The 57474-nt window shown below is 69.3% G+C and carries 48 protein-coding genes, 1 tRNA gene and 1 pseudogene (1 of these 50 only partly in view); 27 read left to right on the top strand and 23 right to left on the bottom strand.

Annotation, left to right across the window (positions count from 1 at the left end):
- The 6 genes in view from HLB44_RS34315 to HLB44_RS34290 are tightly spaced (at most 20 nt apart) and all read left to right on the top strand, a layout consistent with a single transcriptional unit that may run on beyond the window.
- A protein-coding gene (locus tag HLB44_RS34315; RefSeq protein ID WP_173134601.1) for a CaiB/BaiF CoA transferase family protein crosses the window boundary here: on the top strand, positions 1–256 show its end. Its footprint begins 923 nt before the window's first position; the window shows 256 of its 1179 coding nt (coding positions 924–1179); its start codon lies beyond the left edge, outside the window; the stop codon is at positions 254–256.
- Entirely contained in the window at positions 253–1032 is a 780-nt protein-coding gene (locus HLB44_RS34310; RefSeq protein ID WP_343051742.1) for a class II aldolase/adducin family protein, read from the top strand. Before HLB44_RS34315 ends, HLB44_RS34310 begins: the two co-directional genes overlap by 4 nt.
- 20 nt (positions 1033–1052) lie before the next feature.
- Complete coding sequence (locus HLB44_RS34305; protein ID WP_173134597.1) at positions 1053–1772, top strand: enoyl-CoA hydratase/isomerase family protein; 720 nt, start codon at positions 1053–1055, stop codon at positions 1770–1772.
- A gap of 9 nt (positions 1773–1781) precedes the next feature.
- Complete coding sequence (locus tag HLB44_RS34300) at positions 1782–2612, top strand: CoA transferase subunit A (RefSeq protein ID WP_173134594.1); 831 nt, start codon at positions 1782–1784, stop codon at positions 2610–2612.
- Entirely contained in the window at positions 2609–3343 is a 735-nt protein-coding gene (locus tag HLB44_RS34295) for a CoA-transferase subunit beta (RefSeq protein WP_173134591.1), read from the top strand. The genes HLB44_RS34300 and HLB44_RS34295 overlap by 4 nt, the downstream gene beginning before the upstream one ends.
- A complete protein-coding gene (locus HLB44_RS34290) occupies positions 3303–4826 on the top strand; it encodes a class I adenylate-forming enzyme family protein (RefSeq protein ID WP_246312632.1) in 1524 nt (507 codons plus the stop codon). The genes HLB44_RS34295 and HLB44_RS34290 overlap by 41 nt, the downstream gene beginning before the upstream one ends.
- An 84-nt stretch (positions 4827–4910) precedes the next feature.
- Here HLB44_RS34290 and HLB44_RS34285 read toward each other — a convergent pair whose 3' ends face one another.
- The gene (locus tag HLB44_RS34285) at positions 4911–5924 is read right to left on the bottom strand and encodes a TauD/TfdA family dioxygenase (RefSeq protein ID WP_173134588.1); all 1014 of its coding nucleotides are present in this window, start codon (positions 5922–5924) and stop codon (positions 4911–4913) included.
- Between the two features lie 147 nt (positions 5925–6071).
- Between HLB44_RS34285 and HLB44_RS34280 the strand changes: the two genes are divergently transcribed.
- Positions 6072–6956 (top strand): LysR family transcriptional regulator, encoded by an 885-nt coding sequence (locus HLB44_RS34280; RefSeq protein ID WP_173134585.1) that lies wholly within the window; start codon positions 6072–6074, stop codon positions 6954–6956.
- A 68-nt stretch (positions 6957–7024) separates the two neighbouring features.
- On the opposite strand, the gene HLB44_RS34275 is transcribed toward HLB44_RS34280, so the two are convergent.
- Positions 7025–7927, bottom strand: a complete 903-nt coding sequence (locus tag HLB44_RS34275) for a LysR family transcriptional regulator (protein WP_173134583.1) — start codon at positions 7925–7927, stop codon at positions 7025–7027.
- A gap of 81 nt (positions 7928–8008) precedes the next feature.
- Here HLB44_RS34275 and HLB44_RS34270 point away from each other — a divergent pair, with 81 nt between their 5' ends.
- Complete coding sequence (locus HLB44_RS34270) at positions 8009–9076, top strand: YeiH family protein (RefSeq protein WP_173134580.1); 1068 nt, start codon at positions 8009–8011, stop codon at positions 9074–9076.
- A gap of 104 nt (positions 9077–9180) precedes the next feature.
- Positions 9181–9930: an IclR family transcriptional regulator domain-containing protein gene (locus HLB44_RS34265; protein WP_173134660.1), complete on the top strand. Its 750-nt coding sequence runs from the start codon at positions 9181–9183 to the stop codon at positions 9928–9930.
- On the opposite strand, the gene HLB44_RS34260 is transcribed toward HLB44_RS34265, so the two are convergent.
- Positions 9918–10811: a LysR family transcriptional regulator gene (locus HLB44_RS34260; RefSeq protein ID WP_173134576.1), complete on the bottom strand. Its 894-nt coding sequence runs from the start codon at positions 10809–10811 to the stop codon at positions 9918–9920. The two genes, HLB44_RS34265 and HLB44_RS34260, sit on opposite strands and share 13 nt — an antisense overlap.
- Positions 10812–10936: 125 nt before the next feature.
- Here HLB44_RS34260 and HLB44_RS34255 point away from each other — a divergent pair, with 125 nt between their 5' ends.
- A complete protein-coding gene (locus tag HLB44_RS34255) occupies positions 10937–11674 on the top strand; it encodes an SDR family NAD(P)-dependent oxidoreductase (protein ID WP_173134573.1) in 738 nt (245 codons plus the stop codon).
- A 16-nt stretch (positions 11675–11690) separates the two neighbouring features.
- Here HLB44_RS34255 and HLB44_RS34250 read toward each other — a convergent pair whose 3' ends face one another.
- Positions 11691–12467 carry an SDR family NAD(P)-dependent oxidoreductase gene (locus HLB44_RS34250; RefSeq protein ID WP_173134570.1) on the bottom strand — a complete coding sequence of 259 codons (777 nt, stop codon included), beginning with the start codon at positions 12465–12467 and terminating at the stop codon, positions 11691–11693.
- Between the two features lie 292 nt (positions 12468–12759).
- Between HLB44_RS34250 and HLB44_RS34245 the strand changes: the two genes are divergently transcribed.
- The 9 genes and pseudogenes from HLB44_RS34245 to HLB44_RS34205 all read left to right on the top strand — a co-directional run bounded on the left by HLB44_RS34245 (position 12760) and on the right by HLB44_RS34205 (position 24507).
- Positions 12760–15312 (top strand): alpha/beta hydrolase fold domain-containing protein, encoded by a 2553-nt coding sequence (locus HLB44_RS34245; RefSeq protein ID WP_173134566.1) that lies wholly within the window; start codon positions 12760–12762, stop codon positions 15310–15312.
- Positions 15309–16988, top strand: coding sequence for a GMC family oxidoreductase (locus HLB44_RS34240; protein WP_173134563.1), 1680 nt, complete (start codon positions 15309–15311; stop codon positions 16986–16988). The genes HLB44_RS34245 and HLB44_RS34240 overlap by 4 nt, the downstream gene beginning before the upstream one ends.
- 185 nt (positions 16989–17173) lie before the next feature.
- Positions 17174–18775: an ABC transporter substrate-binding protein gene (locus HLB44_RS34235; RefSeq protein ID WP_173134560.1), complete on the top strand. Its 1602-nt coding sequence runs from the start codon at positions 17174–17176 to the stop codon at positions 18773–18775.
- Positions 18776–18785: 10 nt separating this feature from the next.
- Positions 18786–19727 (top strand): ABC transporter permease, encoded by a 942-nt coding sequence (locus HLB44_RS34230; protein ID WP_173134557.1) that lies wholly within the window; start codon positions 18786–18788, stop codon positions 19725–19727.
- 35 nt (positions 19728–19762) lie between these two features.
- A complete protein-coding gene (locus HLB44_RS34225; RefSeq protein WP_173134555.1) occupies positions 19763–20674 on the top strand; it encodes an ABC transporter permease in 912 nt (303 codons plus the stop codon).
- A 21-nt stretch (positions 20675–20695) separates the two neighbouring features.
- On the top strand, positions 20696–22399 hold the full coding sequence (locus tag HLB44_RS34220) for an ABC transporter ATP-binding protein (protein ID WP_173134552.1): 1704 nt from the start codon (positions 20696–20698) through the stop codon (positions 22397–22399).
- Positions 22339–23207 (top strand): annotated as a pseudogene (locus tag HLB44_RS38435) (NAD(P)-dependent oxidoreductase). Before HLB44_RS34220 ends, HLB44_RS38435 begins: the two are co-directional and overlap by 61 nt.
- A gap of 13 nt (positions 23208–23220) precedes the next feature.
- Entirely contained in the window at positions 23221–23970 is a 750-nt protein-coding gene (locus HLB44_RS34210; RefSeq protein ID WP_173134549.1) for an SDR family NAD(P)-dependent oxidoreductase, read from the top strand.
- Between the two features lie 204 nt (positions 23971–24174).
- A complete protein-coding gene (locus tag HLB44_RS34205; RefSeq protein ID WP_246312631.1) occupies positions 24175–24507 on the top strand; it encodes a response regulator in 333 nt (110 codons plus the stop codon).
- 163 nt (positions 24508–24670) lie between these two features.
- Here the strand turns inward: HLB44_RS34205 and HLB44_RS34200 are convergent, their stop codons facing one another.
- Both HLB44_RS34200 and HLB44_RS34195 read right to left on the bottom strand, forming a co-directional pair.
- Entirely contained in the window at positions 24671–26848 is a 2178-nt protein-coding gene (locus tag HLB44_RS34200; protein WP_173134546.1) for a putative bifunctional diguanylate cyclase/phosphodiesterase, read from the bottom strand.
- A 360-nt stretch (positions 26849–27208) separates the two neighbouring features.
- Positions 27209–27361, bottom strand: a complete 153-nt coding sequence (locus HLB44_RS34195; RefSeq protein WP_173134542.1) for a hypothetical protein — start codon at positions 27359–27361, stop codon at positions 27209–27211.
- A gap of 239 nt (positions 27362–27600) precedes the next feature.
- Here HLB44_RS34195 and HLB44_RS34190 point away from each other — a divergent pair, with 239 nt between their 5' ends.
- The 3 genes from HLB44_RS34190 to HLB44_RS34180 are packed head-to-tail and all read left to right on the top strand — an operon-like array spanning position 27601 to position 32790.
- Positions 27601–28851 carry a DUF1173 family protein gene (locus HLB44_RS34190; protein ID WP_173134539.1) on the top strand — a complete coding sequence of 417 codons (1251 nt, stop codon included), beginning with the start codon at positions 27601–27603 and terminating at the stop codon, positions 28849–28851.
- 30 nt (positions 28852–28881) lie between these two features.
- A complete protein-coding gene (dinG, locus tag HLB44_RS34185) occupies positions 28882–30990 on the top strand; it encodes an ATP-dependent DNA helicase DinG (protein ID WP_173134536.1) in 2109 nt (702 codons plus the stop codon).
- Between the two features lie 42 nt (positions 30991–31032).
- Positions 31033–32790 (top strand): tyrosine-type recombinase/integrase, encoded by a 1758-nt coding sequence (locus tag HLB44_RS34180; protein WP_173134533.1) that lies wholly within the window; start codon positions 31033–31035, stop codon positions 32788–32790.
- A gap of 42 nt (positions 32791–32832) precedes the next feature.
- On the opposite strand, the gene HLB44_RS34175 is transcribed toward HLB44_RS34180, so the two are convergent.
- From HLB44_RS34175 to HLB44_RS34150, 6 genes are all read right to left on the bottom strand, one after another.
- Positions 32833–32909: transfer RNA gene (locus HLB44_RS34175), tRNA-Arg, on the bottom strand.
- Positions 32910–32946: 37 nt separating this feature from the next.
- Positions 32947–35682 (bottom strand): zinc-dependent metalloprotease, encoded by a 2736-nt coding sequence (locus tag HLB44_RS34170; protein WP_246312629.1) that lies wholly within the window; start codon positions 35680–35682, stop codon positions 32947–32949.
- A 244-nt stretch (positions 35683–35926) separates the two neighbouring features.
- Positions 35927–36985: an NUDIX domain-containing protein gene (locus HLB44_RS34165; protein WP_173134527.1), complete on the bottom strand. Its 1059-nt coding sequence runs from the start codon at positions 36983–36985 to the stop codon at positions 35927–35929.
- Between the two features lie 35 nt (positions 36986–37020).
- Positions 37021–38718, bottom strand: coding sequence for an NAD+ synthase (locus HLB44_RS34160; protein WP_173134524.1), 1698 nt, complete (start codon positions 38716–38718; stop codon positions 37021–37023).
- Positions 38715–39917, bottom strand: a complete 1203-nt coding sequence (gene pncB / locus HLB44_RS34155) for a nicotinate phosphoribosyltransferase (protein ID WP_173134521.1) — start codon at positions 39915–39917, stop codon at positions 38715–38717. Before pncB ends, HLB44_RS34160 begins: the two co-directional genes overlap by 4 nt.
- A 16-nt stretch (positions 39918–39933) precedes the next feature.
- On the bottom strand, positions 39934–40770 hold the full coding sequence (locus HLB44_RS34150) for a cysteine hydrolase family protein (RefSeq protein WP_173134517.1): 837 nt from the start codon (positions 40768–40770) through the stop codon (positions 39934–39936).
- A 129-nt stretch (positions 40771–40899) separates the two neighbouring features.
- On the opposite strand from HLB44_RS34150, the gene HLB44_RS34145 reads away from it, so the two are divergent.
- A complete protein-coding gene (locus HLB44_RS34145; protein WP_173134514.1) occupies positions 40900–41592 on the top strand; it encodes an NrtR DNA-binding winged helix domain-containing protein in 693 nt (230 codons plus the stop codon).
- Positions 41593–41602: 10 nt separating this feature from the next.
- Here the strand turns inward: HLB44_RS34145 and HLB44_RS34140 are convergent, their stop codons facing one another.
- The 6 genes from HLB44_RS34140 to HLB44_RS34115 form a co-directional block, all read right to left on the bottom strand.
- Complete coding sequence (locus HLB44_RS34140; RefSeq protein WP_173134511.1) at positions 41603–41965, bottom strand: hypothetical protein; 363 nt, start codon at positions 41963–41965, stop codon at positions 41603–41605.
- A gap of 56 nt (positions 41966–42021) precedes the next feature.
- Positions 42022–43965: a patatin-like phospholipase family protein gene (locus tag HLB44_RS34135; protein WP_173134508.1), complete on the bottom strand. Its 1944-nt coding sequence runs from the start codon at positions 43963–43965 to the stop codon at positions 42022–42024.
- An 88-nt stretch (positions 43966–44053) separates the two neighbouring features.
- Entirely contained in the window at positions 44054–44899 is an 846-nt protein-coding gene (locus HLB44_RS34130) for a dienelactone hydrolase family protein (RefSeq protein ID WP_173134505.1), read from the bottom strand.
- Entirely contained in the window at positions 44899–45840 is a 942-nt protein-coding gene (locus HLB44_RS34125; RefSeq protein ID WP_343051736.1) for an AraC family transcriptional regulator, read from the bottom strand. The genes HLB44_RS34130 and HLB44_RS34125 overlap by 1 nt, the downstream gene beginning before the upstream one ends.
- Before the next feature lie 4 nt (positions 45841–45844).
- On the bottom strand, positions 45845–46381 hold the full coding sequence (locus HLB44_RS34120; protein WP_173134502.1) for a cysteine hydrolase family protein: 537 nt from the start codon (positions 46379–46381) through the stop codon (positions 45845–45847).
- 71 nt (positions 46382–46452) lie between these two features.
- Entirely contained in the window at positions 46453–47082 is a 630-nt protein-coding gene (locus HLB44_RS34115) for a PEP-CTERM sorting domain-containing protein (RefSeq protein ID WP_173134499.1), read from the bottom strand.
- A 186-nt stretch (positions 47083–47268) separates the two neighbouring features.
- Between HLB44_RS34115 and HLB44_RS34110 the strand changes: the two genes are divergently transcribed.
- From HLB44_RS34110 to map, 4 genes are read left to right on the top strand one after another with little or no spacing between them, the layout of a single operon-like run.
- Positions 47269–49758: a GcvT family protein gene (locus HLB44_RS34110; protein ID WP_173134496.1), complete on the top strand. Its 2490-nt coding sequence runs from the start codon at positions 47269–47271 to the stop codon at positions 49756–49758.
- Positions 49759–49788: 30 nt separating this feature from the next.
- Complete coding sequence (locus HLB44_RS34105) at positions 49789–50433, top strand: LysE family translocator (RefSeq protein WP_173134493.1); 645 nt, start codon at positions 49789–49791, stop codon at positions 50431–50433.
- 10 nt (positions 50434–50443) lie between these two features.
- Positions 50444–51142, top strand: coding sequence for an HAD family hydrolase (locus tag HLB44_RS34100; protein WP_217283924.1), 699 nt, complete (start codon positions 50444–50446; stop codon positions 51140–51142).
- The gene (map, locus tag HLB44_RS34095) at positions 51139–51897 is read left to right on the top strand and encodes a type I methionyl aminopeptidase (protein WP_173134487.1); all 759 of its coding nucleotides are present in this window, start codon (positions 51139–51141) and stop codon (positions 51895–51897) included. Before HLB44_RS34100 ends, map begins: the two co-directional genes overlap by 4 nt.
- Positions 51898–51904: 7 nt before the next feature.
- On the opposite strand, the gene HLB44_RS34090 is transcribed toward map, so the two are convergent.
- From HLB44_RS34090 to hutI, 5 genes are all read right to left on the bottom strand, one after another.
- Positions 51905–53311, bottom strand: a complete 1407-nt coding sequence (locus HLB44_RS34090; protein WP_173134484.1) for a hypothetical protein — start codon at positions 53309–53311, stop codon at positions 51905–51907.
- Between the two features lie 113 nt (positions 53312–53424).
- Complete coding sequence (locus tag HLB44_RS34085; RefSeq protein WP_173134481.1) at positions 53425–54813, bottom strand: formimidoylglutamate deiminase; 1389 nt, start codon at positions 54811–54813, stop codon at positions 53425–53427.
- Entirely contained in the window at positions 54810–55274 is a 465-nt protein-coding gene (locus tag HLB44_RS34080) for a GNAT family N-acetyltransferase (RefSeq protein ID WP_173134478.1), read from the bottom strand. Before HLB44_RS34080 ends, HLB44_RS34085 begins: the two co-directional genes overlap by 4 nt.
- Entirely contained in the window at positions 55271–56062 is a 792-nt protein-coding gene (gene hutG / locus HLB44_RS34075; protein ID WP_173134475.1) for an N-formylglutamate deformylase, read from the bottom strand. Before hutG ends, HLB44_RS34080 begins: the two co-directional genes overlap by 4 nt.
- Before the next feature lie 2 nt (positions 56063–56064).
- Positions 56065–57294, bottom strand: a complete 1230-nt coding sequence (gene hutI, locus HLB44_RS34070; RefSeq protein WP_173134472.1) for an imidazolonepropionase — start codon at positions 57292–57294, stop codon at positions 56065–56067.
- Positions 57295–57474 lie beyond the last annotated feature (180 nt).

The following is a 57474-nucleotide window of genomic DNA, read 5'->3' as shown; positions in this document are numbered from 1 at the left end:
CGCCGCCGGCGTGCCGTGTGCGCCGATCAACACCTATTCGCAGGTGCTCGAGGATCCGCAGGTCGCGCACATGGGCTGGATACAGCCGCTGACGCTGCCCAACGGCAAGTCGACGCGCACCTTCGGCTCGCCGGTGCGCTGGGGCGCCGACGGCGCCGCGGTGCGCATGCGCCCGCCGGCTTTGGGCGAGCACAACGACGAGATTCTCGGCCCGCTGCGCCCGGCCGAAGCCCGTGTCGAGGAGGTGGGACTGTGAGCGCCGCCGTCGACCTGCAACGCGTGGCCAGCATGGCCGCGATGGACCCGGCCGAGCGCGAGGCGCGCATCGACCTCGCTGCGGCGTATCGGCTGGCCGCTCACTTCAAGTGGACCGACCTGATCTACACCCACTTTTCCGCCAAGATCCCCGGCACCGAGCACATCCTCATCAATCCGTTCGGACTGATGTTCGACGAGATCACCGCGTCGTCGCTGGTCAAGCTCACGCTCGACGGCGAGATCCTGTCGGACAGCACCGGCCTGGGCATCAACCGCGCCGGCTACGTCATCCACAGCTGCATCCACCGTGCGCGGCCGGACGCGCACGCCATCATGCACACGCACTCGCGCGCCGGCGTCGCCGTCTCGGCGATGAAGTGCGGCCTGCTGCCGCTGAGCCAGCATGCCATGCGCGTGCAGCAGCGCGTGACCTACCACGGCTACGAAGGCATCGCGCTGGAGTTGGACGAGCAGGAGCGGCTGGTGCGCGACCTGGGGCCCCACGCGCCGGCGATGATCCTGCGCAACCACGGGCTGCTCGCCGTGGGCGCCAGCACGCACGAGGCCTTCGAGGTCATGTACTACCTCGAGTGCGCCTGCCAGATCCAGGTGGACGCGATGGCCGGCGGCATCGACAACGTCGTCGCCATGCCGGCCGCCGCCGCCGACACGGCCGACGCCCAGTTCCACGATGCCACGCGCACCAAGGGCGCGCGCGCCTGGACCTCGCTGCTGCGCATGCTGGACCGGCTCGGCAGCGACTTCCGCGACTGAAATTGTGGAGACCCCACCCGATGAGCAATGAACTCGACGTCCGCTCGGCCGGCCGCCGCTGGACCTTCACGCTGAACCGGCCCGAGAAGCTCAATGCGCTGAACGGCACGCTGGTCGACGAGCTGCTGCAGGCGGTCGAGCAGGCGCATGCACAGGGGGCCCGACTGCTGGTCTTCCGCGGCGCCGGCAAGAGCTTCAGCGCCGGCTTCGACCTGTCGGACCTGGAGGCGCAGAGCGAAGGCGACCTGGTGCTGCGCTTCGTGCGCATCGAGATGCTGCTGCAGGCGGTGGCGCAATCGCCGGCGCAGACGCTGGGCCTGGCGCACGGCAAGGTGTTCGGCGCCGGCGTCGACCTGTTCGCGGTGTGCCGCCAGCGTGTCGCCGCGCCGGATGCGGTGTTCCGCATGCCGGGCCTGAAATTCGGCCTCGTGCTCGGCACGCGCCGCTTCGGCCGCATCGTCGGCAATGCGGTGGCGCGCAGCGTGCTCGAGGAGGTCGGCAGCTTCGACGCGCAGCGCGCGAGCGACATGGGCTTCGTCAACCGCATCGCCGCCCCCGAGCAGTGGGACGGCCTCGTCGCCGAGGCCGAGGCCAAAGCCGACGTGCTGGACGACGCCACCCGCGGCGCGCTGTACCGCGTGCTGGGCGAGGACGAGCCCGATGCCGACCTGGCCAGCCTGGTGCGCTCGGCCGCACGTTTCGGCCTGAAGGACCGGTTGCGCCGGTACCTGGGCAAGTAAGGAGAAGACATGCCTTCTGGTTTCGCAGGCAAGGACAAGCGCAGGTCGCTGTCCGCGCTGGTGCAGTTGGTGCCCGACGGCGCGTCCCTCGCGCTGGGCGGCAGCTTCCTGCACCGCGGGCCGTTCTCGTTCGTGCGCGAGCTGATCCGCCAGGGCCGCAAGGACCTGGAGATCATCAAGCAATCGCCCGGCTACGACATCGACCTGCTGTGCCGCGCCGGCGCCGTGCGCAAGGTGCGCGCCGGCATCGTCGCGATGGAAGGCAACTTCGGCCTGGCGCCTTCCTACCGCAAGGCGATCGAGCGGCGCGAGGTGGTACTGGAAGAGCACGCCTGCGCCAGCCTCACCGCGGGCCTGCGCGCGGCCGCGTTCGGCGTGCCGTTCCAGCCCTGCGGCGGCCTGCACGGCAGCGACATCCCGCAGCTCAACGGCTGGCATCGGCTGCCCGACCCCTACGGCGCCGGCGAGCCGGTGTGGGTGATCCCGGCGATCCAGCCCGACTTCGCGGTACTGCATGCGAGCGAGGTCGACGAATGGGGCAACGTGCGCGTTGCCGGCACCTCCCACTGGGACCGCATCATGAGCCGCGCCGCGAAGAGCGTGCTGGTGGTGGCCGAGAAGCTGGTCGACAGCAGCGTCTTCACCGCACAGCCGGAATCGACCGTGGTGCCGTACTTCATGGTCGAGGCCTTCGCCGTGATGCCGCAGGGCGCGTGGCCGGGCTCCTGCTGGCCGCACTACGAGATCGACTACCCGGCGGTGGAAGCCTACCTGCGCCCCGGCGACGAGGCCTTGCAGGCCCACCTCGCCCAGGGGCCCGAGACGAAGGTGAGCGCATGAACAACCCCTGGTCCGGCTTCTCCTACATCGCCACCAACCTCGCGCGCTTCATCCGCCCCGACGAGATCACCTTCAGCGGCGTCAACTCCACGCTGCCGATGCTGGCCTGCCTGCTCGCCAAGCAGGCCTACGACTGGGACTTCGTCTACATCAACGTCGCCGGCGGCGTGGACCCGCGCCCCTCGCACGTGCCGCTGTCCAGCTCCGACCCGGTGCTGGCCGAGCACTCGGCGTCGATCTTCGCGAACGAGGACTTCTACGACCTCTGCACGCGCGGCCGCATGGACCTCACCTTTCTCGGCGCGGCGCAGATCGACGGCGAGGGCTGCGCCAACAACTCGGTGATCGGCAACTGGCACGAGCCCAAGGTGCGCCTGCCGGGCGGCGGCGGCGGCGCGGTGATGCTGCCCACCGCCCGGCGCGCCTGCACCTGGCGCACCGAGCACTCGCGCCGCACGCTGGTGCCCAAGCTGGACTTCCGCACCTCCTGGGGCGGCTTCCATGGCGTCGTGACGCCGATCGCGGTGTTCGTCAAGCGCGACGGCCGGCTGGCACTGCAATCCTGGCATCCCGAAGCGTCGCTCGAGGAGGTGCAGCAGCGCACTGGCTTCGAGTTCGACGCCCATGGCGCGCACCCCACCGCGCCACCCACCGAACGCGAGCGCCGCGCGCTGGCGGAGCTCGACCCCGATGGACAGTTCGAACGTGATGCCGCCATCCGACTGCGTTAGCCTGGTTCCGGCCTTCGCCGAGGCCTGGCAGCGCGCGCCGCGCGCCGGCCTGCCCGCGCTGGTCGGCTCCGATCGCATGCTCAGCTACGGCGAATTGGCGGCCGAGGTCGGCAGCCTGTCGGGCCGCCTGCATGCGCACGGCATCGGTCGCGGCGACCGCGTCGCGATTGCCATGCAGCGCTCGCTGCCCGCCGCGGTGGCGCTGCTGGCGGTGCTGGCCTGCGGCGCATGCCCGTGCGTGCTGGAGCCGCGGCTGGGGCGAGACGAGACGCTGCGGCGCTTTGCCATCACGCGCCTGAACCGGCTCCTGCTGGACGAGGCGCATGCCGCCGACGACAAGCTCGCGGACCTGCCCGGCGTCGACCGCCTGCACATCGACGCGCTGCCGCCGGCGCAGCCGTTCTGGGCCGCCGACATCGCGGGCGGCGACGAGGGCTTCCTGCTCTTCACCTCCGGCAGCAGCGGCAAGCCCAAGGGCGTGCTGCAGAGCCACCGCGGCCTGCTCGCCAACGCGGCCGGCGTGATGCGCCATACGCAGCTCGGACCGCAGGACCGGCTGCTGCACGTGATGCCGCTGTACCACACCAACGGCGTGAACAACCAGCTCTTCGCGCCTTTGCTGGCCGGTGCGTCGGTGGTCATTGCCGAGCGCTTCAAGGCCGACGAGATGTCGGCCTTGATGGCGCGCCACCGGCCGACCATCATCACCGGCGTGCCGACGATGTACTCGCGCATGCTGGCCTGCGACTTCGCGCCCGAGGCGCTGGCGTCGCTGCGCATGGCGCGCTGCGGCTCGGCCCCCATCACCGAGGAGTTGCACCGGCGGGTCGAGCGCCAGCTCGGCGTCGAGCTGCTGGTGTCGTACGGGCTGTCGGAAGCCACCTGCACCTCGACCATGAATCCGCCGGGGCAGCGCCGCATCGGCACCGTGGGCACGGTGCTCGCGGGCCAGCAGGTGGTGCTGGCCGATGGCGCCGGCCGGCCGATCGAGGGCCCGGGGCGCGACGGCGAGATCTGCGTCGACGGGCCCGGCCTCATGCTGGGTTACCTGGACGAGCAGTCGGGGGGCCGGCCGCGCCCGATCGAGGGCCGGCTGCACACCGGCGACCTCGGCCGCTTCGACGCCGAGGGCTACCTGCAGATCACCGGCCGCATCAAGGAAGTCATCATCCGCGGCGGCGAGAACCTGTCACCGAACCTGATCGAGGAGGTGCTGTGCCGCGTGCCGGGCGTGCAGGCCTGCTGCGTGGTGGGCCGGCCCGATGCCGACCTGGGCGAAGTGCCGTGGGCCTTCGTCGTGCGCAGCCGCGATGAAGAGGGCCTGCGGCTGGACGACGAGTGCATGGGCCGGGCGGTGACCGCCGAGCTGTCGCGCATCCACAAACCGGCGGGTTATGCCTACGTGGAGGCGCTGCCGGAGAACTCGGTGGGCAAGGTGGATCGCAAGCTGCTGGCGGCGCGCGTCAGGCAGCCGTCCGCCTGACCGGCGGTGGGGCGCCGTGAGGGCGCCGCGAGGGGCGCCGCGAGGGGCGCCGCGAGGGGCGCCGCGCCGCCGTGGCCGCTGCCTTCAGCCGTTATAGAAGCGCCGGCCGGCCTGGCGCAGCCACAGGCGCACCAGGTGCCGCTTGCGATCCTCCTGCGTGAAATCGACGTAGCCGGTGCGCCGGTGCCCCAGGCGCCGGTTGTCGACGATCTGGATCTGTCCCGGCTCGAAGAAGAACTCACGGGCGAAGCGCGCTTCGCGCATCGTCTGCTCCAGCGTCTCGAGCGCATCCTCGCCCAGCCGGTCGAGCTCGATGCCCGCCATCCGGTAGCCGTTGATCACGTGGCGATGCGACAGCCGGCAGCTCAGGCGCCCGTCCACCACCTGCATCAGGGGATGGCTGATCACCGGCGGCGCGTCGGGCGCGTGCTCTCGGTTGCGGTCGAACAGATAGGGCGCGAAGAGCCGGTCGATGAGCTGCGGATGCTTGCGCAGCATCTCGTTGTAGACCGAGTGGAAGCTCACGATGCTGCTGATGCCGCCTTCCTTGGCCGGCCGCAGGCACAGCAGCGCCACGTAGTCGGGCGCGCACAGGTTGTAGCTGTTGTCGGTGTGGAAGTTCTGCTCGGCGTTCGTCACGTCGGGCCGCACGCCGTTGCCCGGCGGCTTGCCGAGGTCGCGCACGTCGTAGACGAGCTTGCCGTCCCAGCTCTGCGCCACCGGCCGCGACACCAGCTGCGACAGCAGCCAGTACGCCGCCTTGGCGTCCTCCTTCGAGTACACGTCCATCGGCAGCCTGTCGATGATGACGAAGCCGACGCCGTCGCGCAGCGTCTCGCGCACCGTGGCCATCAGGCGCCGGCAGGCGTCGAGCCGGAACGCGTCGGGCTCGAGCATCTCGAGGGCCAGCGGGTTGTCGCGCAGCACGGCGACCACCGCGTCGATCTCGCGGCGCGCGGCGTCGGGCAGCGTGATGATGCCGTCGTCCGGCTTCAAGCTCGCACTCTCCCACGCTACGCGGCCGGCCAGCGGCGCGCGCGGGATGTCCGAGGCGCTGCGGTGCGCCGTCTCGTTCAAAATGCCTTGGCTGCTGCCCATGTCTGCTCCCGGTGGATGCCGGATGTCTGCCGATGCGGTCCAGTGTAGGAAGCGCTCGCCGCGGCGTCGGCGAGATCGGGCGATCGGTTTCCATCGCGCATGGCGATGAAGACGCCCGCGCCTAAGCCGGCACAGAGGCATTGCGCCATGAACCTCAAGCACCTCGAGACCTTCCTGCAGATCGTGGACAAGGGCAGCTTCGCCGCTGCCGCCGAGGCGCTGCACACCACCCAGTCGACGGTGTCGACGCGGATGAAGGACCTGGAGCACTACTTCGGTGTCGGGCTGTTCGATCGCAGTGCGCACCGCGCCCGGCTGACACCGAAGGGATGGCAGCTCTACGACATGTCACAGCAGATCGTCACCTTGCTGGACCAGCTGCGCGACCGGCTCGGCGACCGCGGCTCGCTCACCGGCACGCTGCGGCTCGGCGCGGTCGGCTTGGTCGCCGGCACGTGGCTCAGCGCGCTGATCGCCGAGCTGCGCGCGCGCCATCCGGCGCTGGAACTGGCGGTGGAGGTGGCGCTGACCAAGGTGCTGGCCCAGCGCCTGAAGGCCGGGCACCTGGACGTGGCGATCGTCGCCGGACGCATCGCCGACGAGGCCCTGCACAGCGACGTGGTCGGCGAGGACCGCTTCGTCTGGATGGCCAGCCCGGCGCTTGAGGTGCCGCGCCGGCCGCTCGGGCCGCAGGAACTCGCCGAATGGCCGATCGTGGCCTTTCCACCGCAGTCGTACCACCACCCGGTGCTCACCGCGTGGTTCAAGGCCGCCGGCCTGCGTTTCCGGCCGGCGCTCACCTGCAACAGCATGGACCTCATCGCCCGGCTGGTGATGCAGCGGCTGGGCGTGGGGTTGCTGCCCGCCGATCACTTCGGGCCGGAGATCTCGCTCGGTCGGCTCGAGGTGCTGCAGACCCTGCCGGAGATTCCCGGCGTCGAGCTCACGCTGGTATCGGCGCTGGAGCGCCGCACCGGCTTCGCTGCCGTGGTGCGCGAGGCGGTGCAGGCGGTGCGGCGCGGCAGGGGCTGACCAGAGGCTGATCCTGCGCCGCCAGGCCGGCGCATCACGGCCTGCACAAGGGGCAGGTCAGGCCAGGGTCAGCCCGTGCTGGCCAGGCAGTGCTGCAGGAAGCCTTGGGCCACCGAACCGAGGCGCCTGGACCGATGCACCACCACCGCGAGCATGCGGCGCATCGGCGGGAAAGGCGTCTTGAGCTCCACGAGCCAACCCTGCTGCACCGCGTCCGTCACCGCATGGCGCGACAGGAAGCCAATGCCGAGCCCGGCGGCGACGGCGCGCTTGACGGCTTCGTTGCTGCCCAGCTCGAGACCCACCGGCGCCCGCCCGAGGTGCGTGGTCAACCAGCGGTCCGACACCTCCCGCGTGCCCGAGCCACGCTCGCGCAGGATCCACGTCGCCTGCGCCAGCTGCTTCGCGCTGGCGCCGCGGCGGCCGAATGTGTGCCCGGCGGCGGCGACGGCGACCAGCTCGTCGGGCCGCCAGCGCCGTACGAGCAGGTCGGGATGCGACCCGGTGCCTTCGATGAAGCCGAGGTCGACATCGAAGGTCGCCACCGCCTCCAGCACCTCACGCGTATTGGCGATGTCCAGGCGGACCTGAGCCTGCGGCCGCTGCAGCTTCCATTGCGCGATCAGCCCGGGCAGCAGGTACTCGCCGATCGTGAAGCTGGATGCCATGCGCAGCGGCGCCTGGTGCTCGGCATTGAGCAGCGCCTCCACTTCGACCGCCTGCTCGAGCAGCGAGATCGTGTGCGGCAGCAAGGCCTGGCCGTTCTCGTTGAGCACGAGGCGGCGCCCGATGCGGTCGAACAGCGTGTGACCGAGCGTCGCCTCGAGTTCCGCCAGCGCGTTGCTGGCCGCGGATTGCGATCGGGCGACCCTGCCGGCGGCGGCTCGTGTGGAGCCGGCGCGGACCGTGGCGGCGAAGACTTCCAGCTGGCGCAGCGTGATGCGAAGTCGCTGATCGGTTTTGATGTTCATGACTATGCGAATTATGCGATTTTCAGTTCACTCTGGCGCGTTGATGATGTGGGCGACCCTACCCGTCCCGGCCCTTGCATCATGTACATCCCGACCGCTGCCGAATCCCGAGCACAAGCCAGGCGAGCGCACTCGCGCCTGCTCGACCTCGTCCGGTGCATCCCCGGCACGGGGTTGTCCGGCCTGATCGCCCTGGCCGCCACCTTCGTGGCCACGCTGCACGGTGGACCGCAGTTCCTGTACGCGCTGTTCTTCGGCGTTGCCTTCAACTACCTCAGCCACGAGCCGAGGACGAAGCCGGGAATCGAGTTCTGCTCGCGCGGGCTGCTGCGCCTCGGAGTGGGCCTGCTGGGGGCCCGCATCACGCTCGACCAGATCGGGGACCTGGGATGGAGCACAGCGCTGATCGTCGTCGTGGGGGTCGTCACGACGATGGCCGTCGGCACGCTGCTGGGCCGGCGGCTGGGACTGACCCGCGCGCAGAGCGTGCTGTCCGGCGGCTCGGTGGCCATCTGCGGCGCATCGGCTGCGTTGGCGATCTCGGCGGTGCTGCCGCGCGAGAAGGAAGGGGACCGCTTCACGCTGATGGTCGTCGTCACGGTCACGGTGTTGTCGACCGTGGCCATGGTGCTGTACCCGATGGTGGCGAAGGCGCTGCACCTGTCGCCGCAACTGGCCGGCCTGTTCCTGGGGGGGACGATCCACGACGTCGCGCAGGTGGTCGGCGCAGGCTACATCCTCGGCCCCGAAACGGCCGACATCGCCACCGTCGTCAAGCTCTTCCGGGTCGCGATGCTGACCGTCGTCGTGGTGGTGGTCGCGGCGGCCTTCAAGCAGGCGCGGCTTCATGCCGAACGAGAGCACGCGCAAGGCAGGCGGTCCGCACGACAGCCGCTCGTGCCGTGGTTCCTGTGGCTGTTCGTCGCGATGGTGGCGCTGAACTCGGCGGGGGCGTTGCCGGCCGTCGTGCAGCACGGCTTGAACGACGTCTCGCGTGCGAGCCTCGTCGTGGCCATCGCGGCGCTGGGCATGAAGACCTCGTTCCAGCAACTCGCACGCGCCGGCTGGCGACCGATGGTCTTGATCCTCGTCGAGACCCTGTGGCTGGCGCTGCTGGTGCTGGGGTTCGCGCTGACTCGCAATGGGTGATGCATGGGGCCCTCGCGCATCGATTGATTCGGACCATTTCTTTGTCGCAACGTCTTATCATGTGATACGGGCACATGGACGCCTGATCAACACAGGAGGACATCATCGACAAGACGCTGCTCAAGGGTTTGGCCGTGCTCGAGGCCATCGTCGAGCAAGAGGGGCGCGCCCGAACCATCGAAGAGTTGTCCCATGATCTGAAGCTCACCAAGAGCAACGTTCACCGCACGCTGCAGACGCTGGCGCATGCGCACTACCTCGCGAAGAACGAGGCCAACGGCAGCTACTATCCGACGATGAAGCTGTTCGAAATGGGCACCAAGCAGTTGTCGCGTTTCGATGTGCGGACCTTCGCGCCGCCGTTCATGCGGACGCTGGCCGACGAGACCGGCGAGACGGTGCACCTGTCGGTCCTCGAAGGCTTTTCGGTCGTCTACATCGACAAGATCGACAGCCCGCAACCCGTGCGGTCGTACACCGCCATCGGCGGGCGCGCGCCGGCGTACGCGGTGGCCACCGGCAAGGCCATGCTGGCCTACCAGCCCGACGGCTACCTCGAGCGCTACGCCAGCGAAATGCAGCGCCACACGCCCGCCACGATCACGTCCTTGCCGGTGTTGAAGGAAGAACTGGCCCGGATCGTGCGCGTCGGCTATGCGATCAACCGGGGCGAGTGGCGCGAATCGGTCGGCGGGCTCGCCGTGACCGTCTTCAACGGCTTGAACCAGGTGGTCGCGGCACTCGGCATCTCCGGGCCGCTGGAACGGCTGGGCATCGGAAAGCTCAACGAACTCGCGCCGGCGGTCAAGAAGCAGGCCGCGCAGATTTCGCATGCCATGGGCTACAGGGGCTGAGCGCTGGCCGCCTGCGCCATCGCGGTGATCGCCTCGGCCAGCGGCGGGACGCGCTCCTTGCGGTAGACGATCGAGAACTGCACCTGCGGCAGCGCGGGTGTGGTGGCCAGCTCGAGCAGCCGGCCCGCAGCGAGGGCCTCGCGGTAGCCCAGGCGCGGCAGCAGGCTGACGCCCAGGCCTTTCATCGTGAGCGCCGCCAGCGCGCTGATGTTGTTGCACGACACCGAGGGGTTCAGGCTGACCCCGCCTTCGCGGAACCAGTTCTTCACGATCGGGTGGTGGTGCGAGTCTTCGCTCAACGCCAGCACCGGATGGCGCGACAGCTCGAGCGGCGTCATCGGTGCGCCGCCTGCGGGGGCCTGCGGGCCGTTGCGTCCGGTCATCCAGACGAAGCGCTCGACACCCAGCACGACGCCCTGGAGTTCGGAGTCGGTGACGCTGCCGGCGACGATCGCCAGGTCGAGCTTGCCGTCCGAGACGCGTTCCGTCAGAAGCCGCGTCAGGTTGGCGTCGAGGCGCAGGGTGACGCCGGGATAGGCCTCGCGCAGCGAGCGCACCAACTGCGGCAGCCAGGTGTCGGTGACCACCCCGACGACGCCCAGCCGAACCAGCCCGGTCACCGCCTGCGGGGCGCGCATCTGTTGCGACAGGGACGTGGTGAAGTCCACGAGCTGCCTCGCATGGGCATAGAACTCATGCCCCTTGGCGGTGAGCTGGGCGCGGTGGAAGCTGCGGTCGAACAGCTCGGTGCCGATGAAGCGCTCGAGTTCCTTCACCCGCACCGAGACGGTCGATGGCGATGCGTAGAGCGCGCCGGCCGCCGCCTGGAAGCTGCCCACCTCGACGATGCGTACGAAGGTCTCGATCTGCTTGATGTTCATGGCCGGCCCTGAGATCGAACAGCAAATGCGAAGGGAGTCGTTCGATATTTCTCGTTGGCACTCGCCAGCGCCGGCCGGCACACTGTGACCAATACGGATGGACCGCATCCGTTGTTGGAGCTGCCATGATCTCGTTCGCCGACAAGACCGTTGTCATCACTGGTGCCGCCGGAGGCATCGCCCGCGAGACGGCGCGCCTGATGTACGGGGCCGGGGCCAGCCTGGTGCTGGCCGACCTGTCCGAAGCGGCGCTGATGGCCACGGCCAACGACATCGGCGCCGCGCCTGCGCGCACGCTGTGCGTGCCGGTCAACGTGGCCGAGCCGGCCGATTGCGAGCGCCTGTTCGAACAGGCATCTCGACGTTTCGGCGGGGTCGACCACGTGGTGCATGCCGCCGGCGTCTTCCCCAAGGTGCTGGTGCAGGACATGAGCCTGGCCCAATGGCAGGACGTGATGCGCATCAATGCCGACGGCACCTTCCTGGTGTGCAAGGCGAGCATCCCGCACCTGCGTGAGAACAGCTCCATCGTCAACATCGCGTCGATCTCGGGGCACCGCGGCAGCCATTCGCACGCGCATTACTCGGCCTCCAAAGGCGCGGTGATCAGCTTCACGCGCAGCCTGTCGATGGAGCTCGCGCCGAAGACGCGTGTCAACTGCGTGTCGCCCGGCATCATCGACACCGGCATGGCGGTGGAGTTGATCGAGGTGCGGGGCCCCGTGTACATGGCGCAGACGCCGATGGGCCGTCACGGGCAACCGGCCGAGGTGGCCGGTGCGATCGCCTTCCTGTGTTCGTCGCTCGCGAGTTTCATCACCGGCGAGACCTTGCAGGTCAACGGGGGCCTCAACCGCAGCTGAGGCGCCCCGGCCTGGCTCAGTGGTCGCCCCAATAGAAGTCATTGCGTCCACCATCCAGCGGTACCAGCGCGCCATTGATGAACGACGCCTGCACTGAGCACAGGTAGGCGACCAGCGCGCCGATCTCCTCGACACGGCAGTAGCGGCCGATCGGGTTCTGGCCGGTGATGATCGAGCGGCGCTCGTCGGAGAAGCGCTCGGTCAGCGCCGTTTCCACATAACCCGGTGCGATCGCGTTGGCCGTGATGCCGTGGCGGCCGACTTCCTTGGCCATCGTGCGGGTCAGCCCGACGACGCCGGCCTTGGCCGCCGAATAGTTGACAACGCCGCTGCGGCCGCCGCCGGTGTAGTTGATCGACGAGGTGTTGACGATGCGGCCGAAGCCGCGCCGGCGCATGTGCGGGATCGCGTACTTGCTGCACAGGAAGCTGCTGCGCAGGTGGGTGTCGACGATCTTGTCCCAGTCGTCGACCGACATCTCCTCGGTGACCTTGCCCATGTAGCGCCAGCCGGCGCCCGCGTTGTTGACCAGGATGTCCAGCCGCCCCAGCTGCTCGGCGGCCTGTTCGACCACCGCGGCCGCCTGCGCGGCATCGGACACATCGCCGATGCAGGCGCAGGCCTTGACGCCCATGCCGCGCAGCGACTCGACAGCCGCCTGCGCAGCCTCCGGGTCGATGTCGTTGATCGCGATGGCGACGCCCTCGGCAGCCAGCGCGTCCGCCTCTGCCTTGCCGATGCCGCGGCCAGCGCCCGTGATGAGCGCCGTGCGCCCCGAAAGCCCCAGGTCCATGCGTGTTTCCTTTGAGTGCGCTCTTCTTTCGCGCACAGCTTGACGATCGGAATGTTGCTCCTATAATCCGCAACATTGATCCCATAAAATGGGATATGAAGATAATAACATGGGACACATGACTGCCACAACGGTTCTTGCGAAAGCGGTGAAAAACGCGCTTCTCCTCGCAGAATCAACCAATGGAGATAGGGTCTTGATGCTGCATCCGGTGTTGGTCGATCTGTGTGAGGCCTATCGCCTATCATGTCGTCCCAATATGTCATCAGGCTCGCCGAATGATGCGCGGTCGTTGATCGCCAGCGGCCGACCGCTGCTCGGCGCAGGCCCCGCCAGCGTCGCCGCACGGGAGCTGTCGATCCCCACGCGCGGCGGCAGCGTGCCGGCCAGGTTGTTGTTGCCCTCGGCCGTGCCCGAGGGCGTGGTGGTGTACTTGCACGGCGGTGGTTGGGTCATCGGTGCGCTCGACGACTTCGACGCGCTGGCGCGCCACCTGGCCGACCGCAGCCGCTGCGCCGTTCTGCTGCTCGACTACCGCCTGGCGCCCGAGCACCCTTTCCCCGCGGGCCTGCACGACGTGGAGGACGCGCTGCGCTTTGTCGCCGGCGGGGGCCTGGACCGCATCGCCGGGCTGGGCGCCTCGTTGCCCCTCGTGGTGGCGGGCGACAGCGCGGGCGGCAACCTGGCCACCGTCGCCGCGGCTGCCTTGCGCCACGACGTCGACATAACGCTGCAACTGCTCGTCTACCCGGCCACCGACAGCGCGATGGCCTGGCCCAGCTACACCCGGTTCGGCGATTACCCGTTTCTCACCAGCGCCGACATGCGCTGGTTCTATCGCCACTACGCGCCCGAGTCGGCGTGGGCCGATCCGCGCATCTCGCCGATCAATGCCACCGATCTGGCCGGTGTCGCGCCGGCATGGGTTGCGGTGGCCGAACACGACGTGCTGCACGACGAGGGCGTCGCATATGCGCGCCGCCTCCAGTCCGCGGGCGTTCCGGTGGAACTGCATCGCTACGAGGGCGTGACGCACGGCTGCGTGCGAATGATGAACATCCTCGACACCGCCGACCGCATGCTGGACGAAGCATCGGCCGCCATTCGCGCCGTCTGCCGACGGGCCCCATCCCTTGCCACTTCAGGAGTACCCATGAACAAGCTCAACACCCAGCGCGCCGATGCGCCGGCCCCTCGGCACCGACGCGTCGACGCGGTGGTCGTCGGCGCCGGTTTCGGCGGGCTGTATGCGCTGCACAAGCTGCGCAGCCTCGGCCTGGAGGTGCAGGGCTTCGAAGCCGGAAGCGGCGTCGGCGGCACGTGGTTCTGGAACCGCTATCCCGGTGCGCGTTGCGACTTCGAGAGCGTCGAGTACTCGTACTCCTTCTCCGAGGAACTGCAGCAGGAATGGTCGTGGAGCGAGCGCTACGCCGCCCAGCCCGAAATCCTGCGTTACATCAACCACGTGGCCGACCGGTTCGACCTGCGCCCGCTGATCCGCCTGAACACCCGCGTCGTGTCGGCCGTGTTCGACCGCGCCAGCGCCCTGTGGCGTGTCACCACCGACGCCGGCGACACCGTCGAGGCCCGCTATTGCGTGATGGCCTCGGGCAATTTGTCGACCACCAAGTTCCCGGACATCGCCGGGCGTGAGTCCTTCGCCGGCGACTGCTACCACACCGGCCAGTGGCCGGCCGAAGGCGTCGACTTCACCGGGCTGCGCGTCGGCGTGATCGGCACCGGCTCGTCGGCGATCCAGGTGATCCCGCTGGTCGCGCAGCAGGCCGAGCACTTGGTCGTCTTCCAGCGCACGCCGCCGTACACGCTGCCGGCACGCAACCGGCCGGTCGCGCCGCAGGAGGAGCAGGCCTGGAAGCGCCGCTACAACGAGATCCGCGAGGCCGCCAAGCGCACGATCTCGGGCATCGCCGCCTTCTGCAAGCCGACCCAGTCGGCGCTGGAGGTCTCCGAGGAAGAGCGGCGCACCGCCTACGAGAGGCACTGGGGTGATGGCCGCACCAGCATCACGCGTGTTTACAACGACCTGCTGGTCAACGAGGCCGCGAACGCGACCGTGTCGAAGTTCGTGCAGGACAAGGTGCGCGAGATCGTCAAGGACCCGGTGGTGGCCGAAGCGCTGGTGCCGCGCCACTTCCTCGGCACGCGCCGTGTCTGCCTCGACACCGACTACTACGAGACCTACAACCGCGCCAACGTGACGCTGGTGGACATCCAGCGCGCGCCGATCGAGGTCATCACGCCGGACGCGGTGCGCACTGCGGAGAAGGAATATCCGCTCGACGCGCTGATCTTCGCGACCGGCTTCGACGCGATGACCGGCACCCTGCTGGCGATCGATATCCGCACCAGCGACGGCGTGACGCTGCGCGACCAGTGGTCCGCGGGCCCGCGCACCTACCTCGGCCTGATGACGCACGGCCTGCCCAACATCTTCTTCGTCACCGGTCCGGGCAGCCCGAGCGTGTTGACCAACATGATCCTGTCGATCGAACAGCACGTGGACTGGATCGCCCAGTGCCTGGCGGACATGGAGCGCAACGGACAGGCACTGATCGAGCCCGAACTCGCCGCCCAGGACGACTGGGTCGACCACGTCAACGGACTGGCGGCCAAGACCCTGTACCCGCGCGCGAACTCCTGGTACCTGGGCACCAACGTGCCGGGCAAGCCGCGCGTGTTCATGCCGTATGTCGGCGGCGCCGAGGCCTATCGAAAGGTCTGCGACGAGGTCGTCGCCGACGGCTACCGCGGCTTCGCCTTCGGCACGGCGCCGGCGACGCCGCCGGTGCGGATGCCGGAAGCCATTGGTGCAGGCGCGAAATGAAGCGCTACGACTACATCGTCGTCGGGGCCGGCTCCGCCGGCTGCGTGATGGCTAACCGGCTGAGCGAGTCGGGCCGCTACTCGGTGCTGCTGCTCGAGGCCGGCCCCAAGGACCGCTCGTTCTGGATCCACACGCCGCTGGGCTACGGCAAGACCTCGGTGGAGACCCGCTTTGCCCGCCACTTCCACACCGAGCCCGACCCGCTGATGGCCGGCCGCTCGCTGAAGTGGCCACGCGGCGTCGTGCTCGGCGGTTCCAGCTCGATTAATGGCCTGATCTTCATCCGCGGGCAGCGGCAGGACTACGACGCCTGGGCCGCCGCCGGTTGCGACGGCTGGTCGTGGCGCGACGTGCTGCCGTACTTCATCAAGTCCGAACACAACAGCCGCGGTCCGAGCCCGCTGCACGGCGGCGACGGGCCGCTGTGGTCCTCCGACGTGCAGGGGCGTCACGAGCTGATGGAGGCCTTCATCGCGGCGGGCCAGGAGCTGGGCATTCCGCGCAACGACGACTTCAACGGCGACGAGCAGGAAGGTGTCGGCTACTACCAGATGTTCACCCGCCACGGCAAGCGCTGCAGCACCGCGGTGGCCTACCTGCGCCCGGCCCTGGGACGCCCGAACCTGCAGGTCGAGAGCGGCGCCCACGTGAGCCGGCTGCTGTTCGAAGGCCGCCGCGCCACGGGCGTGCGGTTCGAGCAGGACGGGCAGACGGTGGAGGTCGGTGCGAACCGCGAGGTCGTGTTGTCGGCCGGCGCGCTGCAGAGCCCGCAGGTGCTGCAGTTGTCGGGCGTCGGGCCCGCGAAGTTGCTGGCCGGCCTGGGCATCCCGCTGGTCAGCGACTTGCCCGGCGTGGGCCAGAACCTCCAGGATCACCTGCAGGTGCGCCATGTCTATCGGGTGAGCAAGCCCATCACACTGAACGACCGCATGCGCACGCTCACCGGCCGCGCCGGCCTGGGCCTGTCCTACCTGCTGTTCAAGCGCGGCTGGCTGGCGCACACGGCCACGCCGGGCGGCATGTTCGCGAAGGTGCTGCCGGAGTCCGAGACGCCGGACGTGCAGTTCCACTTCGGGGCACTGTCGGCCGATTACGTGCGAACCGATCCGCACAAATGGTCGGGTTGCACCTTGTCGGTCTGCCAGTTGCGACCGGCATCGCGCGGCAGCCTGTCCATCTGCAGCACCGATTCGCGGGCGGACCCGGTCATCCAGGCGAACTACCTGTCGGCGGAAGTCGACCAGCGCTGCGTCGTCGAGGGCCTGAAGCTGACGCAGTGCATCGCGGACACGCAGGCCATGCGGCCCTACATCGAGGGCCGCTTCCTGCCCGAGCCGGGGGCGCTGAGCGACGACGAGCTGCTGGCTTTCGCGAGGCAGCACGGCACGACCATCTTCCACCCGTCGGGCACCTGCAAGATGGGCCGGGACCCGATGGCCGTGGTCGACCCGCAGCTGCGCGTGCGGGGGGTCGACGGGCTGCGCGTGGTGGACTGCTCGGTGATGCCGCTGCTGGTGTCCGGCAACACCAATTCGCCGACGGTGATGATCGCCGAGAAGGCCAGCGAAATGATCCTGGCCGCTGCCCGCGCGGAGCTGTCGGCGCCTGCAGGCGCGAGAGCCGCCGCGCGCGCGAAGGCCGGGACCGCAGACGCGGCCATCCCGGCCGACGGCTAGGTGTCTTCCCTATTTTGTCCTGTATATTGGGATATCAATCCCAAATTTGTTTACAGCGACGACATCGACGTTCATACTAAAGCACATCGAGTCATCACGTTTGTTGGAACTGAATCTCATAAATCAGGATTCAATGACCGCGAAGCGGGTGATGTCGACGCTTCACTCTTGGCAAAGGAAATCAGATGTCCGTTCATCCACTCGTTCGCGGCTCGTTGAAGTCAGCGGTTCTCGCCGCCGTCCTGTCGGCCTCGTGCCTGGTGCCGGCCGTTGCCGCCACCACCGTCAAGGCGGTGCTCTATTCACCGCTGCGCCTGCTGGACCCGGTCGCCAACGGCGGCTACGTCACGCAGAACCACGCGTACATGATCTACGACACCTTGTTCGCGCTCGACGCGAACCAGAAGGTGCAGCCGCAGATGGTCGACAAGTACGAAATCTCGGCCGACAAGAAGACCTACAAGTTCACGCTGCGCCCGGGCCTGAAGTGGCACGACGGAACGCCGGTCAAGGCCGAGGACTGCGTGGCCTCGATCAAGCGCTGGGCCGAGCAGGACAAGATGGGCCAGGTGATGGTGTCCTTCATGCGCGAGATGAAGGCGCTGAACGACAACAGCTTCGAGATGGTGTTCAACACCCCCAACGGCCTGGTGCTGGCGGCACTGTCCAAGCCGCGCGGCGCGGCCTACATGATGCAAAAGCGCATCGCGGAGTCCACACCGGCCAGCCAGCCGATCAAGGAGCACATCGGCTCGGGCCCGTTCAAGTTCGTCACGGCGGAATTCAAGCCGGGCCTGCAGGCCGTCTACGAAAAGAACGCCGACTACGCGCCGCGCAAGGAGCCGGCGAGCTGGTTGGCGGGCAGCAAGGCGGTCAACGTCGACCGCGTGGTGTGGGTGACCATGCCTGACCACGTGACCACGGTCAACGCGCTGCTCAACGGCGAGATCGACTACATGGAGCTGGTGCCTTACGACCTGCTGCCGATGCTCGAGGGCAAGCCCAATATCAAGGTCGACGTCGTCGACAACACCGGCCAGCTCACCTTCTACCGCTTCAACTTCGCGCAGCCGCCTTTCAACAACCGCAAGATGCGCCAGGCGGCGATCGCTTCGATCGACCGGGCGGCCATCATGCAGGCGCTGGTCGGCAACCCGAAGTACGCGCGGGCCTGTGCATCGATCTACGGTTGCAGCGGCTCGCCGTTCTCCACCACGGTCGGCACCGAGTCGCTGGTCAAGCCCGACCCGGCGCTCGTGCAGAGCCTGAGCAAGGAGGCGAAGTTCGACGGCGCGCCGATCATCGTGCTGCAGCCGACCGACGTGGCGGTGCTGGCGCCGCAGCCCATGGTCATCGCTCAATCGCTGCGCAAGAGCGGACTGAAGGTCGACCTGCAGTCGATGGACTTCCAGACCTTCATGACGCGGCGCGTCAATTCCGGCCCGGTCGACAAGGGTGGCTGGAACATGTTCCACACGAACCTGGGCACGCTGGACCTGTCGGATCCGATCCGCGCGTTGCCGGTGGCCACCAACGGCGCAAAGGCCTGGAACGGCTGGCCCGACATCGCCGACATCGAGGAGCTGCGCCAGAAGTTTGCGCAGGCCAGTGACCTCGAAGAGCAAAAGCGCATCGCCGCGCAGATCCAGAAGCGCGTGATCGAGGAGGGCGTGATGGTGCCGGCAGGGCAGTTCTTCCTGCCGACCGCCTTCCGCACCGCCCTGAGCAACGTCGTCTATGCGCCCATCCCCGTGTTCTGGGGCATGAGCAAGCCGGCGCAGAACTGACCGTCCTGCCATGCTTGCCTACATCCTGCGGCGGGTCGTCGCCACGGCCCCCGTCGTCGTCATGGTCGCGGTCATCGTGTTCGCGATGCTGCGACTCTCGCCGGGCGACCCGGCGGCCATCATCGCGGGCGACAGCGCCAGCCCCGAACAAGTGGAGGACCTGCGGCGCCACATGGGGCTGGACAAGCCGCTGCACACGCAATTCTTCGTGTGGTCGGGCCAGCTGCTGCAAGGCAACCTGGGCAACTCGCTGATCTCGAATCAGCCGGTGGCCGAGATGATTGCCGGCCGCATATTCCCGACCATCGCGCTGGCTTGCACCACGCTCTTGTTGACGCTGCTGATCGCCTTGCCGCTGGGCATCGTCGCGGCGGCGCAGCAGGGCAAGCTGGTCGACAGGGCAGTGATGTCAGTGTCGGTGCTGGGCTTCTCGGTGCCGGTTTTCGTCACGGGCTACGTGCTGATCCTGCTGTTCTCGATCAAGCTCGGCTGGTTTCCGGTGCAGGGGTACTCGCCGCTGGACCAGGGCTTCTGGCCCTTCCTGCAGCGGCTGCTGCTGCCGTCGATCGCGCTGAGCACGGTGTACGTCGCGCTCATTGCGCGCATCACGCGATCGAGCATCGTCGAGATCATGGGCGAGGACTTCATCCGCACCGCCCGGTCCAAGGGGCTGACCGAGCGGGCCGTGCTGCTGCGCCACGCGCTGGGCAACGCGGCGGTACCGATCATCACCATCATCGGCGTCGGAATCGGGCTGCTGTTGAGCGGCGTGGTGGTCACCGAGTCGGTGTTCAACCTGCCCGGTCTCGGCCGGCTGGTGGTGGAGGCGGTGCTGGCACGGGACTACCCGCTGATCCAGGGACTGATCCTGCTGTTCTCGTTCCTCTACATCCTGATCAACCTGATCGTCGACGTGCTCTACACGGTCTTCGATCCGCGTATCCGCTACTAGGGAACTCCATGTCGGCGCTCTTGCAGGAATCCACGATGAACCAGTCCTTCGCGACGGCACCCCCCGAAGCGACAGCATCCGCCGCGGTGCCCCCGCCCGCATCCGCGCCGTCGGTGTTCTCGGAGCTGCGGCGCGCGCTCAAGACCGCTCCGGTCTTCGCCGCGGTGCTGATCCTGGCATCGGTCGTGCTGATCGCCCTATTCGCGTCCCAGATCAGCGCGATCGACCCCACCGAAATGAACCCGGTGAGCCGCCTCGCCATGCCGTCGGCAGACCACTGGCTCGGCACCGACGCCTTCGGCCGGGATGTTGCCGCGCGCGTGATGCACGGCGCGCGGGTGTCGCTGGTGGTGGGGATGGGCACCGCCATCGTGACGGTGGCGCTCGGCCTGCTCATCGGCGTGATCGCCGGCTACTTCGACTTGGCAGGCGGCATCATCATGCGCGTGATGGACGGCGTCATGGCCATCCCGGCCATCCTGCTCGCGATCGCACTCGTGTCAGTGTCGGGCGCCGGCATCGTGACGGTGATGGTCGCCATCGCCATCCCCGAGATACCGCGGGTCGTCCGCATGGTGCGAGCGGTGATCCTGAGCGCGAAGGGCGAGTCCTATGTCGAAGCGGCGATCTCGCTGGGCACGCCGCTGCCGACACTGCTGCTGCGGCACCTGGTCCCCAACACCATCGCGCCGCTGATCGTGCAGGGCACCTACATCTTCGCGTCGGCGATCCTGATGGAGGCCATCCTCAGCTTCCTCGGCGCCGGCGTGCCGCCCGAGCGACCGTCGTGGGGCAATGTGATGGCCGATGGCCGCATGTACTTCCAGATGATCTCGGGCCTGATCCTTTATCCCGGCATCGTGCTGTCGCTGACCGTGCTCAGCGTGAACATCCTCGGCGACGCGATGCGTGACGCCCTCGACCCGCGCATGGTGCGCAAGCTCTGATCCGAACCGACCCAAGCTCCCATGGCCATCATCCACACTTCCTGCGTTCGCCCATCCACGTCCCCGTCGCCGGTGCTGCGCATCGAGGACCTGTCGGTTCGCGCCGCGCATGGCCACGGCCACGGCACCGGGCCTGTGACAGTGCTCGATGGCATCGGCTTCGACGTTCATGCCGGCGAGACTGTGTGCATCGTCGGCGAGTCGGGCTCCGGCAAGTCGGTGACTTCGCTGAGCGTCATGGGCCTGTTGCCCAAGGGTGCGCTCGCAGCGACCGCCGGGCGCATCCTCGTGGAAGGCGAGGACGTCCTGCAGGCCCGGCCGCGCCGCCTTCGCGAGCTGCGCGCCACGCGCATGTCGATGGTGTTCCAGGAGCCGATGACCGCGTTGAACCCGGTGCAGACGGTCGGCGAACAGATCGACGAAGTGGTGCGCCTGCACAGCGGTCTGGGCCGGGCTGCGCGCCGCGAGAAGGTACTCGCCATGCTGGACTCGGTACACCTGCCCGACGTACGCCGCATCTTCGACTCGTATCCGCACCAGCTGTCCGGCGGCCAGCGCCAGCGCATCGTCATTGCGATGGCGCTGATCCTCCAGCCGCGCCTGCTCATCGCCGATGAGCCGACCACCGCGCTCGACGTCACCACTCAGCGGCAGATCCTGTTGCTCATGCGCGAGCTGCAGCACAAGCACGGCACCGCGATCCTGTTCATCACACATGACTTCGGAGTCGTCTCCGAGATCGCCGACCGCATCGTCGTGATGAACCGGGGCAACGTGGTCGAGGTCGGCTCGCGCGACGACATCCTGGCGCGGCCGCAGGCGGCGTACACGCGCATGCTCATCTCGTCGGTGCCGAGTCTGGTGCCGCGCGCGGCCCGCCAGCGCGGAGTCGACGTGGTGCTCGAAGTCGCCGGCCTCGACAAGCGGTACACCGAGCACCGTCTGTTCGGTCCGGACCGCGTCGTTGCCGCCGCGAGCGACGTGAACTTGAGCCTTGCCAAAGGCGAAATCCTGGGCGTGGTGGGCGAATCGGGTTCGGGCAAGTCCACCGTCGCGCGTTGCGTGGTGCGGCTGATCGAACCGACCGCCGGCGAGATTCGCCTCAAGGGGCGCGACATCGCTCGCGTCCGGCGCGGTGCGCTGCGCCCGGTGCGCAAGCACATCCAGATCGTGTTCCAGGATCCCTATCGGTCCCTCAACCCGCGGCGCCGTGTCGGCGAGTCGATCATCGAGGGCCTGCTCAACAACGGCATGGCGCGGGAGACCGCTCTGGCCAGGGCGCGCGAACTGCTGGTGCTGGTGGGCCTGCCGCCCGATGCCATGAACCGCTATCCGCACCAGTTCTCCGGCGGCCAGCGGCAGCGCATCTGCATCGCGCGTGCGCTGGCGCTGGAGCCCGACATCCTGGTCGCCGACGAAGCCGTTTCGGCGCTCGATGTGTCGGTACAGGCGCAGGTGCTGACGCTGCTCGAGGAGATCCGCGAACGCACCGGTGTCGCGGTGCTGTTCATCACCCACGACCTGCGGGTCGCGGCACAGATCTGCGACACCATCGTCGTGATGAAGAAGGGCCGGATCGTCGAGTCCGGGCCGGCGGCCACGGTGCTGACGAATCCGCGCGAGGCCTACACCCGCGAGCTGATCGAAGCGGCGCCGGGACGCGACTGGGACTTCCAGAACTTCTGCACGCTGGTGCGCTCGGCGCCCGCGTTGGCCGTGGCCTGAAGCATCGGCGCCCGTATCCGTCAGCTGACCATGCGCATTGTCTGAAGCAATGCCGTTGCGTCGGCCGTCTCGGCGTCGGGCTGGACAACATCGATGTCGAGGCGTGCCGCGCGCGCGGTATCGCCATCTTGCCGGCTACCGGTGCCAACGCGCAATCGGTGGCCGAGTACGTGATCACCACCGCCTTGCTGCTGAGGCGTCCCGGCAGCTACACCGTGTCGGACGACGTTGCCCAGGGGCACTGGCCGAGGCCGCACGCAAGCCAATGCCACGAGATCGCCGGCGCCACGCTCGGCGTGGTGGGTTTCGGCGGCATCGGGCAACTGACGGCCCGGCTCGCGCAAGGCATGGGAATGCGCGTCATCGCCGCTTCACGCAACGCGACGGCCACGCCCGCCACACAGCTGGAAAGCGTGGCGATGATGTCGCTGGAGGAGGTCTTGGCGCAAGCGACGTCCTGACACTGCACGTGCCGCTGACGCCGCAGACGCGGGGCCTGATCGGTGCTGCGCAACTCGCGTTGATGAAGCCCGACGCCATTCTGATCAACACCGCCCGCGGGCCGATCGTCGACGCCAGGGCTTTGCTTGACGCGCTGAGAAGGGGCCACCTCCGCGGCGCAGCGCTCGATGTCTTCGACGACGAGCCCTTGCCGGCCGGTTCTGCGTTCGCCGATCGCCCCGCGAACCTGCTGCTCTCGCCGCATGTGGGCAGCACGACCGTCGAATCAGACTTCCGCGTCTGCGACATGGTGGCGACCAAGGTGCTGGATGCGCTGTCGCAGCACGCCAGCGCTGCGAGCGTCTGAACGGAGCCACCTCATGAAACCCCTGGCCGATTTCGAAAGCAAGCTCATCGTGGTCACCGGTGCGGCCGGCGGCATCGGGCGCGAATGCGTGGACCTGCTGCTGGCCACGGTGCTCGCATCGTCGCCATCGATCGCGACGCTTCCGCGTTGTCGGCCCTGTCGGCCTCGAGCGAGCGCCATGCCGGCAGGGCAAGGGTGGCGACAGTGGTGTCCGGGGCTCGAATCTCCGGCGGCCTGCGCGGCGGCGATCGGCAAGGTGGACGCGCCCATCTTCGCGCTGCTGCACCTGGCCGGCATCTTCGAAGCGGATGAGATCGATGCCCAGTCGCGCCCTGTGTGGGATCGCGCCATTGCCGTCAATCTGACATCGGCCTTCGACATCACCGGGGCTTGCCTTCCGCATTTGGTGACCGACGAAGCCGCGCGCCTGGTCTTCATGGCCTCGGTCGCGTATCGGCGCGGATCGTTCGACCACATCGGCTACTCCGCGGCAAAGGGTGGCATCGCAGCCATGGTCCGCGCCATGTCGCGCCGCCTCGGCCCGCGCGCCATGGTCAACGCCGTCGCGCCGGGCATCATCCGCACTGCAATGGCGCAGGACATCATCGACTCACGCGCCGACGCACTCCTCAACACCATTCCTGTGGCGCGCTTCGGTCACCCGCGCGAAGTTGCCGGCGTCGTCAAGTTCCTGTGCAGCGCAGACGCGAGCTACATCACCGGCCAGGTCATCAACTGCGACGGCGGGATTGCCAACGGATGAGCGCGCACTACCCCTCGACGCGATGGAGGCGTCGACGCGCGAAGCGTTCACGCTGACGCGCGGCACGCTCGGCCCGCATCATTCGAAACGCTGCGAGCCTCGCTGTTGCTGGCCGAGTCGACTCGTGACGGCCCTGGTGCTAGATCACAAAGTGGGCGTGTGCGAGGCGCGCCTCGGATATCGCTCGCGGACTCACGCGAGTCTTTGTCGACGCTGCTAACGCTCAACGAGCACGAAGTGTTCGAAGCGGCGGATGGCGAGGCCGGCCTCGAACTGGCCTTTCGACTGCGCGCCGACGCAGCCCTGGTCGACATTGGTTTGCCCCGAATGGACGGCTACGAATTCGCACGGCGTGTCAGGGCACAAGGGGCCTCGCTGTGGCTGGTGGCGCTGACGGGATACGGACATCCTGAAGACCGGCAGCACGCGCTGGAAGCCGGTTTCGAAGAACACCTTGTGAAGCCGATAAGCGTCGATGAATTGGAGCGTATCGTGAAAGAGGGCATTCTCGCGCGGAAGCGGCCGGCCACTTCCTGATGTTTGGGGAACAGCGCGAGTCGGCCGATCAACATGGATTCATCAATGCATATCGACACGCTGCCCTGCGGTCGCATGGTGGGAGCCACGAAGTCGGCGACCAGAGAATTGGTCCGCTGTCACTGCGCGTGACGGTCGTGCGCGGGGCCGGAGCCACGCCGCCTCACATGCCGCGATCGGAGTCGAGCTGCGCCACCACCGATGGCGCGAAGTCGGCCATGCTCTCAGCCCGGCGCCCCAGGGCCCAGTCCAGCAGTTCGGCGGCAGGCATCGGCCGCGCGAACAGGAAGCCTTGCATCTCGTCGCAGCCCATGCGCACCAGCGCATCGCGTTGCCCTGCGGTCTCCACGCCCTCGGCGACGACGCGCAGGCCCAGGGCATGGGCGAGCCGTACGACCGCATCGACCACGGCTCGCGCATCGCTACTCGACTGCAGGTCCTGCACGAAGCTGCGATCGATCTTCAGCTGCCGCGCGGGCAATTGGCGCAGATAGCTCAGGCTCGAGTAGCCGGTTCCGAAATCGTCGATCGACAGAAAGACGCCGATGCGCGCGAGCCCTTCGAAGGCGGTCTGCGTGGCCTGGATGTCCTCCATCGCGACGGACTCGGTGATCTCGCACAGCAGACAGGACGGCTCGACACGCTCGCGCTGCAGCGCCCGCTCGATGCGCTCGACCAGGTCCGGCTCGCGCAGCTGGTAGGCCGACAGGTTGATCGCCACGCGCATGCGCACGCCGACCTCGGCCCAGTCGCGCATCTGGCGGCAGGCCTCTTCGATGACCCAGTTGCCAATGGCGCCGATGAGGCCGAAACGTTCCGCCAGCGGGATGAACACGCCCGGGCTCAGCAGGCCGCGCTGCGGGTGGTTCCAGCGCACCAGGGCCTCCACGCCATGGATCCGGCCCTCGTGGCCGTCGATCTTGGGTTGGTAGTACAGCTGCAGTTCGCCGCGTTCGACGGCGTGGCGCAGGTCGCTCTGCAGGCTCAGCGTGTAGAGCGCATCGCTGTCCATGTGCGCTTCGAACACCGACATCGAGTTGCCGCCCGCGCGCTTGGCCGCGTACATCGCGCTGTCCGCATGGGCGACCAGCTTCTCGCCGCGACCGTGGTCCGGGAAGATCGCGATCCCGACCGAAGCCGAGATCTCGACCCGGCGCTTGCCGATCTCGAGCGGACGCGCGATGTCGCCGACGATGCGTTGCGCGAGCGATGCGCAGTCCGCGATGGTGGCGACATCCTCCATCAGGACCAGGAACTCGTCGCCACCCACGCGCGCGACGGTGTCGCTGTCGCGCGCCGCGTGGGCAAGGCGGCGGGCCACTTCCTTCAGCAGAAGGTCGCCGGTCCCGTGTCCGAAGGAGTCGTTCACCGGCTTGAAGCCGTCGAGGTCGACGAAGAGCACAGCCAGCTTGGTCCGATGGCGCTCGGCAACGCCGTCTGACGAGCGCTCGCAGCGGGCGATGGCGTGCTTGAGGCGGTCTTCGAACAGCTCCCGGTTGGCCAGCGCCGTCAGCGGATCCTGCAGCGTACGCAGCCGAAGCTCGTCGTTGGCACTGCGCAGCTGAGTGTTGGCGACCTGCAATGCACTGGCCAGCCGGGCCGCCCTGTCCTGCATCCGTGCATCGAGGATCGAGGTCAGCCAGGTCATCCCGAGCATCAGCACCGAGGCCAGGATCACCAGCGCGCCGATGCGCTCGCCGACGATGGCGCCGGCGCTGAGGCAAACCGATCCGGTCGGAAAGGCCGCTGCGGCCATGCCGGTGTAGTGCATGCCGCAGATGGCGAACCCCATCACCACGGCGGCGCCGGCCTGGTAGGGCATGCCGCGCCGCACGTTGAAGCGCCGCAGCCAGAAGAAGATCGACAGCGCCGCGCCGGAAGCCACCACCGCGATCGCCGCCGACGCGGCCACGAGCCAGGCGTCCCAGACGATGCCCGGGGCCATGTCCAGGGCGGCCATTCCGAGGTAGTGCATTGCACAGATGCCGGCTCCCATCGCGACGGCACCCAGCGTCAGGCGGGCCAGCGTGAGCTGGCCGTAGCCGGCGACGGCAAGCGCGACTCCGGAGACCGCCACGCCCGCTGCCCACGACGCGATCGTCAGCCAGGTCGTGTAGCCCAGCTGCACCGGAAGGCTGAAGGCCAGCATGCCCACGAAGTGCATCGACCAGATGCCCGAACCCATCGCCACCGAGCCCCCGGCCCACCATCCGACGGCGAGCGCGCGGTCAGGCGTGCGGACCCGTTTCGCCAGGTCGAGGGCGACATACGAGGCGATGCTGGCGATGACGATGGACAGCGCGACCAGCCAAGGGTCGTACTTCGACAGGAGAAACGTCATTTCGGGGGGGCCATCGAGACCTTCATCGTCGGGCCGGCCGGGCGGCGATCAAGGAGTGCGGTACGGCGCGATGTTCGGTTTTAGCAGTTTAGCGATGGGCGGCGCGGAGCCTGCCGACAAACAGGCCGTTGAACATGCGGCTTTTCCGGGCCCCGAGGGCCGGTCAGGCTGATTGCCTGGGTCGACCAGGCCAAATCAACCCGACCGTATCGCCCAGCCACAATGGACGTAGTCGTCGCCGAACGCCTCGCCTGCTGTTTGGTGGCCTGCAGCTCGTGCCCACGCCGAAGCAGGAAACCAAGTGCATCGCCCACACCTCGCGCGACGACCGACATCTGCAGCGTATCGCATCGGGCCGCTTCACTGGCGAGCCGGCGTTTGCAGTCCTAGTCGGCGAACCTGGGCCAGCCGGTAGCGCTGCGCGACAAGAAGCCTGGCACCAAACATCTGAGGCAGTTCACTGACGTCGAACTGTGCTCGGCGTTCGGTCTTGAGCCAGTCGGCCTCGCGCATCGCCTACAGCAGTGCGGTGGGCGACAAGGTAAATTCTGTCGAACTCACGTCCGAGACCTGCGCTGCTCGGCGTCGTCGTTATGCATGTGGCCGACCTCTGTCGTCCCTTGACAGAAGCGGCTTCGATTTGACTGCAGTTCCGGCTTGCGCCCGACGCACGCTTGCCGCCAACTCGATCCGTTGTGGCGTTGGCGCTGATCTGGCCGATCCGTGCCACCTCAGCCCGAACGGAGCGACACGTGGACGACTCTCCATCAGCGCTGTATCGGATCGGAGACGCAGCGCTGCGTGCCGGCCACGATCGGTGGCAGCAGGTGCTCGAGGATGCATACGCGCGCGGCCTGCAGCCACTGTGCCTGTGCCGACCGGCCGGCGTGCCCATGTACCTCGCGCGCTACGACGCGGCGGTCATCAAACGCATGCCCGACACCGGCCACCTGCATCACCCGGCGTGCCCTTCCTTCGACCCGCCGCCCGCCTTGTCCGGCCTCGGCGAGGTGCTCGGCGAGGCCGTGGTCGAGCGTGCCCCTGATCGCGTCGACGTCCTGCTCGACTTTCCGCTCACCAGGCGACCCGGCTGTGCGGCGCCTGCGGGAGGCGGCGGGGCTGAAGCGACCGAAGCCGTCGCCCAGCGTCGGCGGCTGGGGCTACGAGGGCTCGTCCATCTACTGCTGCAGCGAGCCGGCTTCAACCGCTGGGTGCCGCGAATGCAGGGCAAGCGCACGTGGTTCGTCGTGCGCAAGCATCTAATCGAGGCGGCGGCCGAGATTCACGCGAAGGGCATGCGCCTCGCCGACTGCCTCTTCATCCCCGAGCCGTACTCGATCGACAAGGGTCCCGAGCTGGCGCGCCGGCGCACGCAAGTGCTGGCCAGGCTGCAGTGCCCGGACCAGGACGCGCAGTTCCGGCTCATGCTCGTGATGAGCGAGCTGAAGGAGTTCACCGCGACCGAAGTCGACTACCGCATCGTCCTGCGCCACATGCCGGACTGCCCGCTGTACATGCAGCGCAAGGCCGGCGACCGCTTCAAGGCGATCTTCGAGCGCGAGTACGAAGCCTGGGCGCATCAACGCTGCGCCGAGCAGGCCGGCCAGGTCGACCCGTGGCGCTCGCGCTTCCTGTTCTGCGGACTCATCTATGCCCGGCGCGAGGATCTGTATGCCGTCGATATGGCGACACTGGTCATGGCCAGCTCGAACTGGCTGCCTCTGGACCACCCTTACGAGCGGCTGCTGATCGACGAACTCGTCCGCCACGAGCGCCGCTTCCTGAAGCCGCTGCGATTCGAAGCGAAGCGCGGTGCCTCCTTCCCGAACGCCGTGCTTCTCGACACGGGGAACAGCGAGACCCCGTTGGACGTCGTCACGCCGTTCATGCCGGAACGGGAGCGGCAGGCGAAGCTGGCCGCCATCGCCAAGCGATTGCCGAAGGCCTGGGTGTGGGACATGCAGGCGGACCCGTCGCCGCCGCCACTTCCGGCCAAGGCTTGATTTCACGGTGGCTCCCCGTAGGGTCGCCGCATGCTGACCCGCCAGGAGTCCTCCGACCTCGCACGGTTCACCGATGCCGTGCGACGAGCGCTGCCGAACTTCCGGGAATCCGACTCGCAGCACCACATGATGTCCGCGATCGCCGAGACCTTCGATCGTTGCCTGCATGGCCGCGAGGTTGCCGAGACGGACGGCGCGAACATCCTCGTCTGCGAATCCGGTACCGGCACCGGTAAGACCTTCGCCTATGCAATGCCCGGACTGGTGCTCGCGCGCTCGGTCGGCAAGAAGCTCGTCATCTCGACGTCCACCGTTGCGCTGCAGGAGCAGCTGTGCGCGAAGGACCTGCCGTTCCTGCAGTCGTGCGCACCCTGGCCCTTCAGTTTCGCGATCGCCAAGGGTCGGGTCCGGTACGCATGCCGCACGCGTCTGGAGGCGGCAGCGCTCGAGGCGCGCCAGATCAGGCTCGACGAGGTCGACCCGCACGACGATCCAAAGCACGCGGCGGCGCTCCGCGGCCTGGTCGAGATGCTGGACGCAGGCCGCTGGACGGGTGACCGTGACCAGATCGAGCAGGCGATGCCCGATGCGCTGTGGGCGCGCCTGACGACGGATCGCAGCGGCTGCACCGGCAGCATCTGCCCGCACTTCGGTGACTGTCCCTTCCAACGGGCCCGGCAACGGGCGAGGGAGGCCGACGTGATCGTCGCGAACCATGACCTCGTGCTGTCCGCGCTCGACCTGAACCCAGGCAGCGTGCTGCCCGATCCGGCGGACTGCTTCTTCGTCTTCGATGAAGGGCACACCCTGCCGGCGAAGACCGTACTGCACCACGCCGAGCGGCATCCGGTCCGGGCCGCGTACGGCTGGATCGGCGAGGTTCCGAGACTGGTGACGACCATCGTGCACGCCTTGCACATCGATGCGTCGTTGCATTGCCGCATGCAAGGCGCCTGTGCCGACGTGACCCAGGCGCTGGGCGTGCTGTGGCGCTGGATCGAGCAAGCGGAGGGCTGGAACGGCGATGTGCTTCGTTTCCGGCACGGCGTCGTGCCAGGCGACCTCGCGCGAGCCGGCGAGTCGCTGCTCGGCGCGATGCGCGTCGTGCTGGATCTCGTCAGTGACCTGCGCGTCGATGCGCTCAAGAGCGCGGCCTTGAAGCCAGAACTCGTGCAGCACCTGCTGGGCGAGCTGGGCGCGCATGAGGCGCAGGCCGAGCGCGTTGTTGACGTCTGGACCCTGATGCTGCGCAATGACCGTCCGGGTGCCGCGCCGACTGCACGCTGGATCGAGCGGTCGGCCGACGATGCGATCGTCGCCGCAACGCCGATCGATGCCGGCGATCGGGTCCAGCGCGCGGTGTGGCGGCGGGTCAGCGCGGCGATCGTGACGTCGGCCACGCTGACCGCCGGCGGCGAATTCGGCCACTTCCTGCGCCGGACAGGGCTCGACCGGCTGCCCGACGTCCGGATGTTGCGCTTGGGTTCTCCGTTCGACTACCGCCGGCAGGCGCGGATCGTGGTGCCGCACATGCGCACGACCCCAGCCGACGCCGCGGCGCACACCGACGAACTGGCCGCGCTGCTGCCCGGACTGGTGGCCGGCGGGGCATCGCTCGTGCTGTTCGCTTCCGCGCAGCAGATGCACGACGTCGTCGCTCGCCTGAGCGCGGCCGAAAGGCCGCAAGTGCTCATGCAGGGCGAGCTGTCCAAGGCCGCTCTCATTCAGCGCCATCGGCAGCGCGTCGACGAGGGCAGGGCGTCCACGATCTTCGGCCTCGCGGCCTTCCATGAGGGCGTCGACCTGCCGGGCCGCTATTGCACGCAGGTCGTCATCGTTCGACTGCCCTTTGCCGTACCGACGCATCCCTGGGAGCAGGCGCGCGCCGAATGGGTTCGGCGCTGCGGTCGCAGTCCGTTCCGTGAACTCGTCGTGCCCGAAGCCGCGATGCGGCTCGCGCAAGCCGTGGGCCGGTTGATCCGGACCTCCACGGATCGGGGAACGGTGACGATCCTCGACCGGCGCCTCGTGACGCGACGGTATGGACGAGAACTGCTGCGCTCGCTGCCGCCGATGCTGCTTCAGGTCGATGGCGACGCAGACCCACGGTCCGCGTTGGCGGTCGACGAGGCGGCTTGATTCCACGAGCGCGAGGCCTACCGTGAGACCTCATCCCGCTGCATGCGTGTTCCGCGGCGGGCCAGCGATTCGTCGAGGAGTCTGCCCATGAATCAACTCGCAGCCACGTCGCAGGCGTCGATCACGCCGGCCTCCCTCCTGGGCCGCCGACCGGCGCCGCAGGTCCCCATCGGCGGGGTCATCCGGCCCGGCATCAAGGAGCTGACCCATGCCGCGCAGCAGAACGATGCCGCCCGCGCGATCTACGAGCGCGGCTGCACTGAAGGCAAGGGCTTCGACGCGATCGAGGACGAGATCCACCGCGCCGCGCCGAACCTGAAGAACCCGCTCAAGCCTGCCAACGTGCCGTACTTCAGCGCACGGCGCGGCGACTTCCCGATGCCCGAGCGGCGCCTCTACCGCTTCCCGGTGATCTTCGCGGCCGACTCGTGGGAGGTGCTGATGCCGCACACCTTGCAGGTTTGGGCTGCGGGCAAGCGCAAATACTGGGCCCACTTCGTCCGCTACTACGCCTACACCGCCCACAACTTGCACTTCATGGAAGTGCATGCCCGGGCGCACGAGAAGGTGCGCAGCCAGCCCGAGCTGATCGCGCAAGCAGAAGAGATGGTCGAGGAGTCGATACGCACGGCCACCGCCGAAGTCGATGGTCTCCTTGCGAAGGCACAGAAGGTCATGGCCGACAACGGCGTTTGCCAGTCGGTCCGGTACGGCGTCGGTCCCTTGCTGGTGCCTGCCGAGGTGGTGTCGCCGCACTGCGGCTCGTATCTCGCGCTGATGATGAAGGCGGATCTCCTGTTCGGCATGGTCGAGTACCAGCGCCTGCGCCGCTGTCTGCCTGGCAAGGTGTGCGATGAGCAGTTCGCGCGGGTGGACAGGCTGCTGAAGTCGTTGACGACCATCGGCGACCTGCCGATCAACCAGGTGCATGACGGCACGCTGGCGCCACACATCAAGAGGCGTCTCGCGGCCGGCCGTTCGCACAAGACCGTCAACCTCGAGCTGGCCATCGTGCGTCGGGTGCTCAACCTGTGTGCGACGAGCTGGCGCGACGACAACGGCATCACCTGGCTCGAGCACGCTCCGCGCATCACGCTCCTGCCACTGATCGGCCACCAGCGCGAGCCTCGGCCGATCAGCTGGCAGGAGCAGCGCCAGCTGCTGCTGCCGAAGCTGCCGCCGCACCTGGCGCGCATGTCGCTGTTCATGCTGAACACCGGCGCGCGCGACGATGTGGTCTGCAGCCTGCGCTGGGACTGGGAGATCAAGGTCCGCGAACTCGGGGTCAGCGTGTTCGAGGTGCCCGCTACCCACGTCAAGGGGCGCAGGCGTGCGCGGGTGCTGGTCTGCAACAGCGTCGCGCAGTCCGTCATCGAGGCGGTGCGGGGGCAGCACGCCGAGTTCGTGTTCGTCTACCAGCGCCTCAGGAAGGATGGAACGGCCGGCCGCGAGGAGCCGCATGCCATCGAAACGATGAACAACACGGCCTGGCAGCGCGCACGACGGGAGGCCGGCTTGGGTGACCTCCACGTGCACGACCTGCGGCATACGACCGGCATGCGCCTGCGGGAGGCGGGCGTTCCGGAGTCGACGCGGGCCGACATCCTCTGGCACACCAGCCCGTCCATGACGCACCACTACAGCATGGCGCAGATCGTCGAGCTGCACGGGGCGCTGGAAAAGATCAGGGACGATGGCGGGTGCTGGAACAAGAGCCTGGCGACGCTCAGGCTCGAGCAAGAGGGGGCGAGGCGGGATGCGAGTCCCCCAAAAGTCCCCCAGCAAAGAAAAACGGGTTAGGCGCGATGAGCACCTAACCCGTTGATCCGTTTCTTGTTTTTCTGGCGCGGCTGGCAGGATTCGAACCCACGACCCCTTGGTTCGTAGCCAAGTACTCTATCCAACTGAGCTACAGCCGCGAAGCCTCGCAGTATAGCAGCACTTTTGAGCGTGGCATCAGCTGCGTTGCATCGTCGCGCGCAAGGCCTCGGTCAGCACGCCCAGGCTGTCGGCCAGGTGGGCTTGCGTTTCGATCGACAGGCCCGGCTTCGCTGCCGCCTTGCGCAGGTCGGCTTGCAGCTGCGTGGCGTGCAGGCGCGCCAGGCTCAACGCGTCGGGCGGCAGGCTCGATGTCGAACGCAGCAGCAGCGCCTGCACGCGCTTCAGGTGCTCGCGCTGCAGGTTGCGGCGCAGGCGGTCGATCTCGCTGCCGCTCTTGAGCTCGCTCCAGATCGACGACTGCAGCGTGCCATAGACCTCGGCCAGCGAGATCAGGCCCTTGCGCTGGCTCTCGGGCACGTAACCCGGCAGGTCGAGCAGGCGCTGCGCGGTGGGTGCGCCGAGCAGCCGGTCGAGCGCGACGATCTGCACGCGCGCCACCGCCGCCGGCAGGTTCACGGAGGGCCGATCCCACTCGTTGTAGTCGACGGTCAGCGAGCTCAGGAACTCCGGCTTGAAGCGGAAGCTGTCGATGCTGAAGAGGCCGGTGGCGAGGAACTGCAGCGCCTCGCGCTGCTTCGCCGGCTCGACCGGCTTCAGGCTCGCGCGGCCGGTGGTGCCGGGCAGGTCGCGCACCGCGTGCATGCCGCCGACGTACTTGCCGACCAGCTCGGCCGAGCGGTACAGCTGGTTGAAGCCGGCCATCATCGAGCGCGGGCGGCGAAGCGGGTCTTCGCCAGCCTGCGCCGGCCGCTCCTGCACGCGGCTCCACAGCTCCTGGCTCAGCTGCAGCCGGCGCTTGTAGTACGCGAGCGGGTCGTCGCCCAGGTCGAAGCGGTTGGCCAGCGGGTCCATGCCGTCGTAGGGGCCGAAGCCGCCGGCGTCGGTGTCGTCGCCGAAGGCCAGCGCCGGCTCGGTGCTGCGCGCGGCGATACGCGCCAGCTCGGCGCCTTCGGCCGCAGCGTCGAGCGGCTTGTACGCGTACTCGATCGCCCAGTAGTCGTAGGCGCCGAGCGTGGTCATGTTGAAGCCGGCCTGCGGCTCGCCCTTTAGCGCGATGTTGTAGGCGTTGTAGTCCATCACCGAGCCGGAGATGCTGTTGGCATCGGTGAAGGCCTTGTCCTTCAGCTGCGCGCCGGCAATCGTCGTCGAGGCCTTGAAGTTGTGCTTCAGGCCGAGCGTGTGGCCGACCTCGTGCATGATCGTGTCCTTGATCACCTGCTGCACGAAGGCCTCGGCCTCGGGGCTGTCCGGGGCGATGTCGCCGCGCGCTTCGAGGATGTCGAGCGCGAAGTGCATCTCCGCCGCCGCCTCGTGCGCATAACTGCAGAAGTGCGCGTCATGGCCGGCGTGGCTGGCGAACCCCGGCAGGCCGTGCGCGGTGAAGGCGCCAGGCATCGCCGGCATCCCTTGGGCCGTGGCCGCGCTGCGGCCGACGTCCTCGACGATCATGCGCCGCGAGCCGCGCGCGAAGACGTCGCTCATGCCGATGTCGGCATCCAGGATTTCGCCGCTGCGCGGGTCGGCGCGGCTGGGGCCGATCGCGAAGCCGACGTCGGCGCCGACGAACCAGCGGATCGATGCGTGCTTGCCGTCCATGTTGTCCCAGTTCGCGTCGTCGGGCTGCTGTTTGGCGACGACGGCGTTCTTGAAGCCGATGCGCTCGAAGGCCTTGTTCCACTCGACGATGCCGCCCTCGACCGCGCCGCGGTAGCGCTCGGGCACGTTCTTGTCGATCCAGAAGGTGATCGGCGTCACCGGTTCGGAGATCTCCGCGGCCGGGTCCTTCTTCTCGAGGCGCCAGCGGCGCACGTAGTGCACGCGCGGGTTGGCCTTCAGGTCGGACGAGAAATCGGTGAACGACTGCGGAAAGTGGCCGACGCGCGGATCGGTCAGCCGCGGGCGCATTGCCGTCTCGGGCAGCGCCTGGAAGTTGTAGACGTAGGTGACGAAGAAGCTGCGCGGATCGGGCACCGTCTGCGGCGGCGAGGGCATCGGCACCGGCGAGGGCGTCATGGGCGGCGCCGGGATGCGCGCGGTGACGAAGTGCATGCGCGCGGCCAGCGTCGACAGCTGCGCCTCGGCGCGCGCGGATTCGAAGTACGAGTTGGCGCGGTCCGGGCCATAGGGCAGGCGGAAGGCCGCCTCGATGCGCGTGGAGTAGCCCGGAATGTCGCTGAGCAGGAAGCCCGCGTCGATCAGGAAGGCCTTGCGCTCGGCATCGTCGGCGCTGGCGACGCCGACCGAGCCGATCAGGCTCGGCGAGAAGGCCTGCTCGACGGCGCGCTGGCTGCCGCCCTGGGCGCGGAATTGCGTGTTCAGCGCGATCAGCTGCACCTGGTTGCCGATGCGGCGCCACTCGGCCATCGTCGATGGGCCCATCTGGCTGGCATAGAGGCCGCGCTCGCCGATCGAGCTGGCGATGTTGACGTCGAACAGGAAGGGCTTGTTCAGCGCGCTGCGCGGGATCTCCAACCAGACCTTCTCGTCCTTGCGCCAGATCGGGAACAGGCCGTCCTGGCGCGTCGCGCCCTTGGAGACTTCGGCGAAGGGCTTCGGCGCTGTCGGGTCGGGCGGGGTCGGGCGCGTGGCGACGGCGCTGGCACCGGTGGCCGGGCCCGAGGCGGCGGCTGCGGGGCCGGTGGCCGCCTTGGGGGCTTCGGCGCCGGTGGTTGCGGGCGCCGCGGGGCTCGGCGCGCCGGTGGCAGCAGGCTGTGTCGTGGCGCAGGCGCCGAGCAGTGCGGCGGCGGCCAAGGCGCTCAGGCGCAGGGTGACAGGCAGGCGGGGGCGAGCGGACGGGTCGTTGGCGGGATGCATGCTGTTGATCGAGAGGGCCGCCGCTGTCCACGCGCCACGGGTAGCGGCGGGCGGCGAGCAGGCTTGGGGATTGGATGAATCCGGGACTGTTGCCCAGCCGCCCCTGCGGCGTCAATTCGGCTTTCCGCCGTCTGTTCCTCGAAATCCGCCATTCGTCACACAGCGGCCCGGTTCGAGCCGTTCAGTCGTCGGTCAGGCGCAGGAAGTGGTCGAGCATGTGGAAGTGGTCGTCGTGGAACTGGTCTTCCAGCGCCGCCAGGCGCTCGATCGGGATCCATTCGACGCGCGCTGCGTCGTCACCTGGCTGCACTTCGGGGCGCTCGCGCTCGCCGAGGTCGAAGTAGAAGGCGTGCGTGATCGTGCGGCCGCGCTGGCTGCGGTCGGGGTGGTCGAAGACGACGTTGGCCTTCAGCGCCATGCGCATCGCGCTGTCGAGCAGCGCCAGGCGCGTCTCCTCCTTCAGCTCGCGCAGCGCCGACTGCCAGGCGGTCTCGCGCGGGTCGATGAAACCGCCGGGCAGCGCGAACAAACCCTTGCCCGGCGCCTCGCCGCGGCGGATCAGCAGCACCTCGTCGCCGCAGCGCACCAGCGCGTCGACGGTGACGAACACCGGCGGATACGGCACCTTCGACCAGGCCTCGCGGTAGTCCTGGATGAAGCGCCACTCGGCGGTCAGGGTCGCGTACTGCGGCAGCGCGGCCCAGGCGCGCAGCATCGCGCGCGTCGACGGCGGTGCCTGGTCGACCAGCGCGGCCAGCGTGGCATCGAGGTTGTCGCCGCCGCAGCCGAAATAGGCATCGCGCAGCGCGGTGGCGTCGACCGGGCCGCTGCGCTCGACGCTTTGCAGCGTCCAGCCGGGGAAACCGCGCAGGTAGTCGCTGGTGGCGTCCTTGAAGTGGCCGACCAGCGTGATGCGCGGCGTCTCGATGCCGGCCTCGGCCAGCAGCGCATGCACGCCGGTGCGCACGCGCTGCGTCCAGCGCTCCTCGTTGTAGTAGTCGCGCACCGGCAGGAAGCGCAATCGGCTGCGCTGGTCTGCGGGCAGCGCGAGGCGGAACATCTCGGCCCGTTCCTCCCAGCTGAACGGGTTCTTCGGCGTGCGCGCCTGGAAGGCCGAGCCGATGACGACGACGCACAGCGGCGCCGCCTCCAGCGCCGCGCGCAGCAGCGCGGCATGGCCGAGGTGGAAGGGTTGGAAGCGGCCGATGAAGACGGCGGCGTCGTGCGGTTCGGTGGTCACGAGGAAGGGCTTTCGGGTGGGCGGGCGATGAGGGGTCAGACGTGCTTCGCGGCGATCGGCATCTGCCGGCCGAAGCCGAAGGCGCGCGAGCGCACGCGGATGATCGGCGGCGATTGCCGGCGCTTGTATTCGTTGCGCGCGATCATGCCGCGCACGCGCTGGATCAGCGCAGCGCCATCGGCCGTGCCGCGCAGCTTCGCGACGAAGGCCTCGGCGCCGGCGCGCTCGTGCGCGGCCAGGCGCTCGCCCTCGATCAGCACCTTCAGCAGCTCGTCCAGCACCTCGTAGGGCGGCAGGCTGTCGGTGTCGAGCTGCCCCGGCGCCAGCTCGGCCGACGGCGGCTTGACGAGGATCGCCTCGGGGATCAGCTCGCGGCCGGCGGCCTCGTTGACATGGCGCGACAGCGCGAAGACCTCCGTCTTGTACAGGTCGCCGATCAAGCCGAGGCCGCCGTTGGTGTCGCCGTACAGCGTGCAGTAGCCGACCGCCACCTCGCTCTTGTTGCCGGTGGTCAGCAGCAGGTGGCCGAAGCGGTTGGAGTAGGCCATCAGCACCGTGCCGCGGATGCGCGCCTGCAGGTTCTCCAGCGGCAGCCCCTGCAGCGGCGTGTTGAACGCGGCGTCGAACTGGCTTGAATAACCCGCAACCAGCTCGGCAATCGGATGCGTGTGCAGCTCGATGCCGAGATTGCGGCACAGCATCACCGAGTCGTCGACCGAGCCGGCCGACGAGAAGCGCGAGGGCATCGTCACCGCGCTGACGTTGTCGGGCCCGAGCGCCTGCGCGGCGAGCGCCAGCGTCAACGCGCTGTCGATGCCGCCCGACGAGCCGACAACGACGCGCGAGAAGCCGCAGCGGCGCGCGTAGTCGGCCAGGCCGAGCTGGATCTGCGCCTGGTAGAAGGCCATCGTCGACAGCCCCGCGGCCGGCACCGGCGGCAGTGCGCTGCCGTCGAGCGCGGCGAAGCGGCCGTTGTCGAAGCGCAGCGTCGTCACGTCTTCGGAGAAGCGGCGGGCCTCGAACACCACGCCGGTGCGCGGCTCGACGGCGAACGACGCGCCGTCGTACACCAGCTGGTCGTGGCCGCCGATCTGGTTGACGTAGAGGACGGCCAAGCCGTGGCGCCGGCTTGCGTCGCCGAAGATGCGGTGGCGCTGCTCGCGCTTGCCGACGTTCGACGGGCTGGCGTTGATCGACACCACCACGTCCGGCGCCGCATCGGCCAGGCGCTGGAACGGGTTGACGATGTAGTCCTCGCCCTCGTCATTCCAGCCGTCCTCGCAGATCATCAGCCCGACCTGCATCTGGCCGATGCGCAGCACGCGCGCCACATCGGGGCCGGGCTCGAAATGGCGGCGCTCGTCGAAGATGTCGTAGGTCGGCAGCAATTGCTTCGCATACTCGAGCTTCAGCTCGCCGGCATGCAGCACCAGCAGCGCGTTGTGCAGCTTCTTGCCCGGGCCGGGGCGGCGGCGCGGCGCGCCGACCACCCACCACAGCTCGCGCCATTGGCGCGAGGCCTGCAGCAGCGTGTCGAGCCCGGCGTCGACGCGGGCCATGAAGCCGGGCTCGTCGAGCAGGTCGCCGGGGTAGTAGCCGGTCAGCGACAGCTCGGGGCAGACGAGCAGTTCGGCCTCGTGCTGGCGCGCCGTCTGCGCCGCGGCGACGATGCGCGCGACGTTGCCCTCGATGTCGCCGATGGTGGGGTTGAGTTGGGCGAGGGTGATGTTCATGTTACACGCACGAGCGTCGAAACGTTGAAGACCTGGCGCAAGTAGGCGAGGAACGTCTCGTCCTCGCACAGCGTCTTCCCCGGACTGTCCGACAACTTCGCCACCGGCTGGCCGTTGCATTCGATCAGCTTCATCACGATGTTCAGCGGCTCCAGGCCGACGTCGTTCGTGAGACTCGTGCCGATGCCGAAGCCGGTCATCACGCGGTCGGCGAAGTGGCGGTACAGCGCCAAGGCGCGCGGCACGTCCAGGCCGTCGCTGAAGACGAGGCGCTTGGTGTGCGGGTCGAGGCGCAGCTTCGCGTAGTGCGCGAGCGCTTTCTCGCCCCAGACCACCGGGTCGCCCGAGTCGTGGCGCAGGCCGTCGAAGAGCTTGGCGAAGTAGAGATGGAAGTCGGCGAGGAAGGCGTCCATGCCGATCACGTCGGTCAGCGCGACGCCCAGGTCGCCGCGGTATTCCTGCACCCAGTCCTCGAGCGCAGCCTTCTGGTGGTCGCGCAGGCGCACGCCGAGCGCCTGGTAGCTCTGCAGGTATTCGTGGGCCATCGTGCCGATCGGCACCAGGCCGAGGTCGCGGGCGAGCAGCACGTTGGAGCTGCCCTTGAAGGTCTCCGGCACCTGCTCCTTCAGCGTGGCGACGACCTCGCGCTGCCAGGCGCCGGAAAAGCGCCGGCGCAGCCCGAAATCGAAGAACTCGAACGGATGGCAGCGTGGCGACTCGGCATTGAAGGCCTTCAGCGCGGCGATCTTCGCCTGCAGCCGGCGCCGGCCTTCGCTGGCAGCTCTCGCGGCATCGAAGCGCCGGAAATACAGCTCGTTGATGATCGCCAGCACGTGGATCTCGAAGCCCATCACGTGCACCTGCGGGCCGGCCGCCTCGATCACCAGGTACTCGCCGTCGGTACGCGCGTGAATGAAGCTGCGCTGGAACTGGAAGATGCGCAGGAAGTCGACGAAGTCGCTCTTGATGAAGCGCAAGCCGCGCAGGTAGTCGAGCTCGTCGTAGCGGAAGCGCAGCGCGCACAGCTCGTCGAGTGCCGCGTTGACCTCGGGCAGCAGCTCGGCCAGCGCATACGCCGGCCGGTTGCGGCAGACGAAGCGGTAGCGCGCATGGGCCTGCGGGTTGCGATGCAGCATCGTCTGCCACATCGTGAACTTGTAGAGGTCGGTTTCGAGCAGGCTCGAGATCGGCGCGGACATGCGTGTCTTTCGGGTGTCAGCGGTTGCTCAACAGAGCGGCGGCTTCGATGCTCGTCGCAAGGCGCACGCCGCGCGCCTTCATGTCGGCGAGGAAGCCTTCGGCCTGCGCCTCGAAGCCGCCGACCGGGCTCATGCAGTCCGTCAGCAGCACCAGCCGCTCGGGCCGGCCGCCGGGCAGGTGCTCGACGATGTGTTCGGTGGTGGCTTTCACGCAGTGGCTGCTGGCCTCGCCGGCGATCAGGATCAGCTCGGCGCGATCCAGGTCCTCGAGCAGCGCGCGGTTCAGCTGGGTGCCTTCGTCGTCGGGCGCGGGCACTTCGGCCTGCACCGCGCTGTAGTGCTCGGTCCACGGGTTGCTGCCCTTGAGTACCTTGGCGACGCTTTGCTGGCGGCTTAACTCCCAGCGGTTGTAGGCGGCGCGCACGTCGGCATGCACGTTGTGGCCCCAGCTGCCGATCTCGCAGTGCACTGGCCACACCATCAGCGTGTAGCGGCCGCGGGCTTCGAGCTCGTCGAGGTAGGCCAGCGTGCGGGGCAGGGCATCCGGGTCGCGCGGAGCGAAGCTTCCGGCGCGCACGTCGGCGGCGGTGATCGGCGTGAAGGGCATCACCGGGCCGCCGTCGCGCAGGCGCCAGAAGCCGGGGTGGGCGATGTCGAGCCGGTGGTGCGAGTCGAGCGTCACGGTGATCGCATCGAGCATCGGGGCGGCGGCATCGATCAGGCGCGCGAGGCGCTGCATGTCGGCATCGGCGCCGGCCACCGGCAGGGCGGGGGTCTGCTCGGGGCCGGCGGCGGGCAGGTCGCAGAAGTCGTTCTGCGGGTCGATGATCAGCAGGTGGCTGCGGCGGCTCATTCGAAGCACTCCTCGTCGGTGTGAAGCCATTCTGGATCAGTTAAGTCACTAGTGCAACTAACTAGTCGTGATGTCCTTGGCACGCCGTATAGTTTGATTCGTTGCAATCGTGCACGAAGCAAGGACGCCGTGGCTGCGAAGGCTGAACATCCGAACGTGCTGTGCACCGTCGACGTCGTGCTGCTGACCTTGCGCGACGACGCGCTGCAGGTGCTGCTGTTGCGCCGCACGGCGGAGCCCTTCGCCGGTGCGCTGGCGCTGCCGGGCGGCTACGTGCATGCGCAATCGGACCACGACGCCAGCGATGCCGCAGCGCGCGTGCTGCGCGACAAGGCCGGTGTCGAGAGTCCGTACCTCGAGCAGCTGGCCACCTTCTCGGGCCCGGCGCGCGATCCACGCGGCTGGTCGGTGTCGATCGCCCACTTCGCGCTGCTGCCCGAGTCGCTGCTGCCGCCGCTGCACGAGGGCGCCGTGTGGAAGCCGGTCGAGCGGCTGCCGGCGCTGCCCTTCGACCACCGGCAGATCGTGCAAGAGGCGGTCGAGCGCGTGCGCGCGAAGAGCCAGTATTCGTCTCTGCCGGTGCACCTGTGCGGCGAGCGTTTCACGCTGCCGCAGCTGCAGGCGGTGTACGAGGCGGTGCTCGGCGAGCCGGTCAACAAGGTGAGCTTTCGCCGCAAGATCGACGAGCTGGGCATGCTCGAGCCGATCGAGGGTGAATTCACTGCCGGCGGCGCGCATCGGCCCGCCCAGCTCTATCGCTTGCGCAAGGCTTTCCGCCACGTGCTGTCGACCTCCGGGCGCGGGCTCAACAGCGGCGCTTGATGGGTCGTCGTCAGGCCGCGCTCGGTTGCTGCGGCGGGCTGTTCTTGCGGATCAGCGCGACCACCATCGTCAGGATCAGCGCCAGCAGCAGCAGCACGCCGGTGCCCAGCCCCCAGACCACCCACACCAGCACCGGCGCCGCGCCGCCGAGCCAGGCGAACAGGCCCTGCATCGCATCGAGCGCGAGCTTCAGCGCATCGATCCAGCCGGGGATCCATTGCTCGACGACGGCGGCATGGGGAATGCGGTCGAGCAGCGGCTTCAGGTCGCCGATCCATTGCGTGCCGCTGACGAGCAGCGCGTGCATTGCCCAGCCTGCAAACGACCACAGCGCGAGCAGCACCGCGGTGATGATCCAGATGGCGATGATCATGTCGAGCTCCCTTGCGGCGGCCTGGAGGCGCCGCGAATGGGCGCAGTGTGCCGCAGTCAGCGCGGGCCGCTGGGGTCGAGCGGCTTCGGCGTCTCGGTTGCCGCCTTGGCGCGCTCGGCCAGCACCGACACGCCGTGCTCGTAGCCGCGCTGCACGATGCGGTCGAAGCGGTGCCATTGCAGCAGGCCGACGCGGTCCAGCGGTGGGTTGAAGTACAGGTCGGTCAGCTCGCGCGAGCGGCGGCTGCGCGAGATGCTGTAGAGCACCATGACCGTCATCAGGTAGGCGGCCAGCGAGGGCAGCCGGTAGCGGCGCTTGCGCAGCGGCCGGAAGCTGTCGATGAAGAGCGCCCAGCCGCTCGGCACCTCGTCCAGGTCGACGCGCAGCGGCTGGCGGAAATCGAGGTCGATGCCGATCACCCGGCCGATGCCGCGCTGCGCGCGCATCACGTCGACCGGAAAGTTGTTGAAGCTGCCGCCGTCGCACAGCAGCTCGCCTTCGTGCAGCACCGGCGGCAGCGCGCCGGGGATCGAGGTGCTGGCCAGCAGCGCCTTGACCAGCCGGCCGCGGCGCAGCACCTGCTCGCGCGCATGGCTGTAGTTGGTCGCGACGCAGAACCAGGTCTTCCACAGGTCCTCGACATCGGCGTCGGCGCCGAGCAGGTCGGTGACGGCCGTTTCGAGGATCCGGCGCAGCCGGTGGCCGCGGAACAGCGACAGCCACGGCAGCGGGTTCCAGTCGCCGGTCGGGTTGGTGACGAAGGCGCGCCGCGCATTGGCCATCACCATCGGCCACGGCCGGTCCGATGCGACGTAGGTCGCCATCACCGCGCCGATGCTGGTGCCGCCGACGCAGTCGACCTCGATGCCGTGCTCCTGCAGCGCGCGGTAGACGCCCAGGTGCGCCAGGCCGCGTGCGCCGCCGCCGGCCAGCACCAGGCCGGTGGCGGTGCGGCTGAGCAGCCGCGCCAGCCGCGCCATGTCGCTGTCCAGCGCCGGGCGGACGTGCCAGTGGTCAGCAACCGGCCGGCGGTCGAGCCAGGCGCGCGTGCCGCGCGGCGCGGGCAGGTCGGCCTCGTGCAGCAGCACCAGCACCTCGGCCACCTCGGTGCGTGCCGGCCGGTTCAGCAAACACGCCTTCTCGTTCGGGTGGATGACGGCCGGCTGCGACGCATCGGCCAGCAGCAGCAGCTCGTCGGCATCGCGGCAGCAGCGCTCGGTCCAGGCGGTGGGCAGCGGGTCGGCCAGCAGCAGCACGAAATCGGCATTCGCTTCGACGCGGTCGAGGAACAGCGTCATGCGGCGCTGCATGTCGGCCATCGCGCCGGGGCCGAGCGTGGCTTCCGGTGCGTTGAGCTCCTCGTCGATGCGCATCGCGTCGATCACCTCGACGCGGCCGATCCGCTGCAACTGCAGCGCCAGCTGCGCGGCCAGCCCGACCAGGTCGAGGCCGTTGCTGACCGGCAGCAGGCCGATGGTGATCGGCCGCACGTAGACCGTCGGCGCATGCGCCTGCTTCAGGCGCTGGATGATCTGCCGCGTCAGCGCCACCGAGACCTGCGCACTGCTGGCCAGCAGCCGGTCGAAGGCCTCCTTGCCCAGCTTCACCAGCACCGAATCGCGGATCGCGACGACGGTGGCCATGCGCGGCTCGTCGGTGTAGAGGCTCATCTCGCCGACGATCTGGCCGCGGGTGATCTCGCCGAGCATGCGCTGGCCATGGACACCGCCGGCCGCTGCGGCGCGGCCGTGGCCGTTGTTCTCGTCGCGCACGTAGGCGCGCAGCCGGCCGCTGACCAGCAGGTACATCGAATCGCCGGGCTGACCCTGCTCGAGCAAGGTCTGGCCGCCGGCGATCTCCACCCATTCGAGGTGCTGGCGCAGCAGCGCGATGGATGCGGCGTCGATCTCGCCGAAGCAGCCTCGCAGCAGCCGGTTCAGCAGCTCATCCTGGTAGGGCTGGCGCTGCTGCCCATCCCGAAAGAACGACTCCCGATGCATGCCGGCACTGTAACCGGCGGTTAGCGTGCGCTGACAGCGGGGAAGCCCCCGCTCCGGAAGGGCGGAGGATGGGTTCCGGATGCCGTGATCAGCGCAGCGTCGAGAGGTACGCGCGCACCGCCGCCCGCCAGAGCTCCGGATGGTCGATCAGGCGATGGCCGTTCTGGCCGGCGCCGAGGTCGAAGAGCTGGAACTCCGCCCGGCCGCCGCCATCGACGAAGGCGGCCAGGTTGCGGCGGATGTTCGGCTCGGCGTAGAACGCATCGTTGCGGCCGTACAGCCACAGCGTCGGCTGCTTGAAGGCCGTGCCGCGGCGGAAGGTCGTGATATTGACGGTCTGGCCATCGGCGCAGTTGTCGCCGAGCCAGCCGCCGGCGAAGTTGATCGCGCCCAAGAGGTCAGCGTGCTGACCCGCAAAGGCGATGGCCAGGATGCCGCCGCGCGATTGGCCGGCCACGACCACGCGGCGCGCATCGACCTCGGATAGCCCACGCAGGTGGCGCAGGCCGATGTCGATGTCGGCGAGGGCCCGGTCGACGCCTGGCAGCGATAGCGCGGCAGCGCACGAGTAGCCGCTGCGCCCCGCGTTGAAACCTTCGTCGTAGAGCCCGCCCGAGCCGCCACGGCCGCGCCGCTGCAGGAAGGCCACCATCCAGCCCTCGTCGACGAAGACCTGCGCCACGTCGGGCCGGTCGAAGACGAAGCGAAAGCGTTCCGGATCGCGGCCGTTGCCGGTCGAGCCATGGTTGAACAGCACCAACGGATGCGGCCCGGGCCCGGGCGGCCGGTAGGTCAGCAGGACCAGCGACACCGGCTGGCCCTGCTCGGCCAGCGCTGTCGGGATCCGCGACTCGGCGCGTACCGCGTGCACCTGCGCCTGCGCGCTGGTGATGAACGCGCAAGCCGCGAGCAGCACGAGCCGCAGCCGCTTCATCAGGCCTCCAGCGGTACCACCGGGATGCAGATGTCGCACACGAAGCGCTGCCCTGGCGCGCTGGCCATCTGCTCGGGCAGGTAGCGCTCGAAGCAGGGCCGGTTGTCGACCTGGTAGCCGCTGTCGGGCAGCCACTGGCCGAAGATCGCGCGCCAGGCGGCGCCGATCTCGGCGCCGGTGCCTTCGAAGTGCAACGCGGCGTAGCGGCCGCCGGGCAGCGTGGTCACGTGGGCATCACCCGGCGCGCGAAAGTTGTCGTCGACCTCGACGCCGGTGTCGCAGCGGCACTCCGACGGCGGCGTCACCGACGGGTCGTCGAGCGAGATGCCGTACATCGTGCGGCCGGCCAGGCCGTGTTCGGCCACCCAGGGCATGAAGGTGCGGCCCCAGAATTCGCCCAGGGCCGGTCCGTAGGGGCCGGTGTAGCGCAGGTAGGCGATGCGGGCGGGCGGCAGGTCGATCAGGCGGACATCCATGCTCGTGAGCTCCGGTGTGTAGAAGGGCAGCCCATCGTCGCGGCAGGTGCCATCCGACGCCTGATCGCGCTTGCGGTCCGCCTGATCGAGCTTGCGCGTGGCCTGACCGGGATTGCGCTGGCGCCGCCAGGTGCTGGGTGGGCTGCCGAAGTGCTGGCGGAAGGCGCGCGTGAAGGCCTCGCCGGAGCCGAAGCCGACGTCGAGTGCGGCGTTCAGCACCGGCAGCGCCGGATCGGCCCGCAGCCGCGCGGCAGCGGTCTCGAGGCGCCGGCGCCGCAGGTAGTCGCCCAGCGTCTCGCCCATCCACGCGGCGAACAGGCGATGGAAGTGATAAGGCGAGAAGTGAGCGACCTGGGCGATCGTCTTCAGGTCGAGCGTCTCGGCGAGATGGGCGTCGATGTGCTGCAGCACGCGCTGCATGCGGCGCGCGTACTCGGCACGCGACGCGGCGCCGCCGGAGAACACGGGCTCAGCCGAACGTGATCTCGGCGGCCGGCACGGCGCGGATCACCGGGCCGAAGCTGGTCAGGTTCGGCAGCGTCGCGTTCTCGTGGGCGCGGATCTGCTCGGCGCTGGCATGGTCCTTGTCGTGCGTCGTGTGCGCGTCGGCGGCGAGCGTCACGGTGTAGCCCAGTGCCGCCGCGCGGCGGATCGTCGTGTCGACGCAGAACTCGCTGGCGTAGCCGCAGATCACCAGGTGCCGGATGTCGTGCTCCTGCAGCAGCGGCTCGAGCCGGGTGCCGAGGAAGCAGTCGGGCGTGGTCTTGCGCAGCCGCGCATCGGCGGGCAGCGGCGTCAGGCCGGCCGCCAGTGCCCAGCCGGGGCTGTCGCTCGCCAGCGGCGTGCCTTCACGTTCGTGCTGCACGTAGAGCACCGGCACGCCGGCGGCGCGGGCACGGTCGGCGAGCGCGTTGATGCGCTGGACCACGGCTGCGCCATCGCCGGGGCGCCGTTCGCCGTCGAACAATCCGGCCTGGACGTCGATCACCAACAGGGCCTGCTTCATCGCTCGGGATTTCAGGGTTCGTGAAGCCGCCCATTGTGGAGCAAGCCGGTGGGGCAAGCGCCCCCGCGCGATCAGCGCTTCGAGCGTCGCCCGGCGAGGCCGAGCCCGCCCAGCGCGGCAAGAACCAGCGCCAGCGCGCCCGGCTCGGGCACCGCGGCCACGGCGACCAGCGCCACGTTGTCGAGCGAGCCGCCCAGCGAGTCGGAGGTGCCGATGGCAGCGAAGCGCAGGCTGTCGAGCCCGCCGGTGCCGATCACGTCGAAGCTGAACAGCTGCCACTGGTGCGCGTTCGAGCCGACGCCGGTGCCGCCGTTGGTCGTCACCAGCACGTCGTTCCAGTAGACCTCGATCGGGTTCGAGGCGGCCGCGAGGTTGATGCGGGGCGAGTAGTACCAGCTCAGCGTGTAGTGCTGGCCGGTCGCCGTTGCGACATCCTGGCGCATGCCGCTGTTGTTGAAGGTGTCGAGCTCGACGAACTGCAGCCCGTCCTGCGCGAGGCCCGCGTTCTGGCGCCGCAGCTCGATGTTCGGCACGCCCTGCCAGCCGGTCAGCGAGGGCAGCACCGACCAGCTGTTGGCGGCGATGACGTTGGCTTCGAAGCTGCCGTTGACCAGCAGCGACGGACCGGCCGACGCGGCCAGCGGGGCCGACAACGCGGCAACGGTGCAGAGGCTGCGGACAAGGGGGAGCAGGACGTTCATGGTCGGTGCCTTTCGTATGGACGGCGATGGGGTGCGGCGATTCTTCTTCGGGGGGCGTTGCAAAAGCGTCCCTAGGGTGTGGGAGACGCGGCGTCGTGTTGCGTCGGCGGCGTGACATATGTCTTGAGTCGCAAGTGCACCCCCTAGGATGAAAGCCCGTCAGTCAGCTGTCGTAGGCTCGCTGCGATGGACCTACCGACCCAAACCCGCGTACTCATCGTCGGCGGCGGCATCGCCGGCTGCTCGACCGCCTACCACCTGACGAAGCTCGGTTTCCGCGACGTGCTGCTGCTCGAACAAGGCAAGCTGACCTGCGGCACGACCTGGCATGCGGCGGGCCTGGTAGGCCAGATGCGGCCGAACCGGGCGATGACGCGCATGAGCCAGTACGGCATCGCGCTGTACGCGTCGCTCGAGGCCGAGACGGGCCTGGCGACCGGCTGGAAACAGTGCGGCAGCGTCAACGTCGCGCGCACGCCGCAGCGCATGCAGACGCTGCACAAGCAGGCGGCGCTGGCGCGCAGCTTCGGCGTCGAGGTGGAGGTGATCTCGGCGCAGCGCGCCGGCGCGCTGTGGCCGCCGATGCGCACCGACGACCTGCAGGGCGCGTTGTGGATTCCGGGCGACGGCAAGGCCAACCCGGCCGACCTGACGATGTCGCTCGCCAAGGGCGCGCGGCAGGGCGGCGCGACGCTGGTCGAGGACTGCGAGGTGCTGGCGGTGCGCACGGAGCAGGGCGCTTGCGGCCGCCGCGTCGCCGGCGCGCGGGTGCGCCGCGGCACCGGCACCGAGGCGGTGGAGCAGGACATAACGTGTGAAGTGCTCGTCAACTGCGCCGGCCAGTGGGCACGCCAGTTCGGCGCGCTGGCCGGCGTGAATGTGCCGCTGTATTCGGCCGAGCACTTCTACGTCGTCACCGGCCGCATCGACGGCGTGCACCCGATGCTGCCGGTGATGCGCGATCCCGACGGCTACATCTACTACAAGGAAGAGGTCGGCGGGCTGGTGATGGGCGGCTTCGAGCCCGAGGCCAAGCCTTGGGCCGTCGATCCGATCCCGGCCAGCTTCCAGTTCCAGCTGCTCGGCGAGGACTGGGACCAGTTCGAAATCCTGATGACCAACGCCATCCACCGCACGCCGTGCCTGGAGACCGCCGAGATCAAGCTGCTGCTGAACGGGCCCGAGAGCTTCACGCCGGACGGCAACTTCATCCTCGGCCAGGCGCCGGGCTTGAGCGGCTACTTCGTCTGCGCCGGCTTCAATTCGGCGGGCATCGCCAATTCGGGTGGCGCGGGCAAGTTGATCGCCGACTGGATCGCCGGCGGCGAATCGCCGGGCGACCTGTGGGACGTAGACATCCGCCGCTTCGGCCCGTTCATGGGCAATCGGCGGCTGCTGGCCGAACGCACCGCCGAGACCTTGGGCCTGCACTATGCGATGCGCTGGCCGCGCCAGGAGCTCGTCACCGCGCGCCCGCTGCGCACTTCGCCGCTGTATGACGTGCTGGCCGCGCGCGGCGCCGAGTTCGGCTCGAAGTTCGGCTGGGAGCGCGCCAACTACTTCCGCCCGGCCGGCGCCGCGGCGCCGCCGCCGACGCTCGGCACGCCGGGCTGGCTGCCCTGGGTGCAGGCCGAGATGACCGCCACGCGCGAGGGCGTCGCGCTGTACGACCAGAGCTCCTTCGGCAAGCTGCTGCTGCGCGGCCGCGATGCGCTGGCGGTGCTGCAGCGCGTGTGCGCGGCCAACGTCGACGTCGAGCCGGGGCGCATGGTCTACAGCGCGGTGCTCAATCCGCGCGGCGGCTTCGAGAGCGACCTGACGGTGATGCGGCTCGCGCCCGATCGTTTCCTGATCATCACCGGCTCGGCGCAGGTGACGCGTGACCTCGACTGGATCGGCCGCCAGATCGGCGCGCATGAAGTCGCGCTGCTTGACGATGTGAGCAACCAGTGGTGCGTGCTGTCGGTGATGGGGCCGCGCTCGCGCGAGCTGCTGGCGCGGGTGTGCCCGGACGACCTGTCGCCGGCGGCGCTGAAGTTCTCGTGCACCCAGGAGATCGACCTCGGACTGGCGCGGGTGCGGGCGGCGCGCATGAGCTATGTCGGCGGGCCGGGCTATGAGCTGTACGTGCCGGTGGAAGTCGCGCGGCATGTCGATGCGGTGTTGCACGAAGCCGGCGACGAGATCGGCCTCGACCATGCGCACGGCCGCATCAGCGGGCTGGTCGATGCCGGCTACTACGCGCTGGATGCGCTGCGCATCGAGGCCGGCCGCCGCGCCTGGGGCGCCGAGCTCGGGCCCGACGACACGCCGTACGAGGCGGGGCTGTGGGCCGGCGTCGCGCTCGACAAGCCGGGCTTCATCGGCCGCGATGCGCTGCTCGCCGCGCACGGCCGGCCGCCGGCGAAGAAGCTGCTGTCGTTCATCCTCGAGGACCCGCAGGCCTGGGTCTGGGGCGGCGAGTCGATCCTGATCGAAGGCCGCCCGGTCGGCGAGCTGTCGTCCACCGGCTGGAGCCGCGCCGCCGGCCGCTGCGCGGGCCTCGGCTACGTGCGCGGCGATGCGGCGCAGCAGGTGCATGCCGGCACGCCGGTGGCGATCGAGCTGTGGGGCCGGCCGGTGGCGGCGACCGCATGGGATGATGCGGTGCTTCGGGCAGTGGCCATCGGGCGTTAGGCCGCGCCTCCTTGCTTGCTCCAGCTCGTCATGATCGACTACCAGACCCTTCCGCTGTACCTGAGTGCCGTCGTGGTGCTGCTGCTCGTCCCCGGCCCCGACATGCTGCTCATTTCGGTGCAGTCGATCAGGCGAGGATTCAAGTACGGTGCCGCCTGCTCGCTCGGTGTCATGCTCGCGGGCCTGTTGCAGACGGCACTCGTCGCGCTCGGCCTGGGGCGGCTGATGGAATCGTGGCCGCTGGCCGCGACGGTGCTCCGGCTGCTGGGCGCGTGTTATTTCGGCTTCCTGGGCATCCGGATGCTGATGGCCTGGCACAAGGCGCGGCCGAGTGAAGCGGCTCCTGCGGCCGGGGTCGTCGAGCAGAAGATGTCGACGCTGGTCGCCGTGGGACTGCTGAACAACCTTTTGAATCCGAAGGCGCTGCTGTTCTTCAGCCTGTTCCTGCCGCAGTTCGTCAATTCATCGCTGGGGAATCCGTCGCTTCAACTCGCCGTGCTCGGCCTGCTGCTGACGTTCCTGGCCTTCGCCTTCAACCTGCTGGCCTCGGCGCTCTTCGCGCTGCTTCGATCGTTCCGGCCCGCTGGGCCGTCGCTGCAGCGGCACGGCAATGGCCTGCTCGGCCTGCTGTTCGTCTTCCTCGCGTCGAGGTTGGCGCTGGCGAAAACAGCCTGAGCCCTGCGCCGTGTCCGAACCCCGACTGGTCATCTTCGACTGCGACGGCGTGCTCGTCGACAGCGAGCACCTGAGCCACACGGTGCTGCAGCAGATGCTCGGCGAGCTCGGTGTCGAGCTGTCGCTGGAGGCGACCTACGGCCACTTCATGGGCACGTCCGAGCGGGGGCTGCTGCAGGTGGCGGCCGGGCTGCTGGGACGCGCGGTGCCGGCCGACTTCATCGCGGCCTTCGTCGCCCGCACCTTCGACGCGTTTCGTGCCGAGCTGCGCGCCGTTGACGGGGTTCACGAGGTCGTGCGCGCGCTGCCGTCGCCGTACTGCGTTGCGTCGAACGCTCCGCGCGAGAAGATGCGCTTCACGCTCGGCCACACCGGTCTGCTGCCGCACTTCGAGGACCGCATGTTCAGCGCCGAGGACGTCGAGCGCCCGAAGCCGGCGCCGGACCTGTTCCTGCACGCCGCGCGCACGATGGCCGCGCGCGCCGAGCACTGCGTGGTGATCGAGGACAGCCCGACCGGCGTTGCTGCCGCGCGCGCCGCCGGCATGCGGGTGCTCGGCTACGCCGCGATGACGCCGGCGGCGCGGCTGCACGAGGCCGGCGCCGACACCACCTTCGGCCACATGCGCGAGTTGCCGGCGCTGCTGCAGGCCGCGCACGCTGCCGACGCCGGTGTACTCTCGCGGCTCATTCGAAAAACCCCCTCATGACGATCCACACCCAGGAAGAACTCGAAGGCCTGCAACGCGCCGGCCGCACGGTGGCCGACGTGCTGCGCCGCATGGCCGCGGCGATCGAGCCGGGCATGCGCACCGACGAGCTCGATGCGCTCGGCGAGCGCTGGCTGGCTGAAGGCCATGCCGAGCCGGCGCCGCGCCTGACCTATGGCTTTCCCGGTGCCACCTGCATCAGCGTCAACGAGGAGATTGCCCATGGCATCCCGGGCGCGCGCGTGCTGCGCGCCGGCGACATGGTCAACATCGATGTCTCGGCACGGGTCGGCGGTTTCTTCGCCGACACCGGCGCGAGCACGGTCGTGCCGCCGGACAGCGCGGCCAAGCGCCGCGTGCGCGTGGCGACGCGTGCAGCGCTCGATGCGGCGCTGGCCGAGGTCAAGGCCGGTGCGCGCTTGAACCGCATCGGCGCGGCGATCGAGCGGGTCGCGCGGGCCAGCGGGCTGCGCATCGTGCGCAACCTCTGCAGTCACGGCGTCGGCGCCGCGCTGCACGAGGACCCCACCGAGATCACCGGTTATCACGAGCCGCGTGACCGGCGCCTGATGCAGGTCGGCCAGGTGTTCACGATCGAGCCCTTCCTGTCGACCAAGGCGCGTGCCGCGGTCGAGACCGGCGATGGCTGGACGCTGGTCGGGCCGGCGGGTGGCCTGACGGCGCAGTACGAGCACACGCTGGTCGTCGGCCGCCACGGGCCGATCGTCGTGACCGACCTGCGCTGGGTGCACTGAGCGCCGGTCAGCGCTTGCGGCGCTTCGGCGCGGCCTTCGTCGCTTTCGAGCTGGCGGCGGCGTTCTTGCCCGCAGCGGCCTTCGGCGGCTGCGCATTGGCCGCTGCAGCCGCAGCCGCGCTGCGGCCGACACCGAGCCAGGCCTGACACGCCGCCGACGAGGCGGCATCACGCGCCGCGCTGATGCGCCGTGCGGCGACATCGAGCTCGAAGCAGGGTCCCAGCGTCGACCTGCTCGGCGCGGCGCCGGGTCCGATGAAGTGCAGCAGGTCGGCGCGCATCGACTCGCCGAGCAGCGGGCGCACTGCAGCCTGCAGCCGATGCACCGCCAGCGGCTGGCTCAACGGACCGAACGGGCCGCCGTCATCCCGACGCGCCGCCGGCGGCAGTTGCAGTCGGTGCAGCACGGCATCGAGTCCGCCCGCGTGGCCGCGTGCCTGCAGCGCGCTGTGCCAGTGCGCCGCAAGCCAGGGCAGCGCGGCGGGATTCGTGCCGGGCTGGTTCCACAACATCGTCAGTGCCGCCGCCAGGCCATCGAGCGAACCGCTGCCGTCGGCGGCGCGCAGGCGCAGTGCGTAGAACAGGCTGAAGCCTTCGCTGAACCAGGCGCTCGCGGCTTCGTCGCCGCGCGGCGCGAAGGCGACCGGGCCGAAACGCTCGCGAAACCAGTTGCGCAGGGCGGCCTGGGCGAGCAGCGTCTCGATCACCGGCTCGATGGCCTGCGCGCCCGAAGGCAGGCGCAGCAGCAGCGCATCGTGCAGGCCGATGGCCCCGGCGGGGCTGCCGTTGTCATTGGCCGCCAGCGTCACCAGCCACGTCGAGCGCGGGGTCTCGGTCGCGCCCCAGAAGCGGCGCTGCGCGGTGACCACCCGCACCGCCGCATCGGCCACGGCGTCGGCCACGTTGGCACTGCCCGCGCCATCGGTCGGCAGCACGATCCGCAGCGCCTGGCCCTCGGCGATTCGCTCACGCAGTTGCCAGCTGCCGGCGGCGATCACGATCTCGCGCGCCAGCGCCGGCGGCCCCTGCCAGCGCAGCAGGCGGTCGTCGCCCGGCGCCGGATGCAGGCTGCTGAAGAGCCGCTGGTCGGGCGACAGCCCGTCGACCTGCAGGCACATCTGCAGCGTTGCACGGCCGGCCAGCGCCGGCGGCAGCATCAGCAGCGCACGCCCGGCGAAGGCGAGCTGCCGCGCGCCGATCATCAGCGCCGGATCGTCGGCCAGCGGCTGCGGCACCAGCGGCCCGCCGTCGACCGCCAGCCGCAGATCGAGTTGCGTGGCCGCGCCGCTGTCGGCCCAGCGCGGCGTCAGCTGCCAGAACACTTCGCAGCCTGACGGTGTTGCCGCCTGCGCCGTGATGGCCAGCGACAACAGCAACGCAAGCACGGCGAAGAGGCGAACAACGACGAAGGGCATCGGCGATCAAGGCGGGCAAAGCGCGCGAGCTTAGCGCGGCGATCTCGTCGCGGCCGGTAAGGCTTGCAAGCGAATGCCCGGCGCCCGCCCGGACGCCGCGCGATGCCAGCCCGTCAGGCGTCAGACCACAGCGCCGCCATCGCGTCGGCGAAGGCGCTGCGCAGCGCCTGCTGGTCATGGCGCCGGCCGCCCGAGAGCACCGTGCGTCCGGCGACCCGCACCTCGGCGAAGGCCGGCGCATCGGTGGCGAAGACCAGCGCGTCGAGCAGGTGCGACGCCGGCACGCCGAGCAGGCCGGGCGCTTCGGCATCAAGCACCAGCAGGTCGGCGCGCGCGCCGGGCCGCAGCCCCCAACGCGCAAAAGACGCGGCCGCGGCACCGCCGGCAAGCATTCGGTCGAACAGGTGCGCGGCGGTCGCGTCGCAACCGGCCTCGGGCGCCGCGGCGACATTGCGCCGCCGCAGTGCGAGGCGCTGCCCCTCTTCGAGCAGCCGCAGCTCGGCCATCGCCGAACGCGCGACATGGCTGTCCGAGCCGATCGACAGCACGGTGCCCTGCTGCAGCCAGCGCGGGATGTCGGTCAGCCCGTCGCCGAGGTTGGCCTCAGTGCTCGGGCAGATCACGACGCCGGCGCCGCTCTCGGCCACGGTGTCGATTTCGGCGGCCGTCGCGTGCGTCGCATGCACCAGGTGCCAGCGCGCATCGAGCGCGACGTGCCGGGCCAGCCACTCGATCGGCCGCGCACCGGTGGCTGCGAGGCAGTCGTCGACCTCGGCGGTCTGCTCGGCGATGTGGATGTGGATCGGTCCGGCGTCGCCGTCGAGCGCGCTCTGCAGCCGGTGGATCGATTCGGGTGCCGCGGCGCGCAGCGAGTGGATCGCGACGCCGGCGTTGACCAGCGGCCAGCGCGCCGCACGCACGCCGTCGCGCAGCGCCAGCACGCGTTCGACGTCGGTGGCGAAGCGGCGCTGGTCGTCGCGCAGCCGCGGCGCGGCGAAGCCGGCGCGCTCGTACAGCACCGGCAGCAGCGTCAGGCCGATGCCGGTGCGGTTGGCGGCGCGCTGCAGCGCGTGGCACATCGTCAGCGGATCGGCGTAGGGTTGGCCGTCCGGCGCGTGGTGCAGGTAGTGGAACTCGCAGACCTGCGTGTAGCCGCCTTGCAGCAGCTCGGCATACAGCTGCGCGGCGACCGCTTCGAGCGCCGTGGGCGAGATGCGCAGCGCGACGCCGTACATGCGGTCGCGCCAGCTCCAGAAGTCGTCGTGCGCGCCGCTGCGGCGCTCGGCCAGGCCGGCGAAGGCGCGCTGGAAGGCGTGGCTGTGGGCGTTGACGAGGCCGGGCAGCACGGGGCCGGACAGCTGCGTCGCGTCGGGCGGCGGGGGCTGGTCGGGCTGCAGCTCGGCGAAACAGCCGTCGGCACCGATGCGCAGCACGACGCGCTCACGCCAGCGGCCGTCGATCCAGGCGCGCGGCGCCCACAGCAGTGATTCGTCGTGCGTCATGGCAGCAGGATCTTCTCGAAGCAGCGGCTGGTGGGGTCGCCGACATAGGACCCGAAGGCTTCGATCGGCCGCCAGCCGCACGATTGATAGAGCGTCATCGCCGGCACCTGCCGGTAGCCGGTCTCCAGGCGCAGGCGCCGATAACCGAGCGTCGGCGCGGCCGCTTCGAGCTGCTGCAGCACTGCGCGCGCCAGGCCCCGGCGGCGCGCGTCGTGGGTGACGAACATGCGGCGCAGCTCGGCCGTCTGCGCATCGATCGGCCGCAGGGCGCCGCAGGCCAGCGCGCGGCCTTGTTCCCGCGCCAGCAGGTACAGGCTGCCCGGCTCGGCCGGTGCATTGGTCGGCAGCGGTGCATCGGGCGCGAACAGCTCCGGATACAACGTGCGCGCTTCCAGCGCCGCCTCGTGCAGCAGCGCCAGTGCGTCCGGATGCTGCGGGTCGACCGGCTCGAAATGGATCACGGCCGCCAGTCCAGCATCGCCTGCAGCAGCCGGCGCAGCAGCGGCAGCATGTTCGCGGCGCGCGCCGGGTCCCAGGCCCAGGGTGGTGCTTCATCCATGTAGCTGGACCAGCACATCTCGAGCTGCACGGCGTGGATGTTCTCGGCCGGCCGGCCGTAATGGCGTGTGATGTGGCCGCCCTTGAAGCGGCCGTCGACCACCTGCGTGAAGCTGTCCTGGCCGGCCAGCACCTCGGCCAGCGCGGTGCGCAGCGCCGGCGCGCAACTGCGGCCCTCGGCGGTGCCCAGGTTCAGGTCGGTCAGCTTGCCCTCGAAGAGCCAGGGCAGGTGCGACTTGATGCTGTGGCCATCGAACAGCAGCGCGTAACCGTGCTCGGCGCGCAGCCGCTCGAGCTCGGCCGCCAGTGCGTCGTGGTACGGGCGCCAGTAGTGCGTGATGCGGCGCGTGATCTCAGGCTCGTCGGGGGCCTGGCCGGGGCGGTACAGCGCATCGCCGGAGAAGAAGCGCGTCGGGCACAGCTCGGTGTTGTTGGCGCCGGGGTACATCGGCACGTTCTCCGGCGGCCGGTTCAGGTCGATCAGGTAGCGGCTGTAGCGCGGTACCAGCATCGAGGCGCCGAGGGAGGTGGCGAAGCCGTACAGCCGCTCGAGGTGCCAATCGGTGTCCTCCAGCGCCAGCGCGCGCTCGACATAACGCGGCTTCTGAGCGTCCGGCAGTTCGGTGCCGACATGCGGCAGGCTGATCAGGAGCGGCGTGCTGCCGCGGCGAAGCGTGAAGACCTCGTCCATCGTCAAGTGCTTTCGATCTCGACACCGGCCCGCACGATGCGCCGGCAGGGATTGCGCCCGAACCAATAGGCCAGCTCGTTCGGGGCCGCCAGGTCCCAGACGACGAAGTCGGCCTGGCGGCCGGCCTGCAGGCGGCCATGCGTCTGCGCCAGCCCGAGTGCCTGCGCCGCGTGCACGGTGACGCCGGCCAGCGCCTCCTCGGGCGTCATGCGGAACAGCGTGCAGGCCATGTTCAGCATCAGCAGCAGCGACAGCCCGGGCGACGAGCCGGGGTTGTGATCGCTGGCGATGGCGATCGGCACGCCGGCGGCGCGCAGCTCGGGCGTCGGCGGCAGCCGCGTCTCGCGCAGGAAGTAGAACGCCCCCGGCAGCAGCACGGCCACCGTGCCGGCCTTGGCCATCGCGGCGATGCCGGCATCGTCGAGGTGCTCGAGGTGGTCGGCCGACAGCGCGCCGAACTCGGCGGCCAGTGCCGCGCCGTGCTGGTTGCTCAACTGCTCGGCGTGCAGCTTGATCGGCAGGCCGAGGCGCCGCGCCGCTTCGAAGATCCGCCGCGTCTGCGCCGGCGTGAAGGCGATGTGATCGCAGAAGGCATCGACCGCGTCGACGAGGCCTTCGCCGTGCTGCATCGTGAGCCAGTCGCACACCGCATCGATGTAGTCGTCGGGCCGGCCGGTGTACTCGTGCGGCACGGCATGCGCGCCCAGGCTGGTGCAGCGCACCGTCAGCGGCAGTTCGCGGCCGAGGCGCCGCGCGACGCGCAGGCAGCGCGCCTCGTGTTCGGCGCTCAAGCCGTAGCCCGACTTGATCTCGATCGTCGTCACGCCTTCGGCCATCAGCGTGCGTGCGCGCTGCGCGGCCAGCTTGTACAGCAGCGCATCGGTGGCCACGCGGGTGGCAGTGACGGTCGAGCGGATGCCGCCGCCGGCGCGGGCGATCTCGTCGTAGCTCGCACCTTGCAGCCGCAGCTCGAACTCGGTCGCCCGGTGGCCGCCGTAGACCAGGTGGGTGTGGCAATCGATCAGGCCCGGCGTGACCAGCGCACCGTCGAGCGAGATGTCGTGCTCGGCCTGGCGCGCCAGGGCCGGCGGCAGCGCGTGCTCGGCGCCGACCCAGCGCAGCGTGTCGCCTTCGACCAGCAGCGCGCCGTCGTCGATCAGGCCCCAGGGCGCGCCGGGACACATCGTCGCCAGGCGCGCGCCGCGCCAGAGGGTGAGGGGGGGTGTGCTCATGTCAGATGCTCCATCGCCCTGCGCGGTGACAGCTTTCGGCCCATTGCTGTCATTGCAATTGAAGACTCAGCGAGATCAGGCCGCCAGGGCGCCCTGTTGCGCTCGTGTCCCCCGGTCGCTCCGCTCCCTCCTCCTCTTACCTCGCTCCACAGGGCACCCTGCCGTCCTGATCCGGCACGG

The sequence above is a fragment of the Pseudaquabacterium terrae genome (assembly GCF_013266755.1).
GTDB lineage: Bacteria > Pseudomonadota > Gammaproteobacteria > Burkholderiales > Burkholderiaceae_C > Pseudaquabacterium > Pseudaquabacterium terrae.
Note: the sequence above shows the minus strand (reverse complement) of the source record. Positions and strands in the feature narration are given on the sequence as shown.

Excerpts from the sequence above, each read along its gene's own strand:
- HLB44_RS34305 (WP_173134597.1), top strand. The coding sequence starts at position 1,053 with ATGAGCAATGAACTCGACGTCCGCTCGGCCGGCCGCCGCTGGACCTTC.
- HLB44_RS34300 (WP_173134594.1), top strand. The coding sequence starts at position 1,782 with ATGCCTTCTGGTTTCGCAGGCAAGGACAAGCGCAGGTCGCTGTCCGCG.
- HLB44_RS34295 (WP_173134591.1), top strand. The coding sequence starts at position 2,609 with ATGAACAACCCCTGGTCCGGCTTCTCCTACATCGCCACCAACCTCGCG.
- HLB44_RS34290 (WP_246312632.1), top strand. The coding sequence starts at position 3,303 with ATGGACAGTTCGAACGTGATGCCGCCATCCGACTGCGTTAGCCTGGTT.
- HLB44_RS34285 (WP_173134588.1), bottom strand. The coding sequence starts at position 5,924 with ATGGGCAGCAGCCAAGGCATTTTGAACGAGACGGCGCACCGCAGCGCC.
- HLB44_RS34280 (WP_173134585.1), top strand. The coding sequence starts at position 6,072 with ATGAACCTCAAGCACCTCGAGACCTTCCTGCAGATCGTGGACAAGGGC.
- HLB44_RS34275 (WP_173134583.1), bottom strand. The coding sequence starts at position 7,927 with ATGAACATCAAAACCGATCAGCGACTTCGCATCACGCTGCGCCAGCTG.
- HLB44_RS34270 (WP_173134580.1), top strand. The coding sequence starts at position 8,009 with ATGTACATCCCGACCGCTGCCGAATCCCGAGCACAAGCCAGGCGAGCG.
- HLB44_RS34260 (WP_173134576.1), bottom strand. The coding sequence starts at position 10,811 with ATGAACATCAAGCAGATCGAGACCTTCGTACGCATCGTCGAGGTGGGC.
- HLB44_RS34255 (WP_173134573.1), top strand. The coding sequence starts at position 10,937 with ATGATCTCGTTCGCCGACAAGACCGTTGTCATCACTGGTGCCGCCGGA.
- HLB44_RS34250 (WP_173134570.1), bottom strand. The coding sequence starts at position 12,467 with ATGGACCTGGGGCTTTCGGGGCGCACGGCGCTCATCACGGGCGCTGGC.
- HLB44_RS34240 (WP_173134563.1), top strand. The coding sequence starts at position 15,309 with ATGAAGCGCTACGACTACATCGTCGTCGGGGCCGGCTCCGCCGGCTGC.
- HLB44_RS34235 (WP_173134560.1), top strand. The coding sequence starts at position 17,174 with ATGTCCGTTCATCCACTCGTTCGCGGCTCGTTGAAGTCAGCGGTTCTC.
- HLB44_RS34230 (WP_173134557.1), top strand. The coding sequence starts at position 18,786 with ATGCTTGCCTACATCCTGCGGCGGGTCGTCGCCACGGCCCCCGTCGTC.
- HLB44_RS34225 (WP_173134555.1), top strand. The coding sequence starts at position 19,763 with ATGAACCAGTCCTTCGCGACGGCACCCCCCGAAGCGACAGCATCCGCC.
- HLB44_RS34220 (WP_173134552.1), top strand. The coding sequence starts at position 20,696 with ATGGCCATCATCCACACTTCCTGCGTTCGCCCATCCACGTCCCCGTCG.
- HLB44_RS34210 (WP_173134549.1), top strand. The coding sequence starts at position 23,221 with ATGAAACCCCTGGCCGATTTCGAAAGCAAGCTCATCGTGGTCACCGGT.
- HLB44_RS34200 (WP_173134546.1), bottom strand. The coding sequence starts at position 26,848 with ATGACGTTTCTCCTGTCGAAGTACGACCCTTGGCTGGTCGCGCTGTCC.
- HLB44_RS34195 (WP_173134542.1), bottom strand. The coding sequence starts at position 27,361 with ATGCGCGAGGCCGACTGGCTCAAGACCGAACGCCGAGCACAGTTCGAC.
- dinG (WP_173134536.1), top strand. The coding sequence starts at position 28,882 with ATGCTGACCCGCCAGGAGTCCTCCGACCTCGCACGGTTCACCGATGCC.
- HLB44_RS34180 (WP_173134533.1), top strand. The coding sequence starts at position 31,033 with ATGCGTGTTCCGCGGCGGGCCAGCGATTCGTCGAGGAGTCTGCCCATG.
- HLB44_RS34160 (WP_173134524.1), bottom strand. The coding sequence starts at position 38,718 with ATGAACATCACCCTCGCCCAACTCAACCCCACCATCGGCGACATCGAG.
- pncB (WP_173134521.1), bottom strand. The coding sequence starts at position 39,917 with ATGTCCGCGCCGATCTCGAGCCTGCTCGAAACCGACCTCTACAAGTTC.
- HLB44_RS34150 (WP_173134517.1), bottom strand. The coding sequence starts at position 40,770 with ATGAGCCGCCGCAGCCACCTGCTGATCATCGACCCGCAGAACGACTTC.
- HLB44_RS34140 (WP_173134511.1), bottom strand. The coding sequence starts at position 41,965 with ATGATCATCGCCATCTGGATCATCACCGCGGTGCTGCTCGCGCTGTGG.
- HLB44_RS34135 (WP_173134508.1), bottom strand. The coding sequence starts at position 43,965 with ATGCATCGGGAGTCGTTCTTTCGGGATGGGCAGCAGCGCCAGCCCTAC.
- HLB44_RS34130 (WP_173134505.1), bottom strand. The coding sequence starts at position 44,899 with ATGAAGCGGCTGCGGCTCGTGCTGCTCGCGGCTTGCGCGTTCATCACC.
- HLB44_RS34120 (WP_173134502.1), bottom strand. The coding sequence starts at position 46,381 with ATGAAGCAGGCCCTGTTGGTGATCGACGTCCAGGCCGGATTGTTCGAC.
- HLB44_RS34115 (WP_173134499.1), bottom strand. The coding sequence starts at position 47,082 with ATGAACGTCCTGCTCCCCCTTGTCCGCAGCCTCTGCACCGTTGCCGCG.
- HLB44_RS34110 (WP_173134496.1), top strand. The coding sequence starts at position 47,269 with ATGGACCTACCGACCCAAACCCGCGTACTCATCGTCGGCGGCGGCATC.
- HLB44_RS34105 (WP_173134493.1), top strand. The coding sequence starts at position 49,789 with ATGATCGACTACCAGACCCTTCCGCTGTACCTGAGTGCCGTCGTGGTG.
- map (WP_173134487.1), top strand. The coding sequence starts at position 51,139 with ATGACGATCCACACCCAGGAAGAACTCGAAGGCCTGCAACGCGCCGGC.
- HLB44_RS34090 (WP_173134484.1), bottom strand. The coding sequence starts at position 53,311 with ATGCCCTTCGTCGTTGTTCGCCTCTTCGCCGTGCTTGCGTTGCTGTTG.
- HLB44_RS34085 (WP_173134481.1), bottom strand. The coding sequence starts at position 54,813 with ATGACGCACGACGAATCACTGCTGTGGGCGCCGCGCGCCTGGATCGAC.
- hutG (WP_173134475.1), bottom strand. The coding sequence starts at position 56,062 with ATGGACGAGGTCTTCACGCTTCGCCGCGGCAGCACGCCGCTCCTGATC.
- hutI (WP_173134472.1), bottom strand. The coding sequence starts at position 57,294 with ATGAGCACACCCCCCCTCACCCTCTGGCGCGGCGCGCGCCTGGCGACG.